Genomic DNA, 57,671 nt, shown 5'->3' with positions numbered 1-57,671 from the left:
CCAGCGCCTGGTGCTGCTCGGCGGCATCGACGTGGAGGCCGGGTGGGTGGCGTGGCTGACCCGCGCCGTCGAGGAGCTGGAGGGCGTCGGGGAGGGCGTCCCGGACGCCTGACCGCGTCCCCGAGGGCGCCCCGGAGGCCTGGCGGCGACGGACCCGCGGACGGTCCCGCAGGGCGCTCAGTCCCAGTCCGCCCCGGACTCCGACAGGTTCGCGGGCAGGCGCAGCCCGGGGCGCAGCGGAACCAGCTGGCCCTGCAGGACCATGGCCGCCGCGCCGATGGCGGGCGCGGTCGCGGCCGACGTGGACATGCGCACCTCGACCGGGTGGGCGGCGCGGGCGAAGAAGGCCCGGTCCAGCTCCTCCTGGATGACGGGCAGGTAGACCGACCCCGCCGCGGCCAGGCTCGAACCGGTCAGCACCAGCAGGTCCAGGTCCATCAGGTTGGCCAGCGTGCGGACCGCCACGGCCAGGCGGCGGGCGGAGCGGTCCAGCAGGGCGCGGGCGGTGGGCTGGCCCAGACGGGCCGCGCGGACCACGGCGGTGAACTCGGCGCCCACCGACGGCCGGACCCGGCCGCCGTCCCGGGTGAGGCCGGCGGTGCGGGCGAGCTCCCCGTCGGCCCGGGCGGCCGCCACGACGGCGGCCGGACCGGCGACCGCCTCGGCGCACCCGCGTCCGCCGCACCAGCACAGCGGACCGTCCACGTCCAGGCACACGTGCCCGATCTCCCCGGCGTTGCCGCTGGCCCCGTGGTAGGGGATGCCGTTGACCAGGACCCCGGCGCCGACGCCGGTGCCCATGTACACGGCGGCGAAGATGGACGACCCGCCGACCACGCCGGACCAGTACTCGCCGAGGGCGGCGGCGGTCGCGTCGTTGCCCGGCACCACGGGCAGGCCGACCGCGCCCTCCAGCTCCTCGGCCGCGGGGTAGTCGGCCCAGCGCCGCAGCGAGGGGTGCCGGTGGAGCGCGCCGGTCGGGGCGACCAGGCCGACGCCGAGCACCCGTTCGCGGTCCACCCCGGCGCCCTCCACCAGGGCCTCCACCTGCCGGGACATGCGGGAGGTGGTCTCGGCCGGGTCCTCGTCCCGGTTCACCCCGGCGCGGGTCATCCGGGAGACCACGGCGCCGGTGAGGTCGATGAGGGCGTAGGTGATGCCGATGGGGTCGATGTGGACGCCCACGGCGTAGCGCGACTCCCGGTTGAGCCGGAGCAGGACGCGCGGCTTGCCGCCGGTGGACTCGGCGCGCCCGGTCTCCAGGACCAGGCCGTCGTCGATCAGCCTGCGGACGACGGTGGAGATGGTGGCGCCGGTGAACCCCGTGGCCTCCACCAGTCCCACGCGGCTGATCGTGCCCGCGGCACGGATGACGTCGAGGACCGCCGCCCTGCTCGTCGTGTGCGGGATCACCCGTGACGGCCCGCCCAATGCCACCTCCACCACCTCGACGGCCGGTTCCCGGCCGCGGTCCGCGCTGTGCTCTCCCCCGCTCCGGGACGCCGCGTCCGCGCGCGGGCCGCCCGGGTCGCGTCGCCGGGGCCGGTCGCGTCGCGCCCGCGCGCGGGGACCCGCCCCTTCGCGTCCGGCGGGCGAGTGTGGGCCAAGTGTCGCGCCCGCGCGCGGGGACGGCAAACCGGCCCCCTCCGCGCCGCGCCCGCACGGGGACGACACGTGTGGTGCCCGCCGTCGGGGGTACGGGCGGGTCCCGTGGCGCGCATGCGCGCGGGGGCGAAGCCCCGGGCAATCCGGCACGGCCCCGGCGCCGAAGCACCCGGGGAGACCGAACCGAGCGGCAACGGGCCGCACGGTCCCCCTCAGAAGGGAGTTCACCGAGGATGCGGGCTTCTCCCACGCACCGCCCCCGGTCGGCCGAGCGGGCCCTCGGGCCGCTCGGCCCGTGGATCACCCGGTGGGCGCCGCCCCGCCCGGTGGCCGCGGTGGCGATCGTGCTGCACGGCGGCCAGGTCACCGGACTGATGAGCACGGAGCAGAGCCAGCTCGCCGTCCGGCGGATGGACCCGTTCGCCTCCGCCCTGGCCCGCGCGCACGGCGACCGGGGGCTGGCCGTGTGGCGGGTGCGCAACCGCGTGCGCGGCTGGAACGGCGACGGCCGGTCCTCCCTGGAGGACGCCGGACGGGCGGTCGACGAGGTCAGGCGCCGTCTGGGCGGCGTGCCGGTGGTCCTCGTAGGCCACTCGATGGGCGGGCGCGTGGCCCTGCGCTCGGGCGGGGTGCCCGGGGTGCGCGGCGTGGCGGCGCTGGCCCCGTGGATTCCCGAGGGGGAACCGGTGGAGCAGCTGGTGGGCCGACGCGTGCTCCTCGCCCACGGCTCCCGCGACCTGACCACCAGCCCCCGGGCGTCGGCCGACCACACCGCGCGGATCGCCCGCGTGGCGGAGTCCGCGGAGTTCGTCCGGGTGCCACTGGACGTGCACGCGATGCTGCGCTGGCGCACCTGGAACCGCCTGGTCACCGAATTCGCGGGCACGGTGCTGGACGCCTGCGCCCGGGAGTCGCGAGGATAGCCCCGCCGCACCCGGGCCGCACCCGTCACACCCGTGCCGCCACGCACGACGGAACGCCGCGCTCCCTCCGGACGCACCGCACCCGGCCCTACCGCGCTCAGCTCTCCCGCGCACCGGCCCGCGAACGGGTTCAGAGCCGGGTGGCGCGCACCAGGACCAGCCGTTCCGGGAAGAGCACCGGCGCCTGGAGTCCCGCGTTCTCCAGCGCCGCGCCCCTGACGCGGACGCCCTCGGGCGTCCACCAGGGCAGCGGCACCCCCCACCGGTGGGCGTTGCCGTCGGGCACGTCTCCGGGCGCCTGCGGGCGGACCCGGTAGACCGCCTTGGGGCTCAGGCCCGGCAGCCGGACGGGCCCGGTCGGGTACAGCTCCGAGGTCCCCGTGGCGACGATCGCGTAGAGCGCATCGGACCGGTCCTCGGCGACCACGCCGTGCACCCGGACCGCCGGGTCCGGGTGGTCGCCGTGCACGGCGGTCCCCGTGTGCAGCAGACCGCGCAGCTCCTTGTACAGCTCCACCCACTCCCGCAGGCGGGCCAGCTCGGCGCCGTCGGCCCGGGTGAGGTCCCACTCGATCCCGAAGTGCCCGAACAGGGCGGTCCCGGCCCGGAAGTCGACGGTGTGGCGGCGGTCGGTGGTGTGCGCGGTGCCCGCCCCCACGTGGGTGCCCATCAGCTCCAGCGGGACGAGCGCGTTGGTCCACCGCTGGATGTCCTGCCGTTCCAAGGCGTCGATGCAGTCGGAGACCCACACGCGGTCGGTGCGCTCCAGCACCCCCAGGTCCACCCGTCCGCCGCCGGAGGAGCAGGACTCGATCTCCACGCCCGGGTGGCGGCGGCGCAGTTCGTCCATCAGCCGGTAGACCGCGAGGGTCTGGCCGTGGACCCCGGCCCGCCCGGTCGGCCGGTGCCCGGCGTCCACCAGGTCCCGGTTGTGGTCCCACTTGAGGTAGGAGACCGGGTAGGCGGACAGCAGTTCGTCCAGTCGCTCCAGGACGTACGCGAACGCCTCCGGGAGGGCCAGGTCGAGCACCTGCTGGGAGCGCGCCGGTCGGGGCAGCCGGTCGCCCGCGGCCATGATCCAGTCGGGGTGCGCGCGGGCCAGGTCGGAGTCCTCGTTGACCATCTCCGGCTCCACCCACAGCCCGAACTGCATGCCCAGCCCGGTGACGTGGTCGGTGAGCGGGCCCAGCCCGTCCGGCCACACCTCGTCGGAGACGTACCAGTCGCCGAGGCCTCGCCGGTCGTCGCGGCGCGAGCCGAACCAGCCGTCGTCGAGCACGAACCGCTCGGCGCCCACACGGGCGGCGGCGTCGGCCAGCTCGCGCAGCCGGTCGAGGTCGTGGTCGAAGTACACGGCCTCCCAGGTGTTGACGACCACCGGGCGCGGGGTGGAGGGGTGGTGCGGGCGCGAGCGCAGGTGCCGGTGGAAACGGGCGGAGACCTCGTCCAGGCCGTGCCCGTGCGAGCCGTACTGCCACGGGGTGGTGTAGGACTCCCCCTCCGCCAGCACGACCTCCCCGGAGAGCAGCAGCTCGCCCGAGCCCAGCAGGGACACCGCGTGGTAGGTGCGCTCGGCGAAGGCGCGGTGGTTGCCCGACCAGGCCGTGTGCACGGCCCACACCTCGCCGGAGCGGTTGCCGGAGCCGTGCGTTCCCGCGGCCAGCAGGTGGGCCGCGTCGTACCCCGTGCGCCCGGTGCGGTTCTCGCGCACCCGCATGCCCTGGGTGAAGGCGGTCCGCTGCGGGCTGCGCTCGCGCATGTGGCGCCCGCCGAAGTCGAGCAGCTCGACCGCCTCGGCCGGGACGGGGAGGACGAGGTTGACGGCGTCCACGGCGAAGGGGGACGCGGCCCCGTTGGTGACGGTGGCGCGCTGGCGGACCAGGCCCGAGGGGGTCAGCTCGACCACGAGGTCCAGGGCGAGTCCGGCCCGGGCGTCCTCGGCGCGGACGGTCAGGCGCCCGCCCGCCGGGGAACCGTGCTCCACCGCGGACTCGCGCACGCGGAAGGCGGTGGAGAAGTCGGCGCCGCCCCGGTTGCCGACCAGGCCCGGCGTGCCGAGCCAGCCGGCGGACTGCTCGGGGAGCACGGCCACCTCCACCGGCCCGTCCACGGAGAACCCGATGGGCTGCGGGCTCAGCGCCAGGCGCAGGTCGTCCAGCTCCCCGCGGGAGAGGTCGCCCAGGTCGGAGCCCCAGTGCAGGACCCGGGGCAGGGTCTCGCCGGTCAGGTCCAGCAGGAGGCTCACACCGGCGGCGCGCAGGTGGGGGAGATCGGAGCCGCCGGAGAGCGGGCGGTGCGATGCCACGGTCGCCACGTCCTTCGTGGTCGGGAGCAGGGTTGACTTACTTTGTTCGGAAAAGTAAGAATCCCCGAGGTGGCTGGTTCGCGCAAGAGGGACCGCCGCCCGACGACGACCGCGACGCCCCGCGGAGCGTGCTCCGCGGACACGCCGGGCGTCCCCGCCCCCGAAGCCCCGAGAGGCACAGATGATCCGTCACACCCTGCACGACGGCTGGCGGCTGTCCGCGACGAGCGGGCCCGTCCCGGAGAACGTCGCGGGCCGCACCGTCCCCGCCCAGGTCCCGGGAAGCACCCACCTGGACCTGCTGGCCGCCGGGCTGATCCCCGAGCCCTACCTGGACAGCAACGAGACCGAGCTGGCCTGGATGCACCGCGCGGGCTGGCGCTACTCCCTCACCTTCGAGGCCGACGCGGTCGAGGACGGCGAGCGCGTCGACCTGGCCTTCGACGGCCTGGACACGGTGGCCACCGTGGAACTCAACGGCACCGTGCTCGGCACCACCGCCAACATGCACCGCGGATACCGCTTCGACGTGCGCGACGCGCTGCGCGCCGGGACCAACGAGCTCGTGGTCGCCTTCCGGTCCGCGCTGGAGTACGCCGAGGAGGTCCGCGGGGAGCTCGGCGAGCGGCCGCACACCAACACGCACCCGTACAACATGGTCCGCAAGATGGCCTGCTCCTTCGGCTGGGACTGGGGGCCCGACCTCCAGACCGCCGGGATCTGGAAGCCCGTGCGCCTGGAGCGGTGGCGCACCGCCCGCCTGTCACAGGTGCGCCCGCTGGTCACCGTGGGCGAGGACGGCACCGGCCGGGTGGAGCTGCACGCCGACGTCGAGTGGTCGGGGAGCGCTCCCGGCTCCGGCCTGGTCCTGGCGGCCGAGGTCGCCGGAGTGCGGGCCGCCGCCGACGTGGCTCCCGGCGCGGAGAACGGCGTGGTCGTGGTCGAGGTGCCCGACGCCCGCCTGTGGTGGCCGGTCGGCCACGGCGACCAGCCCCTGTACGACCTGTCCGTCACCCTGACCGGGGACGGGGAGGCCGGGCCGCTGGGCTCCGAGGACCGCCGCGTGGGCTTTCGCACCATCACCGTGGACACCGCTCCCGACGAGCACGGAACCCCCTTCACCGTCGTGGTCAACGGCAAGCCGATCTTCGTCAAGGGCGCCAACTGGATCCCCGACGACCACTTCCTCACCCGGATCACGCGCGAGCGCCTGGCCCGGCGCGTGGACCAGACCGTCGGCGCGCACATGAACATGCTGCGCGTGTGGGGCGGCGGGATCTACGAGAGCGAGGACTTCTACGACGTCTGCGACGAGCGCGGCGTCCTCGTGTGGCAGGACTTCCTCCTGGCCTGCGCCGCCTACCCCGAGGAGGAGCCGCTGTGGAGTGAGTTCGAGGCCGAGGCCCGGGAGAACGTCGCGCGTCTGACCTCGCACGCCTCTCTGGCGCTGTGGAACGGCGGCAACGAGAACCTCTGGGGCTTCATGGACTGGGGCTGGCAGGAGCGGCTCGGGGACCGGACCTGGGGCTACGGCTACTACACCGACCTCTTCCCCCGCGTCGTGGCCGAACTCGACCCCACCCGGTTCTACGCCGACGGCAGCCCCTACACCCCGGGGTACGCCCCGAAGGAGGTCCACCCCAACGACGAGGCGCACGGCACGCGCCACGAGTGGACCGTGTGGAACCAGACCGACTACCGGGCCTACCAGGACCACGTGCCGCGGTTCTGCTCCGAGTTCGGCTTCCAGGGGCCGCCCACCTGGGCCACCCTCACCGACTGGGTGCACGACGAGCCGCTCACCCCCACCTCGCCCGCCTTCCTGCTGCACCAGAAGGCCGAGGACGGCAACGGCAAGCTCGCCCGGGGCCTGTCGGCCCACCTGCCCGCGCCGAGGAGCTTCGAGGACTGGCACTGGGCCACCCAGCTCAACCAGGCCCGCGCGGTGGCGTTCGGCATCGAGCACTTCCGGTCGTGGTGGCCGCGCACCGCGGGCGCCCTGGTCTGGCAGATCAACGACTGCTGGCCGGTCACCTCCTGGGCGGCCGTGGACGGCGAGGAGCGCCCCAAGCCGCTCTGGTACGGGCTGCGCCGCGCCTACGCACCGCGCCTGCTCACCGTCCAGCCCAGGGACGGGCGGCTGGTGCTGGTGGCCGTCAACGACACCGACGAGGCCTGGTCGGAGCCGGTCAGCGCGCAGCGCCAGACCTTCGGGGGCGAGGTGCTGCACACCGCTAGGATCGAGCTGGCCGTGCCGCCCCGTTCCGCGGCGGAGTTCGACCTGGCCCGGGAGCTGCTCGCGGCCGGGGACGCTAAGGAGGAGGTGCTCGTGGCCACGACCCGCGACGCCCGCGTCGTGCGACCCTTCCGCGAGGACGTCCACCTGTCCTACGACCCCGACGCGCTGACCGCCACCGCCTCGCCCGTGGAGGGCGGCTACCGGGTGGACGTGCGCGCCTCGTCCTTCGCCAGGGACGTCTCCGTGCTGGCCGACCGGGTGGCGCCCGACGCCGAGGCGGACGACATGCTCGTGGACCTGCTGGCCGGGGAGACGCACAGCTTCCTGGTGCGCACCGGCGCGGAGGTGGACCCGGCGGCGCTGACCGCCGCCCCCGTACTGCGCTCGGCCAACTCCCTGCGCGCGCGGCGGGCGTGATGGACGGGTCCGGGACCGGGGGCGCGGTCGGGCTCGTCCTGGCCAGGCCGCGCCGCCTGCTGAGCGCCGAACCCTTCTTCATGGAGTTCATCGCCGGGATCGAGGAGCGGATGGCCGAGCGCGACATGTCGGTCCTGCTGCACCTGGTGACCGGCCGGGAGGCCGAGCTGGCCGCCTACCGCCGGTGGGCGGAGCGGCGGCTGGTGGACGCGGTCGTGGTGGTCAACCCGACCGAGGGGGACGAGCGCCCCGCCGTGCTGCGCGGGCTGGGCCTGCCCGCCGTGGTCGCGGGCAGCCCGGTTCCGGACCCCGCCACGCCCACCGTCCTGACCGACCACGTGTCACCGGTCCGGACGGCGCTGGAGCGCCTGCTCGAACTGGGCCACCGGCGCGTCGCCCGGGTGACCGGGCCGGTGGAGCTGCTGCACACGCGTGCCCGTACGGAGGCCCTCGCGGAGGGCTGCCGGGCGGCCGGGCTCCCCGCCCCGGTGGTCCTGGAGGGCGACTACTCCCACGAGGCGGGCGCCCGGCTCACCGGCGAGCTGCTCAAGCGGGATGAACCGCCGACGGCGGTCCTGTACGACAACGACGTGATGGCGGTCGCCGGACTGGACGCCGCCCGCGGCCTGGGCGTGCGGGTCCCCGAACAGCTGAGCCTGGTGGCCTGGGACGATTCGACCATGTGCCGCCTGGCCGAGCCCGCGCTCACCACCATGAGCGTGGACGTGTACCGGTACGGGGTCGCGGTCGCGGAGTCGGCCCTGGAGTGCGCCGACGGGGCGGCCGTCGCGGAGCGGTGGTCGCCGGCGGCGCGCTTCGTGCCCCGGGGCAGCACCGGTCCAGCCCCCGCCGGGGAGTAGCCGCACAGGTTTGCCGCCAAAGCGGTTTGTCCGCCTGTCGACGGGGCGACCTGTCGACAGGCGGACAAACCGACAGGTCGCTCCGGGGCGGCGCTCCGGCCGTCGGAACCCGACCCGGGAAACGCGAAGGGCCGGTTGCTCCGCACCGCGCACACCGTGCGTCGGCTCGGACCAACCGGCCCTCGCTACCTCTACCGGCCGGACGCTCACCCGCGTGAGCATCGGCCTCGTGCGGTGGAGGAGGGATTTGAACCCTCGAAGGGTTGCCCCTTACCCGCTTTCGAGGCGGGCGCCATCGGCCACTAGGCGACTCCACCGCGAGACACTCTACCGGATACGGCGCCGTGCGAAAAACCGGCTCAGGAGATCGGAGCACCTGCCCGAGAGCTCCGGCGGCACCAGGTCCGGCGGGACGACCTCCGGGCGGTGGTTGAGACGGGGGTCGCGGACCGCGTCCCACACCGATCCGGCCGCTCCCGCCTTGGCGTCCCGCGCGCCGTAGACCAGCCGGTCCACGCGGGAGAGCACCGTCGCGCCCGCGCACATCGTGCAGGGTTCGAGGGTGACCACCAGGGTGCAGCCGCCCAGCCGCCACTCGCCGCGCGCGCGTGCGGCGGCCCGCAGCGCCAGCACCTCGGCGTGGGCGGTGGGGTCGCCGGTGGCCTCGCGCTCGTTGCGCCCGGTGCCCAGGACCGCGCCGTCGGCGTCCAGCACGACCGCGCCCACCGGCACGTCACCCGTCTCCAGTGCGGCCTCGCCCTCGGCGATCGCCGCGCGCAGAGCGGAGGCGAGGACGTCCCGTCCGATCACAGCCTCATACCGTCGAGGATCTCGGCGAAGCCCGCGCGCTCGGCCACCACGGCCAGGACGTCGCTGGGCAGGACCCCGCCGCCGACGGACAGGGAGCGCAGCTCCTCCTCGGTCAGGCCCAGGTCGGAGAGCAGGCCCCCGTCGCCGTCGGGCCGCGGGTCGGGTCGGGCTCCGGCGCTCTCGGAGGGCGGCGGCGCGCCCAGCCCCCCGGCCTCGGAGAGCACCGAGGCCAGCGGGTGGTCGTGCACCACCCGCGCGTCGGAGAGGTACACGCGCGGCTCACCGCCGTCGTCGTCGGCTCGCACGATGGCGAACCACTCGTCGTCGGCCTCCACGAGCAGGATCGAGACCCCGCCGCCCCGGTCGGTCGCGAAGTCGAGCATCAGTTCGGTGACGTCGTCGATGACGTCCACGTCCCCGAGTTCGACCTCGGTTCCCCGCCACGTCCTCCCGTTGGGAGCGAAGACCGCTGCGAAGGTCGACACCGCGTGCTCTCCTGTCCGCCCGGATGCTCTTCTCGGCAGGTCCTTACCCCATACCGTCCAGTACACGCTGGAAGGACTGGGCGAATCCCAGCCGCTCGGACACGCTGGCCAGCACCTCGTCGGGGTACAGGTCCAGATCGCCCGCCAGGGCGCCCAGCTCCATCTCGTCCAGTCCGAGGTCGGCCACGATGGACAGGTCGCCCGCGGGCAGCACCTGGTCCAGGTCGTCGTCGTCCGGCTGGTCGATGTCCAGGTAGTCCAGGACGTCCCGGGCCACCTGCCAGTCCACGGACGCGGTCACGTCGGATAGGAAGAGGGAGACGTCCTCACCGTAGACCCGCACGATGACGAAGAAGTCGTCGCCGACCGAGACCAGGCCGAGTGATCCGCTGATGCTCGGCTGCTGTCGCAGGGCGTGGATCAGCCCCTTGAGGTCGTGCGTCAGGGTCACGGGGAGCAGGTCGACGTCCCAGTACTCCTCTTCCCTGTACGCGATGGCCGCGAAGTCGCCCGAGTCGTCGTCACCATGATCGAGCACTGTCATCGTCACCCCAACCCGGCCGGTGTATCGGTGCGGACGAAGGAATCCCGGATCGCCCGTGCGAGTGACATGGTAACGATCACTCCGGTGCCACCGTCCCCCTCGGTCCGCGTCATTCCGGACCACGCTCTCATGAGAACCGGTTCCCCGCTCGCCCCTCCGTCTTCCCCGCGGCCCCCGGGCGCCCCCGGCCGCGCGGCCGAGCCGGTCCGGAGAGGGGGCCGCGCGGCCCGCGGCGCCTCCGGTCCGGTGGACGCGCGCGGTTAGACTCGGGCAGGCCTCCTCCCCAGCCACCGTCTTGTTGTCCCAGCTCAACCGGAGAACGCTTTGGAAACCCTGGTCGTCGACCACCCCCTGGTCGCGCACAAACTGACCACCCTGCGCGACGTGGGTACCGACTCCCCGACCTTCCGGCGCCTGACCGACGAGTTGGTGACCCTGCTCGCCTACGAGGCGACCCGGGACGTACGAGTGACGGACGTCACCATCCGGACCCCGCTCGTGGAGACCACCGGAACGCAGCTGACGCGTCCCACTCCGCTCGTGGTGCCGATCCTGCGCGCGGGCCTGGGCATGCTCGACGGGATGACCCGCCTGCTGCCCACCGCCGAGGTCGGCTTCCTGGGGATGGCCCGCGACGAGGACACCCTCCAGCCCGCCACCTACGCCGACCGGCTGCCGCAGGACCTGTCCGGCCGCCAGTGCTACGTGCTGGACCCCATGCTGGCCACCGGCGGCACCCTGGCCGCCGCGCTCAAGCTCCTGGTGGAGCGGGGCGCCGACCACATCACCGCGATCTGCCTGCTCGCCGCCCCCGAGGGCCTGACCGCGGTGGAGCGGCGCCTCGCCGAGGACCTGGATCCCGACCACGGCGCGACCCTGCGCGTGGTCACGGCCGCGGTGGACGAGCGGCTCAACGAGCAGGGCTTCATCCTGCCGGGGCTGGGCGACGCGGGCGACCGCCTCTACGGCTGCTCCTGAGACACACCCGCCGCACCCCTCCCCAGCGCCCGCCGGATCACGTCGGGCGCTTTTTCGGCTCTTTTTGCGACCGGAGGAATGAACGACCGAAAATCGGGCATGCCTGCTGCTGACTCCCCCGTCCGCCCTGGTGGACACGGCGAGCCGGCGCAAGCGCCGACACGGCTTTGCATTAGCCGAATTCATTTCGAGACGGTAATGTAACAGAGAGGAGCGATGATGGTTCCCGCACGCCCGTAAGCGGAGACCAGCCGGACCGAAACGCCCCCTCACCCCAGATCTCCCTCTCAGCCCGCTGACACCGCACGCCCGAGCCTCCTCCGGCGCGGCGCTTCGTCCACCCTCCAGCGGCTACCGAAAGATCCCGAAAGAACACAAAGCGCGACCCCGTAGCCCCCAAGGAGTGAGATGAACGAGAACCCCTCCACCTCGACCGCCCGCGACTCTCGCTTCGAACCGGTGCGGAGCCGGCTGGCCGAGGAGTTCTCCGACGTACACCACACCTCCACCGTCACGCGGTGCGTGGACGCGGCGCGGCACGGCGCCGAGGACGTGACCGGCAAGGCCACCCCCGACCTCGTGGAGCGGATCGCCCGACAGCACCTCCAGGTGCTCGCGCTGGCCTTCGCCGAGCAGTCCTAGCGGATCCGAACGGGCCCTACCGAGGTTTTCGGCCTGTCCGGACTCCGGTGGCCTGCGCAGGGGGAGATGAATTACCCCCTTATATCCAGCAGTGTCCTTAATGTCATAGTCCTCGATGGACCTGAACCACATTCCGGACCACCAATCACTGGGTTACCAACACCACCGGAACCGGACACAGCCCGCATGCGAGGAAGGTCCGACATACCGCCACGCCGAGGGTGCGCCTCAGGCTTTACGGGCATGATGGTCGGTGCGACAATCACTGCTGGGTTAGTGGGTCAGGTGGATTCCAAGAGGAGTCAGTCGTGGCGAAGTTGAAAAAATGGGGCGGCTACGCGCTCATCGCTTTCGTGGCGTTCTATCTGTTCACACAACCGGAAAGCGCTGCCGGGGTGATCGAGAGCGCTCTGGGCGGTCTGATGGGGGGCGCGGAGTCGATGTCCCGTTTCGTCAACGCGCTCCTGTAACGGGAACGGTCGGGTGGCATGCGGCTCGTAGCGTCGAGTAACAGCGCTCCTGCGTCGGTCAACCGCTACCTCCTGCCGCACGAGCAGGACGTGGTGACCATCCGTCGGCACCCCGCGGTGCTGATCGGTCCGGTCGGAGCGGTCCTCGGCGCGTTGATCCTCGCCGGGATCCTCAGCAACACCTCCATCGCCGACAGCGCCGCGACGCTGGCGATCATCTGGTGGGTGTGGCTGCTGGTGTTGGTGTGGTTCGTGTGGCGGGTAGCGGAGTGGTCGGTGGACTACTTCGTCATCACCTCCGCACGGCTCCTGCTGACCACCGGCCTGATCGTCCGGCAGGTGAACATGATGCCGCTGGGCAAGGTCACCGACATGAGGTTCGAGCGGACCCTGCTGGGCCGCTTCCTCGGTTACGGCACCTTCGTGATGGAGTCGGCCGGTCAGGACCAGGCCCTGAGCCGGATCGACTTCATCCCCTACCCGGAGCAGCTCTACCTGGAGGTCGTGGGGCTCATCTTCAAGGAGTGACGCCGCACCTCGAGGCCCACGCGGAGCACCCGCCGTCCCGGCGGGTGCTCTCGTCATGCGCGGCCCCCGCCGAGTGGCCGAGAGGCGGCCCCCGGTGGGCAGTGGCCGTCGTACACGGCCGGACCGGGCATCCCTTCGCGCCTCGTTCACCTTCTGTTCAACTTCCCTTCGGGTGACACACTCCTTTCCCCGGCGCAGGTCAACGAATAGTCACACATGGCGTTCGGATCATCACGCATAGAATTCACCGACCTGGGCAGGTCTCCAAGCAGGCCTCACACGGAGGCCGAAGCCCCGATGTACCACGCCCACGAAATCCGGCGAATTGACTCGAAGGTGAACGTAGGGTTAACTTGGGACATCTGAAATGGAAACGAGGAGGGTCCCATGGCGCGCAGGACGGACCGTGCACCCCACCCCACTCGGTTCTCGACGACCCGTCGGCGCCTCCGCCTCTCGGCTGGGACCAACCGCCTCTCCGGTCTCGCGACCGAGCCGGTCAACGTTCCGCAGCCCCGCGAGGACGCCGACGCGACGACGTCGGGACACCCGATCATGCACTGGGTGCTGGTCACCGACGACAACGGCCGGAGCCGCCCCGAGGTCCGCTGGCTCTAGCCGGCGGTTCGAACGAAGGCCTCCCCGCCCGGATCCTCCGGACGGGGAGGCCTTCGCCGTTGCCCCGGGACCGACCGCGCCTCCGCACGGACGGGCCCCGGTGGGCGAGGGGCCGCGCCGATTCCGGCGCACGGGCGCGCGGCGAACCGAAGCGAGCGCAGGGGGCCGTCCCGCGGGGCGGCCCCCTCGTCGTGCGCGGAGCCCGCGCGGGGCCTCCGGGCGGTCTCCCCCTGGCTCCGCATCACTTTGTCGACAAATCGGCTTGACCATAAAGAGCAAAGTGGTTAGCCGTTACAGGCCTCCTGTCGCCCCGAACCCCGTGATGTCGGTCTCACGAACGTCCGCTTGACGGCTAATAAAACGAGACGTATCGTCTTCCGCATGAGGCTGATCTTCCTGTAGTCCCGCGTCCGACGCCCGAGCCACCGCCGCCAGCGCCCAGTGCAGCACGGCGATTTCCCCGCGCTCCCCGGCGTCGCCGTACCGCGGTCGACCACGGAAGGCCTCACCGTTCCCTTTTCCCGGACCCGCGCCATCGCCGCGCCCTGTCCGAAACCCGGAACGCCAGCGCCCCACCGTCGATCCGCGGCTCCTCTCCCGGCCACACCGCAGATCAGGAGACGCGCATGCTCACCGCCCGAGTACGAGCACAGTCCCAGCTCGCCCTCGACGACATCACCCACCGCTACGGCGACCACACCGTGCTCGACCGTGTCACCCTCGCTATCAGCCCCGGCGAGCGCGTCGGGATCATCGGCGACAACGGCTCCGGCAAGAGCACGCTGCTGCGCCTGCTCGCCGGGGAGGAGGACCCCACCAACGGCGACATCACGGTCCGGGCCCCGGGAGGAGTCGGACGCCTACGACAAACGTTGGAAGGGGTCGGGGCGGGGAGGCAGACCCTGGAGGCGGTGGGGGTCTCCACCGGCACCGTCGGCGACGCGGTCGACTCCGCCCTGGCCGTCCTGCGCGGCATGGAGGCGAGTCTGCGCGCGGCGGAGAGCACGCTCGGCTCCGCCACCCCGGCGGAGCTGGACGCCTACGGCGACCTGCTCGCACGGTTCGAGGCGCGCGGCGGCTACGACGCCGACGCGCGCGTCGACGCCGGACTGCACGGGCTGGGCCTTCCCGGCCTGGACCGCGACCGCCCGCTGAGGACCCTCTCCGGAGGGGAGCGCTCGCGCCTGGCCCTGGCCGCGATGCTGGCGGCCTCACCCGAACTGCTCCTGCTGGACGAGCCCACCAACGACCTGGACGACCGCGCGGTCGCCTGGCTGGAGGACCGGCTCCGCCGCCACCGGGGCACGGTCGTGGCCGCGACCCACGACCGGGCGTTCCTGGCCAACGTGACCGACACCGTCCTGGAGGTCGACCACGACCTGCGTCGGATCCACCGGTACGGCAACGGCTACGACGGGTTCCTGGCCGCGAAGGCCTCGGCCAGGGCCCGGTGGATCCGCGAGTACGAGGAGTGGAGGGCGGACCTGGCGAGGCAGCGCAGGCTCGCCGAGAACAGCATCGCGGCGCTGCGGGCCATCCCGCGCAAGATGGAGAAGGCCGCGTTCGGCCACGGGGCGTTCAGGATGCGCGGAGCCGCGCACGGTTCCATGGGCCGCGTCCGCAACGCCAAGGAGAGGGTGGAGAGGCTGACCGCCGACCCGGTGGCTCAGCCGCCGGTACCGCTGCGGATGACCGCCGGGTTCACCGGGTCCCGCGCCGGGGGGAGCGCTCCGGCCGCCTCTCTGGAGGGGGTCCGGGTGGACCACCGCCTGGAGGTGCCCCGCCTGGACCTGGCTCCGGGCGAACGCGTGCTGGTCACCGGGCCGAACGGGGCGGGCAAGACCACCCTGCTCCGGGTCCTGTCCGGGGACGCGCTCCCCGACGAGGGACGGGTTTCGGTCCCCGGTCGGGTGGGTTACCTGCGTCAGGAGGACGGCTCCTTCGCCGCCGGACAGACCGTGCTCGGCGCCTACGCCGCGGGACGGCCCGGTTTCGCCGGGGACCACCGGGACGAACTCGCCTCGCTCGGGCTCTTCCGGCCCGGGGAGCTGGACCGGCCGGTGGCGTCCCTGTCGGTGGGCCAGCGCAGGAGGATCGAGCTCGCCCGGCTGACGTCGGAGGCCTACGACCTGCTGCTCCTGGACGAGCCGACCAACCACCTCTCCCCCGGTCTCGTGGAGGACCTGGAGGAGGCGCTGACGCGCTACGAGGGCGCGCTGGTGGTCGTCTCACACGACCGCAGGACCCGGCAGCGCTTCACCGGCCGCCACCTGGAACTACGGGAGGGGATCGTGGTCAGCGACTCCGCGTGAGGCGGGCGTAGCGCTTTGTCGACAAATCGGCTTGGCCATAAACCGCTATTACGACTAGCCGATATTCGGGGCTCGCTGCGCGGCGGGCCCCGACGCGGCGGCTAGCCCGGAGCCATGTCGACGAACCGGCTGTAGTGGCCCTGGAAGGCCACGGTCACGTCCGCCGTGGGGCCGTTGCGGTGCTTGGCCACGATGATGTCCGCCTCGCCCGCGCGCGGCGACTCCTTGTCGTGCACGTCCTCGCGGTAGAGCAGGATGACCATGTCCGCGTCCTGCTCGATGCTCCCCGATTCGCGAAGGTCGGACACCTGCGGGCGTTTGTCGGTGCGCTGCTCGGGGCCTCGGTTGAGCTGGGAGAGCGCCACCACCGGGACCTCAAGCTCCTTGGCCAGGAGCTTGAGGGACCGGGACATCTCCGAGACCTCCTGCTGGCGGCTCTCCACCCGGCCGGGCGAGCTCATCAGCTGGAGGTAGTCGACGATGACCAGCTTGAGGTCGTGCTGCTGCTTGAGCCGTCGGCACTTGGCCCGGATCTCCATCATCGACATGTTCGGGGAGTCGTCGATGAACAGGGGCGCGTTGGCCACCTCGCCCATGCGCCTGGCCAGGCGGGTCCAGTCCTCGTCGGTCATCAGCCCGGAGCGCATGGTGTGCAGGGGCACCCGGGCCTCCGCCGACAGCAGGCGCATGACGATCTCGTTGCGCCCCATCTCCAGGCTGAAGAAGACCGCGGTCATGTCGTGCTTGATGGACGCCGCACGCGCGAAGTCCAGGGCCAACGTGCTCTTGCCAACGGCGGGGCGGGCGGCGATGATGACCATCTGGCCGGGGTGGAGGCCGTTGGTGAGGGCGTCGAAGTCGGCGAAGCCGGTGGGCACGCCGGTCATGGTGCCGTCGTTGGCGCCGATCGCCTCGATCTCGTCCAGGGCGCCCGGCATGATGTCGGCGAGCGCGACGTAGTCCTCGCCGGTGCGCTTCTCGGCGACCTTGTAGATCTCGGCCTGGGCGTGGTCGACCAGGTCGTCCACCTCGCCGTCCCCGGCATAGCCGATCTGGGCGATGCGGGTGCCCACCTCGACCAGGCGGCGCAGGACCGCGCGGTCGGAGACGATCTTGGCGTAGTAGCCCGCGTTGGCGGCGGTCGGGATGGCCTCGGTGAGGGTGTGCAGGTAGAGGGCGCCGCCGACCCGGGTGGCCTCGCCGCGCTTGGTCAGCTCGGCGTTGACCGAGATGGCGTCCACGGGCTCGCCCCGGGAGAAGAGGTCGACGACGCTCTCGTAGATGATCTGGTGCGCGGGTCGGTAGAAGTCCGCGGAGCGGATGATCTCCACGACCTGCGTGATGGCGTCCTTGGACAGCAGCATGCCGCCGAGCACGCTCTGCTCGGCCTGGATGTCGTGGGGTGGGGTGCGCTCGTATCCGCCTTCTTCAGGTGGCTGCTCAGCGACACTCACGAACGCTCCCCCGGGACGGTACTTCCGTCGGCCCGGGAACGGACCGACCCTTCCAGGATGCCCCATGGCGGATGCCGGAGGCGCCTTGGCCGGAGGTTGTGGACACGTCCCTTACCACCATGTCCGGTGCCCCGCAGGGCATCCCGGACCGGGGTTGTGCACATCACCTGTGGATAACTTTGCCGCGACCGCTACATATAGCCCTTGACCTGCCAAAACACAGGATGCAGTCAGGGGGTGCAAGATGCCTCACAGGGCGTGTTTCCACAGGTTATCCACAGGCTTCAGCCGGGGTGTGGACAACTCCACACCCGCGTAGAACGCGTGTCCGATACTGTGTGCTGGTCATGCCACGACTGCTTTCGGCCGCCCCTTTCCGGCACCGCCACGACCGCGAGATCATCGCTCTGGCGGTCCCGACGTTCTTCGCGCTCATCAGTGAGCCCCTGTTCCTGCTCACCGACTCCGCGATCGTCGGCACGCTGGGCACCGAGGCGCTCGGCGGCCTGGGCGTGGCCGGGCAGGTGCTGCTCACGCTCGTCGCCGTCTGCGTCTTCCTCGCCTACGGCACCACCGCGGCGGTCTCGCGCAGGTTCGGCGCGGGCGACGTCCCCGGGGGCGTCCGGGACGGCGTGGACGGGCTGTGGCTCGCGGTCCTGCTGGGCCTCGCCGCCGTCGCGATCGGCTGGCCGCTCGGCCCGGTGACGGTGGAGGCGCTGGGCGCCTCGCCCGACGTGGCGCCCCACGCCCTGACCTACCTGCGTATCAGCCTGCTCAGCACGCCGTTCCTGCTCATCGTCATGGCGGGCACCGGTGTGCTGCGGGGCCTCCAGGACGCCCGGACCCCGCTGGTGGTGGCGGTCTGCTCCTACGCGGCCAACGCGGTGCTGTGCGCGGTGTTCGTGCTGGTCCTGGACTGGGGCATCGCGGGTTCGGCCTGGTCGACGGTGCTCGCCCAGGGCGGGGGCGCGTTCTGGTACGTGATGACGATCGCGCGCGCCGCGCGACGCGAGGGCGTGTCGCTCACGCCCACGACGACGGGCCTGCGCGCCTCGGCCTCGGCGGGGTTCGCCCTGTTCCTGCGCAGCGTGTCGATGCGCGTGGTGGCCCTGGTGACCACGGCGGTGGCGGCCCGGCTGGGCGACGCGTCGATCGCCGCGCACCAGGTGAGCCACAACATCTGGGCGCTGCTGGTGTTCGCCATGGACGCGATCGCCATCGCCGGGCAGTCCATCGTGGGCCGCTACCTGGGCGCGGGGGACGTCCAGGGCACCCGGGACGCCACGAGGCGCATGGTGGAGTGGGGCGTGGGGCTGGGCCTGGTCTTCGCGGCGCTGGTGTTCCTGGCGCTGCCGTGGGCGTGGGTCCCGTTCACCTCCGACCCCGAGGTGCGCGTCCTGATCACGGCCTCGCTGGTGGTGGTCGCGCTGCTGCAGCCGCTGAGCGGGGTGACCATGGTGCTGGACGGCGTGCTGATGGGCGCCGGGGACCAGCGCTACCTGGCGTGGGCTTCCCTGTGGACGATGCTGGTCTTCCTGCCGTTCGCCCTGGTCCTGCCGCGGCTGGCGGACGGCCCCCTGTGGGCGCTGGTGAGCCTGTGGGTCGCCTTCGGGGTGTGGATCCTCGCCCGCGCGGTCACCCTCGGGTTCCGGGCACGGAGTACGGCCTGGCTGGTCACCGGCGCGTACCGGCCCTGATCAGGGGGCCCGCCACGGCGCGGCCGTGACGGGCCCGGTGCCCGTGTCCCCCCCCGGCGGGCCGGCGGGGTCACGCGAACGTGTCGCGCTCACCGACGGCGGGTCCGTGACTGTAGGGCCTCACCCGTTCGTCTCGCGGCACGTCGGGGTAGGTCGGCAGCTGGTCGGGCCCCGGTGCCGCGACCGCCGCCGCGCCCGGGTGGGCGAGCTGTTCCCGCATCCTGCTCCGCACGGTGGAGCGGAGTTGGGGAAGCGCCGCGTAGAGCTTGTCGCCGGGGCAGCCCGTGGCGTTGAAGTCGCGGTGGCCGACGATGGCCTCGTCGGGGTCCAGCCGGTAGGCCAGGCACAGCCAGGCGCAGGTGTCCGCCAACGAGTCCAGCAGGGCCGCGGGCGGGGACGCCGAGGTGTAGGTGCCCTCGTTCTCGATCCCGATCGCGTGCTCGTTGTGGTTGGCGGTGTGCGCGCCGAGGACGTGGTGTCCGGCGCTGACGGCCCGCAGGCTCTGGTCGCGCCCTTCCATGATGTGGCCGCCGCGGCTGATGGTGAACTGCTGCCCCATGTCGCTCCACCCGTTGGTGTCCATGTGGTACCGCTGGATGGAGCGCGACAGCGACGCGGCGTGCGAGGTCGAGGTGTCGGACGCGTTCGCCGTGGCGGTGTGGTGCACGACGATGTGCGTGGCCCCGCGGCGCACGACCTCGATCTTGTTCTTCGGAGCGCGCGCCCCCCAGTCGGCGCGCGTGTACACCTTGGGTCGCGTGGCCGCGGAGGCCCGGTCCGCGGCGGGGATCCCGGCGATCCCGCCGAGGAGCACTCCCCCGGCGGCGAGGGCGGTTCCCCGCAGAACGGTCCTGCGGTCCACCCGTGTGTGTCGGCCCGGCTCGTCTCTTCTTTCCACGGTCATGGCTCTGCGTCCTCTCCGTGCTGGGTGGTGCAACGTACGACACCAACACAGAGAACACGATAGATTACAAAGAGTAATCAAAGGGTTGTCTGTCGACCAGGCGTGTCAGGAGAACCGAGCAAGAACGCGGACCGCCTCCGGGGACGGCGGACCCTCGGAGGGCGCCGGAGGCGGGACCGGGGCCCTTGGGAGCACGGGGAAACAGCGGGGCCCCGCCTCCCGGGGGGAGACGGGGCCCGGCGTGCACGGCGTCGGTCAGGAACCGACGACGTCCAGCTTGATCGTCGCGGAGACCTCGGGGTGCAGGCGGACCTGGACCTTGTGGCTCCCGACGGCCTTGATCGGGTTCTTGATCTCGATCCGGCGCTTGTCCAGCTCGGGACCACCGGTCGCCTTGACGGCTTCGGCGATGTCCGCGGGCGTGACCGAGCCGAACAGGCGGCCGCCCTCGCCGGCGCGCTGCTTGAGGCGCACGGTGAGCGCGTTGACGCGGCCAGCGACCTGCTGGGCCTCGTCGAGCGTGCGGATGTCACGCGCGGAGCGCGCGCGCTGGATCAGGTCGATCTGCTTCTGACCGCCGCGCGTCCACCGGATGGCGAACCCGCGGGGCAGCAGGTAGTTGCGACCGTAGCCGTTCTTCACCTCGACGACATCGCCGGGGGCTCCGAGACCGTTGACCTCGTGGGTCAAAATCAGCTTCACGACAAAAACCTCCCTCGGATATCGCCGTTAGCGGGCGGTGCTGGTGTAGGGCAGCAGGGCCACCTCGCGCGCGTTCTTGATCGCGGTCGCGACGTCGCGCTGGTGCTGGGTGCAGTTACCCGTGACGCGGCGGGCGCGGATCTTGCCGCGCTCGGAGATGAACTTGCGGAGAAGCGTGGTGTCCTTGTAGTCGATGTAGGACTGCTTCTCCTGGCAGAAGAGGCAAACCTTCTTCTTGGGCTTGCGCGCTGCCGGCTTAGCCATCGTGGTGCTCCTTCGCAAGAGCCCCGGGGTCCTCCCGGGGATGGTCTGATGTGGAAAGGGTCTGGCGCCTCGGGGCGCCGGACGGGGTACTCGCCGCGGTTAGAACGGGGGCTCGTCGGAGAAGCCCCCGCCTCCGCCGCCGAAGCCGCCACCGCCGCCGCCGTTGGTCGCCCACGGGTCGTCGGCCGGGGGGCCGCTGCGGCCTCCGCCGCCCTGCGACCCGCCGAAGCCGCCGCCCTGGTTCCCGTAGCCGCCGCCCTGCTGGGGCTGGCCGCCACCGAAACCACCGCCGCCGCCACCGCCGAAGCCGCCTCCGCCGCCCTGGCGCTGCGACTTGGTCACCTTGGCGGTGGCGCTGCGCAGGGCCGGGCCGACCTCGTCGACGTCGATCTCGAAGACGGTCCGCTTCTCACCCTCGCGGGTCTCGTACGAGCGCTGCTTCAGCCGGCCCTGCACGATGACGCGCATGCCGCGCTGAAGGCTCTCGGCCACGTTCTCCGCGTACTGCCGCCAGACGGTGCAGGTGAGGAACATGGACTCGCCGTCCTTCCACTCCCCCGACGCGCGGTCGAAGGTGCGGGGCGTCGAGGCCACACGGAAGTTGGCGACCGCGGCTCCACTGGGAGTGAAGCGCAGTTCAGGGTCGTCGACCAGGTTGCCGACGAGCGTGATCTGGGTTTCGCCTGCCATGGATGGGCTCCGGTTCGAGGTAGTCGGATCAGGCGGTTTCGCCTGTTCCCCCGATCATCCGCGCGACCACTGACATAACCGTCGGGGCCGGGGTGGAAGTCGGGGCGGGGGACGGCGGCGGGACGCCGCCTAGTGGACCTCGGGGCGGAGCACCTTGGTGCGGAGCACGGCCTCGGCGATACCGAGCTGGCGGTCCAGCTCCTTGACCGTGGCGGGCTCGGCGGTGAGGTCGATCACCGCGTAGATGCCCTCGGCGTTCTTGTCGATGTCGTAGGCGAGACGGCGCTTGCCCCAGATGTCGACCTTCTCCACCGAGCCGCCGTCGTTGCGGACGACACCCAGGAAGTTCTCCAGCGACGGGGCGACGGTGCGCTCGTCGAGGTTGGGGTCGAGGATGATCATGAGTTCGTAACGACGCATAGGCGTACGTTCCTCCTCTGGACTGTCGCGGCCATGGAATCTCCATAGCAGGAGGGCAGGAGTCCGGGACGGGTTCCGCGCCGCGGGGGCGGGCGTCGCGCGGACTCTGAGCCATACGGGATCAAAGATTACCAGCAGCCGCGCACCCTCCGGTGCGGCCTGTGGACGGAGCCCGGGCACACGCGGAGGGGCCGGTGCGCTCCACGCGCACCGGCCCCCTCACTCGTCCTGAACCGGGTCAGTCGTTCCGGCTGAGGATGATCATCCTGTTGGCGTCGCTTCCGGTCTCGTTCGCCCGGAAAGGCCAGCCGCCCTGGTCCCCGCCGTCCTGCTCGGGGTCGGAGGCCTCACCGCTGGGATCGGTGTCCTCGCAGGCGGGCAGCGGCCAGGTTCCGCACTCCTCCTGGTCCCCCGTGCCGGGGCTCTCCGGGCAGTCCCGGCCTATTCCGGGTTCACAGGGCTCGCCGGTCTGCTCGTCCTGGCACTCCGGGGAGTCGGGCATGGCCGGGTCGCACTCCCCCGGGCTCGCGCTCGGGGACTCCTCGGGGGAGGGCTCCTCGGACGGCTCCTCGGTGGGCTCCGCGCTCGGGGACGGCGTGGGCACGAAGCTCTGCTCCGTACCGACGTAGGCGGGCTGCGGGAACTGCGCCGGTTCGACGCCCTCCATGGCGGTCGTCATGAACTCGCGCCACACGTTGGCCGAGGTGGTGCCACCGAAGATCTCGCCCGCGGTCTGGCCGTCGAACTCCAGGGGCTGGCTGGCGTCCGCGCGGCTCAGGCCCACCGCGGCGACGAGCTGCGGCGTGTACCCCACGAACCACGCGGAGACCGCGTCGCTGGAGGTACCGGTCTTGCCCGCGACGGGGCGCCCGTCGGGCAGCGCCGCCTGGTCGCCACCGCCGCCGGGCTCGACGACCTGGGTCATGGCGTAGGTGACGTCGGCCGCGACGTCCGCGGTGACCACCCGCTCACCGTTCTCCAGCAGGTCGGCGTCGTCGGGCGGGATGACCGTGCCGTCGGCGGTGCGCAGCTCGGTGATCATGTGCGCCGGGCGGTGCACGCCACCGGCGGCGAAGGTGGAGTAGCCCTCGGCCTGGTCCAGCGCGCTCACCTGGTGGGTGCCCAGCGCGATGAGCGGCCCCTGGGCGGAGGTCGTGGTCTGCTCCTCGGCCACACCGGCCTGGACCGCGAGGTCGTCCACCGCGGCCGGGGTCATCTGCACCGCCAGCTCCACGAACGGGGTGTTGATCGACTGGGCGGTGGACTGGATCAGGTTGACCGGCCCCCAGCTCCTGTCGCCCGCGTTGATGACCTCGCTCTGCAGCCCCGGGAACTCCTGGGGGGAGTCGCCGTCGAACGTGCTGTTGAGGCTGATCCCGTTCTTGAGCGCGGTGGCGAGCACGTAGGGCTTGTAGGACGAACCCGCCTGCGTCCGGTGGGTCAGGGAGTTGTTGACGTCCTCGGCCACGTTGTCGCCCCCGTGGAAGGCGACGATCTGCCCCGTCGCGGGGTCGACCGCGGTCAGGCCCATCATCGTGTCCTCGGGGGTGTTCGGCAGGACGTCGAAGGAACTGCGCGCGGCGTCCATGAGCGCGGGGTCCAGCGAGGTCTGCACGACGAAGCCCTGGGTGGCGATGTCCTGGGCGGTGATCCCCTGCTGGGAGTAGCGCTCCTCGATCTCGGAGAGGACCGCGTTGTAGACGTAGTCGAACTTGGGGTCGTACTCCTGCTCCTCCTCGCCCTCCTGGGTGCCGTACGGGGCGAGCTCGGGGATCTCCAGGGCCTCGGCCTCGGCCCTGGGCAGGCCGAGGTCGGGGTCGTCCTCGTGCATGAGGGCCAGCTGCTCCTGCACGTAGGGCCAGCGCTCATCGTTGAGGTAGGTCCTGGTCCAGTCGCCCATCTCGCCCTGGAAGTTGCTGGGCATCTGGATGATGATGCCCAGGAAGGCCCCCTCGGCGTCGGTCAGCTCGCTCAGGTCCTTGTCGAAGTAGGCCTGGGACGCCATCTGGATGCCCATGGCACCGCGACCGAAGTAGATGGTGTTGAGGTAGGTCGTGAGGATGGCGTCCTTCTCCATCTGCTGGTTGAGCTTGATGGAGATGAAGATCTCGCGGATCTTGCGGATGTACTGGTTCTCGATCTCCAGGTCGCTGTAGTAGTTCCGCGCCATCTGCTGGGTGATGGTGGAACCGCCGCCGGCCTCGCCGCCGGAGAGGACGGCGCGGCCGATGCCGGAGATGCTGATGCCGGGGTCGGTGTAGAAGGTGCGCTGTTCGGCGGCGAGCACGCCGTTGATGACCGAGGGCGGGATGTCCTCGCGCTGGACCTCGACGCGCCTGACCTCGCCCGAGGTGAGCGCGACCTCGGGTTCGGCGTCGCCCTCCGGAGCCCACATGATCTGGGTGGCGGACAGGTTGGCGTCCGACTTGGCCTCGAGCTCGTCCACGTTGGGGGCCATGGCGTACAGGACCGCGAAGGCGGCCACTCCGCCGATGATCATCAGGCCGAAGACGGCCAGGGCGGGTTTCCACGCCTTGGACAGGAAGCGCTTGAACCAGGGGCGGTCGTCCGGCTCCTCGTCGCGGGAGCGGCGCCGACCGCCGCCCCGGCCTCCCCTGCCGCCGCCGGCGGCGGCGCGGGAGCCGCGGCCTGGGGCTCGCCGCCCCTCGGAGCGGGCGGCGTTCTCGCGGTCGCGGCCGCGGTCGCGGGGTCGCGGGGGTCGCGGTCCCGGGGGTCGCGCGGTCCGGAGCCGGCCGCCCTGCGGCGGCCTCGGGGGTCCTCGTCCGGGCGGCGGCGCTGTCCCTCGGGACGGCGCGGGCGCTCGCCCTCGGAGCGGTGGCCGGAGCGCTCGCCGTCCTGGGGCCGCCGGGGGCGCTCGCCCTCGGGACGGCGGCGGGGGCGGTCGCCGTCGGCGGGGACGCGGCGCTGTCCCTCGGGGCGTCGGGGGCGGTCGCCCTCGGATCGGCGGCGGCCCTCGGAACGGGCCTCCTGCTCCGGGGGGCGTCGGCGGCGCGGGCGCTCGGGCCCGGCGTCGTCCCCCCAGAAGCCGTCACCGGCGTCCGGGCGGCGGCGGCCTCCGGAGGGTTCGTCCCGGGGCGGGCCGTCGGCCCGGCGCCGTCCGCCGCCGCCGCGCGAGCCGTCGGCCGGGCCGTCGGCCCGGCGACGGCCGCCATCGGCGTTCCGTCGTCGTTCGGTACTCACGTGGTCCTCGATTGCCTCTCACGGCCGGTCGGCCTGACGATTCCTTGGTGGAAACGGGGGGACGGTCCCCCTGGGGGATCGGTGATCCGCGACCTGCTTCTCGCGACGACTGCGTGGACCGGACCGGCGTGGCCGTGTCCAACGCTGTGCCTGTCGTTCAAGGCTTGATAAAGGACGCCCGAAGGCGGGCGGGGGTTTTCACACAGGTCGCGAAGACGTAAGCCGCTTCTTCCTCCTGGTCGTTGGCCTGCGGGAGCGACAGCCCTCGGTGCTCGGTGCCTACGGAAACGCCGCCGCGGCAGGGGCTGGGTCCGGGGGCTCTACCGGCTACGCACGCAAATCACAGGTCACGTTAGAGCGATCGAACGGTATAGCACAACCCACGCGCGAGGTTATCGCGCGTCCTGGCACACCTGGCCATGTTTCGCATGGAATCGCCCGTCATGCCAGTTCAGAGCGGGCAAGCCGAACCCCGACGAGCCGGCCGGGCGTCGACCCGCCCGAGAAGTGTCCGGTGTCCGCGCTGGTAGGGATGGGTGTGTGAGATTTTCCCCGCAGGACTCCGGGGGTTCACGGGCGGCGGCCGACGCGCGGACGGACCCACGCGGACTCGTGTCACAGGTCTGGCATGCGGGCCCGCGGGCGGGCGGAGATAGAGTCAGAACTGAACAAAACAGCCAGACATGCATGTTCCCCCTGCGGTTCCCGGTCGCGGGACGTGAACCGTGCCCGGTCCGTCCGCCGAGGCGGCGCGGAGGGCACGGGGACCGCGCGCGCCGGACACCGACCACTGAGGGCGGTGCGGGGCGGCGGGTGGGAACAGAAACGCCGTGTGCGCTGCTGACCACATACGGGAAACGAACGCGTGGCGACGGGACCCGGAACCGCCGTCGGCGCGGTCCCGTCGTCGTGCGCCGTGGAATCCATGTTCGCGAACAAGAAGGAGCAAGGACCAATGGGTTCGGTACGTGTAGCCGTCGTGGGCGTCGGCAACTGTGCGGCGTCGCTCGTCCAGGGCGTGCACTACTACAAGGACGCCAACCCCGAGTCCCGGGTACCAGGCCTGATGCACGTGCAGTTCGGCCCGTACCACGTGCGCGACATCGAGTTCGTCGCAGCCTTCGACGTGGACGCCAAGAAGGTCGGCCACGACCTCGCCGACGCCATCACGGCCAGCGAGAACAACACCGTCAAGATCTGCGACGTGCCGCCGACCGGCGTCACCGTCATGCGCGGACCGACCTACGACGGGCTCGGAAAGTACTACCGCGAGGTCATCCAGGAGTCCCCCGAGGACGCGGTGGACGTGGTCGCGGCGCTCAAGGCCAGCAAGGCCGACGTGCTCGTGTCCTACCTCCCGGTGGGCTCGGAGGAGGCGGGCAAGTTCTACGCCCAGTGCGCGATCGACGCGGGCGTGGCCTTCGTCAACGCCCTGCCGGTGTTCATCGCCTCCGACCCCGCGTGGGCCGAGAAGTTCACCAGAGCGGGTGTGCCGATCATCGGCGACGACATCAAGTCGCAGATCGGCGCGACCATCACCCACCGCGTGCTGTCCAAGCTGTTCGAGGACCGCGGCGTGATCGTGGACCGCACCTACCAGCTCAACTTCGGCGGCAACATGGACTTCAAGAACATGTTGGAGCGCGACCGCCTGGAGTCCAAGAAGATCTCCAAGACGCAGTCCGTCACCTCCCAGATCCCGCACGAGCTGAAGGCGGGCTCGGTGCACATCGGCCCGTCGGACCACGTGCCGTGGCTGGACGACCGCAAGTGGGCCTACATCCGCCTGGAGGGGCGCGCGTTCGGCGACGTGCCGCTGAACCTGGAGTACAAGCTGGAGGTCTGGGACTCCCCCAACTCCGCGGGCATCATCATCGACGCGGTCCGCGCCGCCAAGATCGCCAAGGACCGCGGCATGGGCGGCCCGATCCTGGCCCCGTCCTCCTACTTCATGAAGTCCCCGCCCGAGCAGTACAGCGACGCCGAGGCGCACGAGAAGGTCGAGCAGTTCATCGCCTCGGGCCGGAACGACGGCACCGACGACTAAGGTCTGTTTCTTCGACCGGTCTCGGCTTGCGGGGGTCGGTTCGGGCGCCCACGGGGTTCTGGAGGCGCCGGAGACGGGCTCGCGAGGAACGGGCGAACCCGTCGCAGGCGCCGAAGGTCCCCGTTCTCCGGGCGCCCGAACACGAGAAGGACCGCGCGCAGCGTCCGTTGGGGGTGGTGACGGGCGGCGGGTGGGGCGAAGCGGAGCGGAAGGTCCGGAAAGCACTGCCTAGAGCGCTCCTGGGGGCGGTCCCGGCGCACGGCCGGGGCCCCCTTCTCCCCGGGGCCGCCCCGGCCCCGCGCACGGCCTACCCTTGGTGCCGTGTCCTTCTTCGGTGATCTGCGCGTGGTCCTGCGGGGGCCCCGGTTCCGCCGTCTGTTCGGCACCCGGCTGGTGGCGCAGTTCTCCGACGGGGTGTACCAGGCCGGGCTGGCGGGCTTCGTCTTCTTCACCCCCGAGCAGCACACCAGCGCGGGCGCCGTCGCCGCCGCCTTCGCGGTGCTGCTCCTGCCGTTCTCGGTGGTGGCGCCGTTCGCCGGGGTCCTGATCGACAGGTGGCCCCGGCGCCAGATCCTGCTGCTGTCATCCCTGGCCAAGGCGGCGCTCGCGGTGGCGAGCGCGTTCCTGGTGGCGGAGGCCGAGAGCCCGGCCTTCCTCCTCACCGCGCTCCTGGTGCTCAGCGTCAACCGCTTCTTCCTGTCCGGGCTGTCCGCCGGGCTGCCCTACGTGGTGGACCGGGACAAGCTGATGACGGCCAACGCGGTCACGCCGACCAGCGGTACCGCGGCGAGCTTCCTGGGCGCGGGGGCGGGTGCGGCGATCGGTCTGCTCGGCGGCGAGGACGCCCTGGGCACCGGGCTCATCCTGTTCGTGGCCGCGCTCGGCTTCGCCGGCGCGGCGCTGGTCTCCCTCACCCTGGGCCACGACGAGCTGGGGCCGCACCTGGAGCGGGAGCCGGACGAGGTCGCGGCGGCCGTGCGCAACGTGGTGCGGGGCATGGTCTCGGGGGTGCGCCACCTCTGGGCGCGTCCGGAGGCCCGCGACGCGCTGCTCACGGTCGGCGGCCACCGGGTGCTGTTCGGGATCTCCACGCTGCTGACGCTGCTGCTGTACAACAACACCTTCACCGGCGGCGGCGTGGCCGGGCTGGCCGGTTTCTCGGTGGCGATGGGCCTGTCGGGGACGGGGTTCCTGGTGGGCGCGGTGGCCACTCCGTGGGCGACCGCCCGGATGGCCCCGGGGACGTGGATCGCGCTGCAGCTGGCGGCGGCGTCGGCGGTCCTGGTGGTGTTCGGACTGCCCTTCTCGCCGGTGCTCTTCCCCGTGGCCGCGTTCGCGCTGGGCTTCGTCTCGCAGGGGGTCAAGGTCACCGTCGACACGTTGGTTCAGCGACATGTCGACGACGCGTTCCGGGGGCGGGTGTTCTCGGTGTACGACGTGCTGTTCAACGCCACGTTCGTCCTGGGCGCGTCGCTGGCCGCCGCACTGGTCCCGCCGTCCGGGGTCGACTCCGCGGTGGTCGTCGCGATGGCCGCGGCCTACCTGGTGACGGGCGCCGCCTGGGTGGTGCGCGGGCGCCGCGCCAGCGCCGCGGAAACGGAGCGCGAGGCCGCGTAGCGCCTTGTCGACCTGGCGACACATCCACACGTCACCATGTCGTCACCTGCTGTAGTCTCCACGGGGAGACTCGTCGACAGCGGGGATGGTCCGCCATGAACACCGGTGACGCACTGGGCGACGCCTCCAGCGCCCTCGGGCCGCGGGGGGTGGTCAAGCGCGTCGGGGCGGTCTCCCGTCAGCTGCCCGTCCACGGCGACCGCCTGCTCGACGTGGGCTGCGGCGACGGCGCCTACACGGTCGAACTGGCCGGGGGCTACGTGCGCGTGGACGCGATCGACCTCGAACCCGAGCGGCTCAACGCGTTCGCCGGGCGCATCGCGGGCACCGGACTGGAGGACCGGATCGGCATCCACAAGATGTCCGCCGACGCGCTGGCCTTCGACGCCAACACCTTCGACCGCGTGACCGCGTTCGAGGTGGTCGAGCACGTCGAGGACCTGGAGGGCACCCTGCGGGAGGTCCGCCGGGTCCTCAAGCCGGGCGGCGCGCTCTCGCTGACCACGCCCAACCGCTGGTTCCCCTTCGAGACCCACGGCGTGCTCTGGGGCGGCCGGCGCCGCTCGGCGCTGACCGCGCCCTTCCTGCCCTGGGTCGGGCCCCTGCACGCGCGCCTGTCGGACGCGCGGGCGTTCACCACCCAGCAGATGGGCCGGCTGCTGCGGGGGGCCGGGCTGCGCGTGTGCGCCATCGACTACCTGATGCCGCCGTTCGACCGCCGCACCACGGCGTTGCAGACCCTCTCCGACACCCTGGAGGACACCCCGCTGCGCGTGTTCGGCATGGCCATGGCGGTCACGGCGGTCAAGCCGGGCCGCTGACCCTCACAGGTGCTCGGCCGCCCAGGCGCGCAGCTCCTCGGTCGCGGCCTCCTTGCCCATCGGACCGTTCTCCAGGCGCAGTTCCAGCAGGAAGCGGTACGCGCGGCCGACCACGGGACCCGGCTTGACCCCCAGGATCTCCTGGATCTCGTTGCCGTCCAGGTCCGGGCGGATGCGGTCCAGCTCCTCCTGCTCGGCGAGCAGCCCGATCCGACGCTCGATGTCGTCGTAGGAGCGCGCCAGCGCCGCCGCCTTGCGCCGGTTGCGGGTGGTGCAGTCGGCGCGGGTGAGGATGTGCAGCCGCTCCAGCTGCGTCCCTGCGTCGCGGGCGTACCGGCGGACCGCGGAGTCGGTCCACTCGCCCCTGCCGTAGCCGTGGAACCTCAGGTGCAGTTCGACCAGGGTGCTGACGTCGGACACCACGTCCTTGGGGAAGCGCAGCGCGGTGAGCCTCTTGCGGCTCATCGAGGCGCCCACCACCTCGTGGTGGTGGAAGGTCACCCGCCCCCCGGACTCGAAGGCGCGCGTCTTGGGCTTGCCGACGTCGTGCAGCAGCGCGGCCAGGCGCAGCACGAGGTCGGGCTCGTGGCCCCGCTTCTCCTCCAGCTCGATGGCCTGGTCCAGGACGGTGAGCGAGTGCTCGTAGACGTCCTTGTGCCGGTGGTGCTCGTCGATCTCCAGGCGCAGCTTGGGGATCTCCGGAAGCACGTACCGGGCGATGCCCAGGTCCACCATGAGTTCGACGCCGCGGTGCGGGTCGGGGCTGAGCATGAGCTTGGTCAGCTCGTCGCGGACGCGCTCGGCGGAGACGATGGAGAGCCGGTCGGCCATGTCCCGGGCGGCCTCGGCCACCTCGGGCGCCAGGGTGAAGCCGAGCTGGGCGGCGAAGCGGACCGCGCGCATGATGCGCAGCGGGTCGTCGCTGAAGGAGTCCTCGGGCCTGCCGGGGGTGCGCAGCACCTTGTCCCGCAGGTCGGACAGTCCGCCGAACGGGTCGACGAACTCCAGGCCGGGCAGGCGCACCGCCATGGCGTTGACGGTGAAGTCGCGGCGCAGCAGGTCGTCCTGGATGTCGGTGCCGTAGGCCACCTCGGGCTTGCGGGACTTGGGCGAGTAGGACTCGCTGCGGTAGGTGGTGACCTCCAGTTGGAGGCCCTTCTTGCGCAGGCCCACGGTGCCGAAGTCGATGCCGACGGTCCACACGGAGTCGGCCCAGCCGTCCACGAGCTCCAGGATGCGCTGGGGCACCGCGTCCGTGGTCAGGTCCACGTCGTTGGCGGGCCTGCCGAGGAGGGCGTCGCGCACCGGCCCGCCGACGAGGGCGAGCTGATGGCCGTGTGCGGCGAAGCGCTCGCCGAGTTCCTCCGAGACGGTCGGGAAGGAGTCCGCCAACGCCGTGACCGCGGCACGCTGCGCACCGGTCAGCGCACCCGAACCCGGTGCGTCCCCGGCGTCCGGCTGCTGGGCGGCGTCGCTCTCCCGCGAAAACTCTGTGTTCGGCACACCACGAGACTAGGCGGCGCCCGAAGCAAACCGCGAATCGTCCCCGCCCACCGGTACCGGGCCGTACAGGGTTCGGAGGCCGCGGCGGCGGACCGCCGCCGTTCGGCGGGGCGTCCGGTCTCCCCCGCACGCCGCGCGGCGGCCGCGACCCGACTCCACGCACGGGGAAGGCGGTATCTTCGAGGGAAGTGGTAGGACGCCCCGGTTGCCCCGCGTCCACCCGACCCGCGTACGCCGTGTGCGCCGTGCGGGTACTTCCGACCGTCCCCCCGCACCGCGTCACCGGCGGGACGGCCACCTGGACCCGAGTCAGGAAACCGGTCAAGCGTTGCGTCGATTTGCCTCCGCGACGGTGGTCATGGCCTTCACCACCGCGCTGCTCCCGATACCGGCCACGTCCGCGAACGCGGAGCAGACGGCCGATCCGCTCGTCGTCGAGCGCGTCACACCGGACGCGGCCGACGAGGACAGCACCCTGCGGGTCACCGGCGAGGTGACCAACACCACCTCCGAGGACATGAGCGGCGTCAGCGTGCGGCTCAGCTACTCGCGGCACCCCTTCAGCGACCGCGGCGAGCTGGACGAGTTCGCCTCGGGAGAGGGCTGGCAGCCCGACGCGCCGGGGCCCGACGAGGAGGTCACCGCCGAACTGGCCCCCGAGGCCAGCGCCGAGTACTCCCTCAGCGTGCCGGTCGAGGACCTCGGCCTGGACTCCTACGGCGTGTACCCGCTGGTCGTCGAGGCCGTGGACGGGGACGGCCGGGTCGTCGGCTCCCAGTACACCTTCCTCCCCTACACGGGCGGGGACGACGCCCCCTCCGTCGACATCGCCTGGGTGTGGCCGCTGATGGCGCCGCCCCAGCGCGCGGACGAGAACACCTTCCTCGACGACGGCCTGCACTCGGCGGTGGACGCCGACGGCCGCCTGGGCCGCCTGCTGGCCGCGGGGGCGCAGGAGCCGGTGTCCTTCGAGGCCGGGGAGGAGGACCTGGTCGAGCTGCTGGGCCTGAACGAGGAGTCCGCGGAACCCTCGCAGGGCACGGCCACCGCGGAGGAGACCGCGGAGGCCCTCCCCACGGAGGAGGCCACCGGAGAGGGAGCGGAGAACGCCGAGGACGAGGACGAGCCCGCAGAGGAGGCCACCGAGCGCGACGAGGGGGTCCCGGTCACCTGGGCCGTGGACCCCGGCACGCTCGACGACATCCTGCGCATGGCCTCCTCTGGGCACTCGGTCGTGGAGGACCCCCTCGCGGTGCCCGCCGAGTCCGAGCCCGTGCGGCACCAGGTCGAGGCCAGCGAGGCCGCGCAGGTGTGGCTGCGCGAGGCCCGCCGCGTGCTGGCCGCCGACCACGTCGTCGCCACCCCCTACGCCCGGGCCGACCTCGCCGCCCTGCTCCGGCACGACATGGGCTCCGACGCCGAGGCGGCCCTGCGGGTCGGCCAGGAGGCGGTCCTGCGGGCGCTGGAGACGGAGGCCGACGAGACCTTCGCCCTGCCCCCCGGCGGCCTGATGGACGGGGCCGTCCACCAGTTGCTCGCCTCGCACGGCGCGACCCGCTTCCTGCTGGACGAGGAGGCCGTGCCCGCCTCGTCCCGGCTGTCCACGACCCCCACCGCGCAGGCCCCGCTGCCCGCGCCGGAGGAGGAGACGTCCGAGGAGCCCTTCGCCCTGGTCGCCGACCAGGGCATCACCGACGTGCTGTCCATGCCCACCGGGGAGCCGGGCCAGACCGAGCTCGCGCTCCAGCGCTTCGCCGCCGAGACGGCGATGATCGCGGGCGAGAACGCCGGAAGCGGCCGGGTGGTCGTCGCCTCGCCGGAGCCGGACTGGAACCCCGACGCCGAGTTCGCCCGGGGCGTGCTGGCCGCCTCCGAGGACCTGCCGTGGCTCTCCCCCCGGAGCCTGGACGAGGTCGAGCTGCCCGACGCCGGTGAGCGCGAGCGGACCCGCCGGTCCCTGACCTACCCCGACAGCGCCCGCGGGGAGGAGCTCAGCTCCACCTACCTGGAGCTGGTCGAGGACGTGAGCCGGGACGTGCGGCTGTTCAACAGCGTCCTGGTCGGCGACAGCGACCCGCTCCGCCCGGCGCTGCTGCGCCTGGAGTCGGTGTACTGGCGGGAGGAGGAGGCCCTGGCGGGAGCCACCCGCGCCCTGGTCGACCAGGACGTGCAGGACCGCATGAACGACGTGCGGGTCATCCCCGGCGAGCCGGTCACCCTGGCCAGCCGGACCGGCACCACCGGCATCCTGGTCGCCAACGACCTGGAGGAGGAGACCGTCTTCGTGAACCTGTCAGTCTTCTCCGAGAACTCCGACCGCCTGAGCGTCGGCGAGTACAACCACTCCTTCGAGCTGGAGCCGGGCACCAGGACCACGGTCTACATCCCGCTGTCGGCCCGGGTCAACGGCCGCACGGTCCTCAACGTGGGGCTGCAGAACTCCGAGGGCGAGCCGATCAGCAGCCAGGACGTCGAGATCCCGGTGAACGCCACCGGTCTGGGCACCCAGGCGCTGGCCATCAGCGGTATCGGCCTGCTGATCCTCGTCGCGGCCCTGGCCCCGCGCGCGCTGCGCAAGTGGGCCCGCGGCAAGGCCGCCGCGGCCGGCTCCGAGACCGCCGGTACCGCCGGGGCTCCCGAGGCCGCGGAGACCGCCGGGACCGCAGCCGGGGCGGACCGCGACGGCGCGAACACCGAGGGCTCCGCGGGCGTCGCACACTCCGGGGACGGGCCCTCCGGGACGGACCGGGACACCGCCCCGGACACGTCCGGGGGCCCCTCCTCCACGGAGGACGCCTCCCCCGCCCGGGACGCAGCCCCGGACGGGGGGGCGGACGGAACCGAGGACACCGAGCGGCCGGAGGGCCCCTCCGGCCAAGAGAAAGCCGACTCCCCAGCCGCGGCGGGCGGCGCGGAGCGGGACCGCGACGGCACGGGCACGTGACCCAGCGGTTCCGGAGAGGGTGACATGGCTCCCTACCGACAGGACGCCATGTCGACACACCCGCACGTCTCCATGTCGGCGCACGCGGTCCGCACCCGCGTGGCCGACCCGCGGACGCCGGACCACGGCGCCGCGGCCGGACATTCCCCAGTCGGACGAAAGGAAGCCTGATCCACGGTGGTCACCGACTCTTCGAACGGCGGCGGGAAGCACCGCCGACGCCCCCAGCCGCAAGCACCGGTCCCGAGCGCGGTCCGTCCCGAGAGCGGCCCCGCGCCCACCTTCGAGGAGGGTGACGTGCCGGGTCCCGGCACCGCCCCCGGGCACGGGTCCGGAGGGGACTCCGGCGGCGGCTCCGACCAGGGCGGGGGCGCCGGGTCGGGCGGCGGCATGATGCGCTCCAGCGCCATCATGGCCGTGGGCACCATGGCCTCCCGGATCACCGGCTTCGCCCGCACCATCGTGCTCGGCGCCGCCATCGGCACCCACCTGCTCGGTGACGCCTACCACACGGCGCACACGATCCCCTTCATCCTCAACGACCTGCTCATCGGCGGGCTGATGGCCAGCGTCATCATCCCGTTCCTGGTCAAGCGGCGTAAACGCGACGCGGACGGCGGCAAGGCCACCGAGGACCGGCTGTTCACCACCACGCTCCTGGCGCTGCTGCTGCTCACCGCGGTCGCGATCGCCGCCGCCGAGTTCCTCATCTGGCTCTACGGCTCCCGGTTCACGCCGGTCCAGTTCGACGCCTCGGTCTACCTCGCGAGATACCTGCTGGCGCAGATCTTCTTCGTGGGCATGAGCGGCCTGCTGAGCGCCATGCTCAACACCCGCAACCGGTTCGGCGCGGCCGTGTGGGCCCCGGTGCTGAACAACCTCGTCATCATGAGCGTGGCGGCCGTGTTCCTGTGGGTGGCCGGTCCGGGCCGCACCCCCGAGACCGTCACCGACGGCCAGCTGACCCTGCTGGGCGCGGGCACCGCGGGCGGTATGGCCCTCCAGGCGGTCGTGCTGTTCGCGGCCCTGTCCCGCACCGGCTACCGCTGGCGGCCCCGCCTGGACCTGCGCGGCTCCGGGCTCGGCGACGCGGTGCGCACCGCCGGGTGGATGATGCTCTACACCATGCTCACCCAGGCCGGGCTGTGGATCACCACCAACATCGCCAACGCCGCGAACGTGGCGAGCATCAGGGAGGGCCTGGACGTCGGCGCGGGCATCAGCGCCTACAACCTGGCGTACCAGCTCTTCCAGCTGCCGTACGCGATCATCGCGGTCTCCCTCATCACCGTGCTGCTGCCCCGGATGAGCGCCCACGCCGACGACCACGACTGGGACGCCGTCCGCGCGGACTTCTCCCGCACTCTGCGCGTCTCCGCGTTCGTGCTGGTGCCGACCGCCTTCGCGGTGGCGATGTTCGCCGAGCCGCTGTCCGTCCTGGCCTTCGCGCGCGGCTCCATCTCGGTGGACGACGCGGAGAGCATCGGCCAGATCCTCGCGGTCATGTCGCTGGGCCTGGTGCCCTTCACCGTGTTCCAGCTCATGCTGCGCGTGTTCTTCGCCATGGGCGACACCCGCACCCCCGCGATGCTCGGCCTCGCGAACCTGGCCGTGCACAGCGCCCTGGCGCTGACGTCCTACCTGGTGCTTCCGCCGAACCTGGTGGTCGTGGGCGTGGCGGCGGGCTTCATGCTCTCGTTCCTGTCCGGGCTGACCATCGCCGGAATCGTGCTGAGCCGGCGCATCGGGGGGCTTGACGGCAAGCACGTCATTGGCACATTGTTGCGCCTGCACCTGGCCGTCGTCCCGAGCATCGCGGCCGGCCTCGGTGTGCTCTGGGCCTTCGACACCTACGTCGGCCCCGGCCTGGCCACCTACATCGGCGCCCCGGCCGCCGGATGCGTCGTGGGCGCGCTGCTCTTCCTGGGATGCGCGCGGCTGCTGCGCGTCCCGGAGCTGACCGGTGCCGTGGAACTGATCCGCGCCCGGCTGCGTCGTTGATGCCGTGACCCCCTCCCCCCGGCTCTGACCCGCCGAGGCCCCCGAAGCCGCCCGAACGAGAGTGAAGGACAGCACGACGGTGTCCAGCGAGCTGCCCCAGCGGACGTCCCCCGGGGACGCCGAGCCGCCCGACGGGAACAGAGTCCGTCGGCGGCCCGCCATGGTGATGCCGGAGGACGTGCTCGACACCTACGAGCGCGAGGAGCCGGGCACCGAGCCCGAGACCGGACTGCACACGCTCCGGGACCCGAGCGACATCGGTGACGTGGGCACCGCCGACCGCCTGGAGGACGGCGACGAGATCGGCGGTACCTCCCACACGGCGCCGGGCAACCTCGCCCGGTCGAGCGCGATCATGGCGCTGGGCACCATCGTCTCCCGTGTCACGGGGTTCGTGCGCACCATCGTCCTGGCGGCGGCGATCGGCACCCAGCTGCTGGGCGACGCCTACCAGACGGCGGGCATGGTCCCGTACATGGTCTACGACCTGCTCATCGGCGGGCTGCTGGCCAGTGTGTTCGTGCCGTTCCTGGTCAAGCGCCGCAAGCTGGACGCCGACGGGGGCGACGGCGTCGAGCAGCGCCTGGTCACCCTGATGCTGCTGGTGCTGTTCGCCCTCACGCTGGTGTCGGTGCTGGTCGCGGAGTGGTTCATCCGCATCTACGCGGGCGGGTTCTCCGGCGCCCAGTACGAGGTCTCGGTCGTCCTGGCCCGGTACCTGGTCACGCAGATCTTCTTCATCGGCGCCAGCGGGCTGGCCAGCGCGATGCTCAACGCGCGCAACAGGTTCGGCGCGCCCATGTGGGCGCCGGTGCTGAACAACGTGGTCATCATCGGCGTCTGCGTGTGGTTCCTGAACCTGGCCGGTCCGGGGCGCACCCCCGAGACGGTCACCGACGGCCAGCTGATGCTGCTGGGGCTGGGCACGGCCCTGGGGCAGGTGGTCCAGGCCGCCGTCCTGGTGTGGGCGCTGGCCGCGGCGGGCTTCCGCTGGCGTCCGCGCCTGGACCTGCGGGGTTCGGGCCTGGGCGAGGCGGCCGGAGCCGCCTCGTGGATGATGCTCTACATCGTCGTCGCGCAGGTGGGGGCGCTGGTCTCCACCAACGTGGCCACCCGCGCGGGTGCCCTGGCCGCCGACGCGGGCATCGACTCCGGCGCGGGCATCGCGGCGTACAAGTTCGCGTCGATGCTCTTCCAGCTCCCGTACGCGGTCATCGCGGTCTCGGTGATCACCGCGCTGCTGCCCAGGATGAGCGAGCACGTGGCCGCGGGTCGCAAGGACCAGGTGCGCAGCGACTTCTCGCGCGGCTTCCGGCTGTCCTCGGTGCTGATCGCGCCGCTCTCGGTCGCGATGATCGTCTTCGCGATCCCGTTCTGCGTGCTGATCTACGCGCAGGGCAGCACGAGCCCCGAGGACGCGGCCGCCATCGGGCGCATCCTCATGGTCTTCTGCGTGATGCTGATCCCGTTCACGCTCTTCCAGCTCCAGATGCGCGTGTTCTACGCTCTGGGCGACACCCGGACCCCGGCCCTGGTGTCGATCCCCTCCGAGATCGCCCACGCGACCACGGCGATCGGCCTGCTGTTCCTGGTGGAACCGCAGCACGTCGTGGTGTGGCTTCCCGTACCGTACGGCCTGTACTACATCGTGGGCTCCGTCATCATGTGGTACATGCTGCACCGGCGGCTCAACGGCCTGGACGGTCGCCGGACCGCCGCCACGCTGCTCCGGCTGCACCTGGCCGCCGTCCCGTCCGCGGTCTTCGGTGTGGCGATGATCTACCTCTTCCGGGACCTGCCGGGCGAGGTCTGGCCGGGCCTGGCGGCGATGGCGGCGGGAGGCGCCGTCGGAGCCGTGTTGTTCGTGGTGACCGCAAAGCTTCTCAAAGTGACAGAAGTCACATCCTTCCTCGATTTGCTCAAAACCCGGTTGCGACGCCGCTGATCACCAGGAATAGCTGAGATTGAGCGGACCCGCTCCGTTAAGCACCGGAAGGTGGCCGAGTATCCGTTGTCCTCCAAAGATGCTGTTCACGCGTCCTAGCATGGACAGGCATCGCTTTACCGCTACCGCATTGTTCAACCGAACTGCCCGAAGGGAGGCTGGGGACAGCAGGCAGGGCCGACGGACCCCTCGCGCGCACCCCGTAACGCTCCGGTCCGCACACGGCCAGGGAGCACGGACGCACGCGAAACCACGGCACTGGCACCCGTCACTCCCATCATGAGCACCTTCCTCATCGAACCCGGTGCGAAGCTGGCCAACCGCTACCGTCTGGACCAGGTGGTGAGCGAGACCGGCGGCGCCACACGCTGGAAGGCCACCGACGAGACGCTCGCGCGTCCCGTGGCCGTGTGGACCTTCGCCGAGGGCTTCCCTCGCACGTCCGAGGTCGTGCGCGCCGCCCGGGCCACGAGCCGCATCCCCGACGCCCGCGTCACGCAGGTCTTCGACGCCGACGACTCCTCCCCCGTCCCCTACGTGGTCGAGGAGTGGGTCATCGGCTCCTCCCTGGCCGACCTCCTCGCGCAGGGCCCCATGGAGCCCGAGCGCGCCGCCGGACTGGTCGCCGAGGCCGCCGAGGCGATCGCCGCCGCGCACGCCGGAGGCCTGCACCACCTGTGCCTGACACCGAGCAAGCTCATGTGGAGCAGCGGCGGCGCGGTCAAGGTGACAGGCATCGGTGTGGACGCCGCCCTGCTGGGCGCCGGCAACCCCGACCCCGCGGCCACCGACGCCCAGGGGCTGGGCAACCTGCTCTACGCGGCGCTCACCGGGCACTGGCCCGGCGGCCCGCAGAGCGGCCTGCCCGCCGCGCCCGAGGGCCCCGCGGGCCCCTACCCTCCCCACCACATCCGACAGGGCGTCACCGAGCCCCTGGGCACCATCACCACGCGCGCCGCCCTGCCGCAGCTCGCGGGGCAGCTGGTGCCCGGACCGCCCATCGCCTCGCCGGCCGACTTCTGCGCGGCCATGGCCGAGGTGCCCCGGCTCATCCCCCTGCCCGTCACCCAGGCCGAGTCGGCTCCGCCCGTGCCCGGGACCTCCCGGCGCACCGGCGAGTTCGACAGCACCGGCCCGCGCCGAAGCCCGCGGGGCAACCGCGGCGGGGCCGCGGGCGCACGGGACGACCAGGAGGCCCGCCACGGTTCCGTCGGACGGACGGGCTCCGCCTCGCGGGGCGGCGCCTCGGCCCGGGGCGGCTCCGAGGTTCGTGAACGGCAGGGCCCCTCCCGGATGGAGCAGCGAACCGCGCGCGCGCAGCCCTCGCTCCGCAAGATCCTGGTCGGCGTGGCGGCCCTGGTGCTGTTCGCCGGTGTGGTCGTCGGCGCCTGGACGGTCGGGACGATGTTCAGCGCGGGCGGAGACGAGGAGGCCCCGCCCGAGGACGGCGGCGGCCAGGCCTCGGACGGCGGCGGGGATGTGGAGCTGAGCCCGCTGGAGATCCAGGGGTCACGCGGCCTCAACCCGCACGGCAACACCGACGAGCACTCGGACAAGGCGGGCCGCGCCCACGACGGGGACACCGCCACGGAGTGGAACACCCAGGGCTACAGGGATCCGCTCAGCGCCATCAAGCCCGGCGTCGGACTCCAGCTCGACCTCGGCGCAGTCCACGAGGTCCACGAGGTGGACCTCAACCTCGGCGGCAGCGGCTACGAGTTCCAGATCCTGGCCGGCGAGAGCGACTCGGACAGCGAGACCGGTTACGAGGTCGTCGGATCGGGCACGGGCGGCTCCCAGGTCGTCGCCCTCGACGAACCGGTCGAGGCCCGCTACGTCGTGGTCTGGTTCACCGAGCTGGCCGGGTCCGGCGAGTGGAGGGGCACGGTCTACGAGGCCGAGGTACGGGGCGTCGAGTAGCGGGGTACGTGATCGGGTACTGATGGACGCGCTCCAGGAGCTTCCTGACCGGGAGCTGTTGACGAGGCACGCTCAGGGCGACGACCAGGCCTTCGCGGTCCTGGTGCGTCGGCACCGCGAGCGCCTTTGGGCTGTCGCCGTGCGCATGATGGGCGACCGCGAGGAGGCCTCCGACGCGCTCCAGGACGCGTTCCTGTCCGCGTTCCGCGCAGCCGACCGCTTCCGCGGCGAGGCGCAGGTGAGCACGTGGCTGCACCGGATCGTGGTGAACGCCTGCCACGACCGGCTGCGGCGCCGCAAGGTGCGCCCGGCCACTCCGACCGAGGACGAGACCCTGGACGTGATGTCCAACGAGAGGCTCGGCCGCTCGGGAGGGGGGCCGGACCACGCCTCGCAGACCGAGACGCGCCTGGACGTCAACGCCGCGCTGGACCTGCTCCCGCTGGACCAGCGCATGGCGCTGACCCTCGTGGACATGCTCGGCTACCGGGTGGAGGAGGCCGCGCAGATCCTCGACGTGGCGTCGGGGACCGTCAAGAGCAGGTGTGCGCGAGGTCGCGCCAGACTTCTCCCGTCGCTGGCCCATCTGAGGAACCCTCGACAAGCCGGAGACGTCACAACTGGGAGAGGAGGTGCCAACCCATCGTGACGTCCCATCCAGACGTGGAGGCACTCGCCTTCTTCGCCGAGGAGCTCCTGGAGCCCGACGAGGAACGCACCGTCGCAGCCCACATAGACACCTGCGCGACCTGCGCGACGACCCTGGGAGAACTCGCCGGGGTGTCCGAGGCGCTGGCCGCCGCACCGGCTCCCGCCCTGCCCCGGGACGTGGCCGACCTCCTCGACCAGCGCCTCGCGGAGGCGGTGCGCGAGCGCGCCGCGGTGTTCCCCGTCGCCGCGGAGGGCGCCGCCCCGCCGCCGACCGGCGGCGCCACGGTGACCCCCCTCCCGCGTCGGCCCCGGACCGGGCGGAGCCTGAGCAGGGCCCGGCTGATGATGCTGGCCGCCGCCGCGGCGGTCGTCGTGGGGGGCGGCGGCGCGGCCCTGTTCAACGGCGTGCTCACCCCGGGCGGCCAGGACGGCGAGACCGGCGTCGCGGCCCCGCTGGCCGAGAACAGCCAGGAGAACGCCCCGGACACGGCGCAGTCCTACACACCGCAGGTGGTGCGGAGCGGGACCGTCTACACCGAGGCGGCCCTGACCGAGCAGGCCGCCCGGACACTCGACCTGTCCCCCGTGGGCGGGAGCGGTGCCGAGGGAGAAGGCGAACCGGGCGGGGGCGCGCAGGCCGGCACCCTGGCCGTCGAGGCGGCTCCCCCCGGGCTCCAGGAGTGCGTGGTTCTTCTCAGCGAGGAGCTCGGCGGGCACTTCACCCTGGTCGACGACGCCCACTACGGCGGCGGGGACTCCCCCGCGTGGGTGCTGTTCTCACCCCGGGGCGAGCGGTTCGAGGTGTACGTGGTCGATCCGGCCTGCGCTCAGGGCGGCGACCCCGGCCGCAACGTCCTCGCCCAGGAGACCGTCCAGGCCCCCTGACCCACCGGTCCGGGTCCGCCCGCCGCCGAGCCGTCGTGTCCCCGTGTCCCTTTGGCGCCGTGTCGACATGTCGCCGGGGCGGGCACGGGCCCGGTCCGCCGCCCTCGGGCGTCCGGTCACCGGCCGGGGCGGACCAGGCCCGTCTCGTAGGCGACCACCACCAGGCCGACCCGGTCGCGGACCGCGAGCTTGGCCAGGAGGCGTCCCACGTGGGTGCGCGCGGTGGCCGGACTCAGGTGGAGCGCGGCGCCGATCTCCTGGTTCGACATACCGCGTCCGACCAGGGCGAGCACGTCGCGCTCCCGGTCGGTGAGCACGTCGAGCCGGGAGGCGCTCCCCGGGGCGACCGCGGTGTCGGCGAGGCGCTCGATCACCCTGCGGGTGACCCCCGGCGAGAGCAGCGCGTCCCCCGCCGCCACGGTGCGGACCGCGTCCCGCAGCTGCCGCGGACCGGCGTCCTTGAGCAGGAAGCCGGAGGCGCCCAGCCGCAGCGCGGTGAACACGTTGTCGTCCTCCCCGAACGTGGTGAGCACGACCACCCGCGCCCCGCGGAACGTCGACGTGTCGACATGTGTGTTCGTGGACCCCCCGGACGCGGGGCCGCCGCCGCGGCGCTCCAGCTCGCGGAGCACCGCCAGACCGTCCATCGCGGGCATCTGGAGGTCGAGCAGGACCACGTCGGGGCGGTGGCGGTCGATGTCCGCGAGCGCCTCGCGGCCGTTCTCGGACTCGGCCACGACCCCGATCCCCTCGTCGCGCTCCAGCAGCGCGCGGACCCCCGCGCGGACGAGGGGTTGGTCGTCCACGAGCAGGACCCGGATCACCGCTCGTCCCCGAGCGGCAGCAGCGCGCGCACCCCGAACCCCCCGCGGGGCAGGGGCGCGGCCTCCACCGATCCGCCGACCAGGCGCACCCGTTCGCGCATCCCCGCCAGCCCGCTGCCCCCGGGGGACGCGGCCGGTACGGCCGTCCCCTCGTCGGTCACCGTCACGTCGAGCATCCCGTTCCTCCTGGAGAAGGCCACCCGCGCCCGTGGGGCGCGCGCGTGGCGCAGCGTGTTAGTCAGCGCCTCCTGGACGATCCGGTAGGCGGTGGCGTCCACCATCCCGGGCAGCTCGCCGGGAGCGGGCGTCCCGGCCACCTCCACGTCCACCCCGGCCGCGCGCACGGCGGCCACGAGTTCGTCCAGGTGCGCGAGGGAGGAGACCCGGTCTCCGCCGGGGTCGGCCTCGCGCAGCGCCCGCACGGTGGCGCGCAGCTCGCTCAGGCCCGCCCGCGAGGCCCGCGCCACGTGGTCCAGCTCGGCGCGCGCGACGGGCACGTCCGCCGGGTCGTCGTCCAGGGCCTCCGCGGCCACCGCCGCGTGCAGGGACACCACGGAGAGGTGGTGTCCCACGGCGTCGTGCAGGTCGCGGGCGATACGGGTGCGTTCGAGCGCCAGTCGCTCGGCCGCCTCGGACTCGCGCGCCTGCCTGTCGAGGACCTCGATCCGCACGCGCTGCTGCTCGGCCCGGCGCCGCTGCCACTGCACGTGGCCCAGGGCCGTGGCCGCGCCCATGACGGCCACCGTGGCGGGCAGCTCGTACCCCAGGAGGTAGGCGGGGTCCTGCCCCTCCCTCAACCGGGTGAACGTGGAGACCAGGACCAGCGCGGCTGCCGTGCCCGCCGACCACGGGGTGCGGCCCGCCTCCGCGGCCGAGTACAGCGCGGCGGCCACCGGGACGGCCAGGCCGATGACGGGGAGCTGGAGCACGTAGTTGGCGACGACCAGGACCGAGGTGGCCGCCAGGACCGCGATCGGCCAGCGGCGCCGGACCAGCATGAGCGCGCCGAGGACCGCGGCCAGCCCGTACCCGAGCGGCAGGTTCCCCGTGTCGCCGACGTCGGAGGCGACCGCGATCGCCACCACGGCGAAGACGGCGAACCCGAAGAGCGCGTCGACCACGACGCCCCGGCGGTCAGTGGGCATGCGGCGATTCTACGGACCCGGACCCCTGGCGGCGCGGGACCGGCCGTCCCTGCCGCGTCCGTCGCCGACCGCCCTCGACGCCGCCCTCCGGGTGGCCGCCGCCCTGGCCCTGAACGCCCTGTGGGGGCTCGCGGCGGGCGCGATCACCCCGGGGGGGTGCGGTTCGCCCTGCGCGGTCGCCAGCGGCCCCCCTGCGGCCTCCCGGGCCTCCCTCGGGCTAGCGCGGCCTCCCGGGATCGTCCGGCGCCTCCCCGCCGGTCCCCCGGCCGGGGCCCCAGCCGCCGCGCGGCGGCCGTCCGGTCGCTGACGGGCTCCCCCGGGGAGTGTCCGGGAAGGCGCACTGGACCGCCTCCGGCGCATACCCCACCCCCGTAACCTGGGGCGATGTCCCGAAGGGAATGCCCTGCGCCTACCATCGGTTGTGCTAACCATCTTCCCCTGAGGTCACACGGCGTGGCCAGGGCAGCGACTGTGTGAAGGGCCAACGAGCGTGAGTGACGTCCGCAATGTCATCATCATCGGTTCCGGACCGGCGGGGTACACCGCCGCCGTGTACGCCGCCCGTGCCGAGCTGCGACCCCTGGTGTTCGAGGGTTCCATCACCGCCGGCGGCGCGCTGATGAACACCACCGAGGTCGAGAACTTCCCCGGTTTCCCCGACGGCGTCATGGGCCCCGACCTCATGGACCACATGCGCAAGCAGGCGGAGCGGTTCGGCGCCGAGCTGGTGCCGGAGGACGTCACCGAGGTCGATCTGAGCAAGCCGGTCAAGGAGGTCGTCGCGGGCGGTGAGACCTTCCTCGCCCACACGGTCATCCTCGCCACCGGCTCCGGCTACCGCGAGCTGGGCGTCCCGGGCGAGAAGGAGCTTTCCGGGCGCGGCACCTCCTGGTGCGCCACCTGCGACGGCTTCTTCTTCCGCGACCAGGACATCGCGGTGGTCGGCGGCGGCGACACCGCCATGGAGGAGGCCCTGTTCCTCACCCGGTTCGCGAGGTCGGTGACCGTCATCCACCGCCGCGACCAGCTGCGCGCCAGCCGCATCATGGCCGAGCGCGCGCACGCCAACGAGAAGATCACCTTCCTCTGGAACTCGGCGGTCACCGAGGTCCTGGGCGAGGAGCGCGTCTCCGGCCTCAAGGTGCTCGACACCCAGACCGGCGAGACCAGCACCCTGGACGTCACCGGCCTGTTCGTCGCGATCGGCCACGACCCGCGTGTGGAGCTGTTCGACAAGCAGATCGAGCTCGACGAGGAGGGCTACGTCAAGGTGGACTTCCCGTCCACGCGGACCAACCTGGAGGGCGTCTTCGCCGCGGGCGACGTCGTCGACCACCAGTACCGGCAGGCGATCACCGCCGCGGGAACCGGCTGCTCCGCCGCCCTGGACGCCGAGCGATACCTCGCCGCGCGCGGCAACTAGAGGACGGCGGCGCCCGAGGCCCGGACCCGGGCCCGCCGACTCCCCCTAGCCCCCTGCCCCGGATACGCCGAACAAGGAGAACCATGTCAGCTGTCAAGCAGGTCACCGACGCCACCTTCAAGGAGGAGGTCCTCTCCAGCGACAAGCCCGTCCTGGTGGACTTCTGGGCCGACTGGTGCGGCCCGTGCAAGCAGATGGCCCCGGTGCTGGACAAACTGGCCGAGGAGCACGGCGACAAGATCGAGGTCGTCAAGATCAACACCGACCAGAACCCGGAGACGCCGCGCTCCTACAACGTGCTGTCCCTGCCGACGATGAACCTCTACAAGGACGGCGAGGTCGTCAAGCAGATCATCGGCGCCAAGCCCAAGCGCCTCCTGGAGAAGGAGCTCGCGGAGTTCCTGTAACCCGGAACCCGCCGCGCCCGCGACTCCTCCGCGAGCCCGTACGGCGAAGGCCCCCGAGATCCCTGCGGTCTCGGGGGCCTTCGCCGTACCGGTGCCTTCGTCGGCGGTGTTTCACGTGAAACCTCGCCGACGAAGGAGCTGGGTCCTGTGTTGTGAACCGGTCTCAGCTTGTGGGGGTCGGTTCGGGCGCCGACGGGGTTCCGGAGGGACCGGAGGCGGGTCCGCTCGTTGCCCACGGACCCGTCGCAGGCACCGAGGGTTCCCGTTCTCCGGGCACCCGGACACGGACCCAAGCGGAGCGGAGGTCCGAGGAACGGCGCCTAGCCCATCTGGCTGATGATGCGCTCCAGGTCCTCGTGCGTCGCGAACTCCACGACGATCCTGCCCTTGCGCTTGCCCATGTTGACCTTCACCGTGGTGTCCAGCCGGTCGGAGAGGCGGGAGGCCCACTCCTCGACCTGGGGAGGGTTGGCGGTCCGCGTGGGGGCGCGGCGGACCCTCTCCTCCTCGGGCTCCTCCCTCAGGGCCACCATCTCCTCCAGCGAGCGGACCGAGATGCCCTCCTCCACCACACGGGCGGCGAGGCGGTCCTGGAGGTCGGGGTCCTCGACCTTCAACAGCGTCCGCGCGTGCCCGGCGCTGAGCACACCCGCGGCCACGCGCGTCTGCACCTTGGGCGGAAGGGTGAGCAGCCGCAGGGTGTTGGTGATGTGCGAACGGGAACGGCCGATCCGCTGGGCCAGCTCCCCGTGGGTGGCGCCGAAGTCGTCCAGCAGCTGCTTGTAGGCGGCCGCCTCCTCCAGGGGGGTGAGCTCCTGCCGGTGCAGGTTCTCCAGGAGCGCGTCGCGCAGCAACTCGTCGTCGTCGGTGCTGCGCACGATGGCGGGGACGCGGGTGAGACCCGCCTCCTTGCTGGCCCGCATCCGGCGCTCGCCCATGATGAGCTCGTACCGGGGGCCGCCATCACCCTCCAGCTTGCGCACGACGATGGGCTGGAGCAGGCCGACCTCGCTGATCGAGTCCCGCAGCTCCTCCAGGGCCTGATCGTCGAAGTACTTCCGCGGCTGCCGGGGGTTGGGGATGATCGAGCTGAGCTCGACCTCCTCCAGGTACGTCCCGTCGGGCAGGGCTTCCACCCGTGGCTCGACGGGCTGGGTCTCCTCCTCGGAGACGGTGACGGGGGCGGGGGCGGGGGCCGCGGGCCCCTGTGGGATGAGAGCCCCCAGTCCCTTGCCCAGTCCGCGCCGCTGCTGGCTCACCGGCACCTCCACACTCCTCTTCCGCTTGTCAGACCTTGGCCCTGTGGGCGATCTCCCGGGCGGCTTCCAGGTAGGCCACCGCGCCGGTGGAAGCCGGGTCGTACGTCATCACCGACTGGCCGTAACTGGGCGCCTCGGACACCCGGACGCTCCGAGGGATCAGCGTCTCCAGGACGGTGTCCCCGAAGTGCGAGCGCACCTCGTCGGCCACCTGCTGGGAGAGCCTGGTCCGGCCGTCGTACATCGTCAGCAGGATGGTGCTGACCGCCAGCCCCGGGTTCAGGTGGGACTGGACGAGCTCCACGTTGCGCAGCAGCTGCCCCAGGCCCTCCAGGGCGTAGTACTCGCACTGGATCGGAATCATGACCTCGTCGCACGCCACCATCGCGTTGACCGTCAGCAGGCCGAGCGAGGGCGGGCAGTCGATGAGGATGTAGTCCAGGTCCGAGGTGTCGTAGGCGGCGAAGGCCCGCTTGAGCCGGGCCTCGCGCGCGACGAGCGAGACCAGTTCGATCTCGGCGCCCGCCAGGTCGATGGTCGCCGGGGCGCACCAGAGGTTGGGGATGTCCGGGACCGGCTGGGCGAGCTTGCGGATCTCCTCGTCCTCCACCAGGCAGTGGTAGATGGACCGGGTCTGGTTGTCGCGCTCCATGCTGAGGGCGGTGGACGCGTTGCCCTGCGGGTCGAGGTCGACCACGAGGACGCGCTGTCCGTGCATCGCCAGGGCGGCCGCGATGTTGACCGTCGTGGTGGTCTTGCCGACGCCGCCCTTCTGATTGGCCACACTGATCACCCGGCAGTCCTTGGGCCGGGGCCAGATGTCGTCGGGTCCGCGAACCGCCATGGCCTCATGGGCCGCACGGGCGAGCGGAGTGTCGGGAACCCCGGACGGTGTTTCACGTGAAACATCGAGCAGGTCTCCGTAGGAGGATGTTTCACGTGAAACACCGGGGTTGTCGGATGGGTTCACGAAGGAGTTCACCTCTTCCGTCCGCGCTTCTTCTTGCCGCCGCGCGCCTTCGGCGCTGGCGGACCACCGGTCACCGTGACGCGAACGACCGTGGTAGCGGGATCGACTTTACCCCGCCCCACCCTGATCACATCGCTAACGCTGGGCCGCAGTTTCGAAACGTCTTTCTCCGCGGCGGCCAGTTCGGCCTCCGCCTGCTCCCCCTTGAGCGCCAGCAGGCTGCCGCCCTCGCGCAGAAGGGGCAGGGACCACCCGGCGAGTCGGCTGAGGGGAGCGACCGCGCGGGCGGTGACGAAGTCGGTGTAGACCTCGCCGTGCGCCTCCTCGGCACGGCCGCGCCGCACCTCGACGTTGGGCAGCTCCAGGATTTCCACGGCCTCGTTGAGGAAGACCGTCCTGCGCAGCAGCGGCTCCAGCAGCACCATGCGGATGTCGGGGCGCAGCAGACCGAGCACCAGCCCGGGCAGCCCGGCGCCCGAGCCGACGTCCACCACCTCGGCGCCCTCGGGAAGCAGTTCCTCCACGACGGCGCAGTTGATGAGGTGCCGCTCCCACAGGCGGGGAACCTCGCGCGGACCGATCAGTCCCCGGCGCACCCCGTCGTCGGCGAGCAGTTCGGCGTAGCGCCGCGCCGTCGGCAGGGAGGTGCCGAAGACCGCCTCCGCCTCCGCCGGGGGATCGGGGAGCGCGGCACCGGGCTCCTCAGTGCCCGAGGTCATCGGTCACCACCTGTGAACTCGTCCATCATCACTTCCATGTCGGTTCGCCACGGCGTCCGCACACACGGCGGGGCCGGTGGGCGAGGGGGGACGCGCAGCGGCGCGGAGAAAAGGGGTCCACCCTGAATCCTACGCGCGGGAGGACACCGCGGTTTCACGTGAAACATCCACGGCCCCCGCTTCTGCCTTCCCCCCGTGCGGTCCCACCACACATGGCGAGAAGTCGACAGAGCCGCATGCCGACACGGCGGGGGCACGTACGGCAGGGACCGGGCACAAACGGAGGGGGTGGCGATGTTTCACGTGAAACATCGCCACCCCTCCGGGGTGTCCGCGCCTAGGAGGCGGGCTGCACCACCACGTAGCGGTTGGGCTCCTCGCCCTCCGACTCGCTGTGCAGACCGGCGGCGGCGACCGCGTCGTGCACGACCTTGCGCTCGAAGGGGGTCATCGGCTCCAGAGGCTGGGTCTGGCCGGTCTCCTTGGCCTTGTTGGCGGCGTCCGTCCCGACCTGGAAGAGCACCTTGCGGCGGTCCTCGCGGTACCCCCCGATGTCCAGCATCAGGCGGCTGCGCTCACCGGTGGCCCGGTGCACCGCAAGCCGGGTGAGCTCCTGGAGGGCCTCCAGGACCTCGCCCTTCTCCCCGATCAACTCGTCGAGGGTGGCGCCGACGACGGAGACCATCGCACGGTCGCCCTCGACGTCCATGTCGATGTCGCCGTCGAAGTCCGCGATGTCGAGGAGTCCCTCGATGTAGTCCGCGGCGATGTCGCCCTCGTTCTCCAGGGCCTCGACATCGATTCCGGCCTCAGGCGCCTCAGCCACCGCTACGCCACCGCTCTCTTCCTCGCTACTTGCCACAGCGATCCCGTCTCCTCATCCCTCACGCCCTGGCCGCCGTACGCCTCAGGGGCAGTGTCGCCTGCGCACTCGAACGCCTTCTCGGCCGGGAGCCGCAGAACCTAGCGCGGGCCGCCACCGGACCGCTTGGAACGCGACTGCTTCTTCGGCTGCTTGCGTTCGATCTTAGGCTGTTCCTCCGGCTCAGGAGCGGATTCCGCCGCCTTCTTTCGGCTGAGCATGCCCTTGGCGGAACCGTTGGCGGAGGCGGCGCTCCCGGCCTTGGCCTGCTCCTGGCCGGGCATCGGCTGCCTGCTGTAGAGGAAGTGCTGCTGCCCCATGGTCCAGACGTTGGAGGTGACCCAGTAGACCAGCACACCCACGGGCATCATGAGACCGAAGAGCCCGAACAGGGGCGCCATGTACATCATGATCTTCTGGGTCTGCATCATGGGGTTGTCGGGCATCTGGGAGACGCTGCGCTTCATGCTCTGGCGCATGGTGAGGAACGTCGTCGTACCCATGATCACGCAGGCGATCGCGATGATGACCTTGGCCATGATCGGGTCGGACGCGCCGAGCGCGAGGAGCTCCTCGGGGGAGCTGTTGAACTGGGCCGCGACGGGCGCCTCGAAGATGAGCGCCGCACGCGCGCTCTCCACCAGCTCCGGGGTGAAGTTGTACTGGGCGTTGCCCTCGGCGACGCTGCGCAGCACGCTGAAGAGCGCGAAGAAGACCGGCATCTGCAGGAGGAGCGGCAGACAACCCATGATCGGGTTGGTGCCGCTCTCCTGGTAGAGCTTCATGGACTCCCGCTGCAAGCGCTCCTTGTCGTGCTTGTAGCGCTCGCGGAGCTTCATGATCTTGGGCTGGATGTCCTGCATCTTGCGCTGCGTGTTCATCTGCTTGACGAACAGCGGCACCAGCAGGAGCCGCATGAGCACGGTGAGCAGGACGATCGACAGGCCCCAGGCCCAGCCGCTGTCCGTGTCGAGGCCGATGTAGGTCAGACCCGAGTGGATCTGGACCAAGATCCAGCCGACGATGTTGTAAAGCCAGTCCAGCACCGGCCAACTCCTATGTGATTCGCTTCAGCTACTGGTCCCCGGGAGGGGTTCCGGTGTGGCCGGCTCCGCCCGCAGACTCCTCGGACTCCCCGTTCCGGCGCCCCCTGGGCGGCGGAACCGGATCAAGCCCCCCCGGATTGAAGGGGTGGCAACGGGCGATACGCCGGGTTCCCAACCACAACCCGTACAGAGCTCCGTGCACGCGCAGCGCCTCGACGGCGTACGCGCTGCACGAGGGGTAGAAACGGCAGACCGGGGGGAAGAGCGGACTGATGAAGCGCTGGTAACCCCGGATGGGCAGGATCAACACACGCGCGAACACCGTCGGTCTGTGCTCGGTCATCGGCCCCACCGCTCTCCGCCCTCGTCCGGGCGTCGGTTCCCTGCTGTCTCGCGCACCGCGGGATCGGCCGCCGGGGGCCGAGGTCGGCCACGGCCGGACCGGCGGCGCGACGACGTCCCGCGGGGGCGCATCGCCGCGGCGATCGCGCTGTCGAGTTGGGCGGCCAGGTCCTCGTGCCGCGCGGTGGCGGCGGCGGGTCGGGCGCGCACTACAAGCAGGCTACCGTTTGGCAGAACAGCCAACCGAGACCGCATCAGGTGGCGCAGTCTGCGCTGCACGCGCTTGCGCACCACCGCTCCCCCGACAGCCTTGCTGACCACGAAGCCGACCCGCGGGGGGTCGGCGTCCGCGACGCCGGAGGGCGGGGGGAGGTAGACGGCGCCCAGGCAGTCCCTGGACGCGCGCCGTCCCGAACGCATGACGGAGCCGAACTCGGCGCTGTGGCGCATCCGGTTCCTCGGCGAGAGCATCGGCTTCCTTCGTGCTTCGGTACTTCTCCCACGACAAAGGGACCGGCCGGCGAGAAGGCCGGACGGTCCCGAAGGGCTTGGTGCTGGGCGTGGCCTAGTGGCTCACGGTCAGCGCCGCGCGCCCCTTACGACGGCGCGAGGCGATGATGGCGCGACCGGCGCGCGTACGCATGCGCAGCCGGAAGCCGTGGACCTTCGCGCGACGCCGGTTGTTCGGCTGGTACGTACGCTTGCTCACTACTGGCTCCAGGGGCGTGTCAGGATAAGTACTACGACAGACCCCCAGGATATGCGGGGCCTACGGGTGCATGAGCCGCGGCCGCGCCTCCGTGCGGACACGGGCGCAGGCAGATCATCGGCATAAGCATAAAGAAGATACGACCTGGTCCGGCCGGGGTCAAATCGGGCCTGTGGACGGCGGTTCCACGCGCCCGGCCGGGCAGTCCCCTCCTCCTCGCCATCCCGGCCCCCGGGCCCCGGCTCCGCCCTCCTTCGCGGGCGGCCGGCACGGGGCCCGCGCCCGCTTCCCTCCCCCCGTCCCGTGGACGACTCCTTGTCCACAGGCGTGTGAGACTTCCACACCCCCCGGCGTCTGTGGATAACCTCAGCCTGTGGATAACGTGCCCCTCGCGCCGGCCGACGCTCCGCCGACGTCGGGAGCAACCTTCTTACACACCTTCTGATCTGCACATTGTGGATAACTCTGCGCTGCGCGCGGAGATCTGCCATCCTGTGGACAAGCCTGTGGAAAACCTGTGGACAACGTCCTGAGGCTGTGGATACCGGACTTGTGCCCACGGAGGCGCAGCTCAGGTGGCAGTGAAGTTATCCACAGGCACATAACCACCCAAACAAGGCGATTTCGCGTCCTGGCCCGACCCGGCACCGCCGTGGGAGGAGGACAATGGGGAGTCGCTCCCTGCGGCCGCAGGTCCCCGCGAGCGCCACCCGACCGACGCGCCACGGGCTTCGCCCTGGCCACCACGTCCCCTTCCGCCCCCTACTCCGCACCGCACAGACCCGTACCGAAGGGACAAGCACCCATGGCAGGTCGTCTTGGCTGACGCGCAGGTCAACCTCGCAGTGGTCTGGTCCAGCGTCCTGGACGGGATCGACAACGACTCCCTCCCCGCGCACCAGCGCGCATGGCTGCCGCAGACCCGTCCGCTGGGTCTGATCGAGGACACCGCGCTCATCGCGGCGCCCAACGAGTTCACCAAGAAGGTGCTGGAGACACGCCTGTACCCGGCGATCAGCAAGGCGCTCTCCGCCCACCTGGGCCGGGAGATCCGGGTCGCGGTGACGGTCGACCCGACCGCGGTGCCGACCCCGCCGCCCACCCCGACACCGCCCGCCGCCCCGGGGCCGCAGGGACCGCGGAGCGTGGAGGGGCACACCGCGCCCGCCTTCTCCCCCGTCGTGCCGGGCACCGCCCCGGGCCCGGGGCGTCCGACGGCTCCCCAGGCGGCGCCCGCGGACGCCCAGCGGACCGCGCCGGCCTCCCGGGGACAGCACGCGCGCCCGTCCGCCGAGACCGCCGAGCCGCCCGCCCCGTGGCCCTCGGCCCCGGCTCCGGCCCCGGAGCAGGCCGACCTGCTGGGCCCCACGCCCCCGGCCGACCCCCCGCCCGTCGGCGAGGAGCCGCACACGGTCCGCGACGCGCCCGCGCCCTGGGTCCAGCAGACCTTCGCCTCGCCCCAGGAGACGCCCACCGCGCCCCCGCTGTGGGAGCAGCCCTCCGCACTGGAGCGGCAGCAGGAGCCCGCGGGGTGGCGGCAGCAGGCCTGGACGGACCCGGAGTGGGACCGGCCCAACCGCTGGGAGACCCCGCGGGCGGAGGTGCCCGCACCGGGGCCCGAGGCGGCGGAGGAGGCCGCGCCGCCCGCTCCGGAGGCCGCGGAGGCCCCCGTGGAGGACGAGGCCCCGAAGGCCCCCTCCTCTCCCCCCGGGCGCTCGCAGGAGGTCCCGCCGGGCGAGCACGCGCGGCTGAACCCCAAGTACACCTTCGACACCTTCGTCATCGGCTCCAGCAACCGCTTCGCGCACGCGGCGTCGGTGGCGGCCGCCGAGGCCCCGGCCAAGGCCTACAACCCGCTGTTCATCCACGGCGGCTCGGGGCTGGGCAAGACCCACCTGCTGCACGCCATCGGGCACTACACGCACCGCCTCTACGAGGGTTCGCGGGTGCGGTACGTCAGTTCGGAGGAGTTCACCAACGAGTTCATCAACTCGATCCGGGACGGCAAGGCGGACGGGTTCCGCCGCCGGTACCGCGACATCGACGTGCTCCTGGTGGACGACATCCAGTTCCTGGAGAACAAGGAGCAGACGCAGGAGGAGTTCTTCCACACCTTCAACACGCTGCACAACTCCGACAAGCAGATCGTCATCTCCAGCGACAGGCCGCCCAAGCAGCTGACCACGCTGGAGGACCGGATGCGCAGCCGGTTCGAGTGGGGCCTGCTCACCGACGTCCAACCGCCCGAGCTGGAGACCCGGATCGCCATCCTGCGCAAGAAGGCCGCGCAGGAGGGCCTGGCGGCCCCGCCCGAGGTGCTGGAGTTCATCGCGAGCAAGATCTCCACCAACATCCGGGAGCTGGAGGGCGCGCTGATCCGCGTGACCGCCTTCGCCAGCCTGAACCGGCAGTCGGTGGACCTGGACCTGACCAGCCAGGTGCTGCGCGACCTGGTGCCAAGCACCGAGGTCCCCGAGGTCACGGCGGGGGCGATCATGTCCCAGACGGCCGCCTACTTCGGCCTGACGGTCGAGGACCTCTGCGGGACCTCGCGCTCCCGGGTGCTGGTGACCGCCCGGCAGATCGCCATGTACCTGTGCAGGGAGCTGACCGAACTCTCCCTGCCCAAGATCGGGCAGCAGTTCGGCCGCGACCACACCACGGTCATGCACGCCGAGCGCAAGGTCCGCGGGCTGATGGCCGAGCGCCGGTCCATCTACAACCAGGTGCACGAGCTCACCAGCCGGATCAAGGACCAGCCCTCGCTGACCTGATCCGCGTACCGCGCACGAACGCCGCGGGGCGGCCTCCGGGACGGAGGCCGCCCCGCGGCGCTGGTACCGCGGCCCGCGGCGGCGTGTCGGCCCGTGGACAAGTCCACCTGTCGACACGTCCACAAGACGGCACACGTTATCCACAGGGCTCCACGACGCCTGCGGCCGAGTTATCCACAGGCTTGTGCGCACTAACGCCCGCCTCTGGAGGGGTTCGCCGCCTCTGCCGACGTCCGGGCCGGTTCGTGCCCGGCACGCCCTGTTCTCCCTGTTCTCCAGGCCTTCCGGGGACGCTGTTGCCCTTCCCACACCTGGTCGGAGGCCTTTGCGCCGGTGTTCGGCGCGCGGAACGGGGGACGCCCCTGTGGACAAACCTGTGCACAGACCCTTTGTCAGGGTTCGGGGGATCTGTGCAGGGGCTCGGAAAAAAATTTTGGCGTTCTCTCACCCGAGTTATCCACAGGAGAGGGGCCAAATCTGTGGACAACCCTGTGGACAACCTGTGGAAAAGCGCGTCGAGCCTGTGGGTAACCACCCCTGTTCCTGTGGACGCCGTGGTGGGTCACCCGGTGACCGAACCACCGATCCCTGTGGAGAACCTGGGGAAAACCTGTGGACGACGCTGTGGACGGAGTGTGGAAAACCTGGGGACGGCCTCGTTCGTCCACAGGCGGGCCAAGTTACGCACAGGGTTACCCACAGGCCCTGTGGACAGAAATTCGCAGGTTGACCTGCGGAAACAAGGGTTATCCACACTATCCACAGGCCCTACTACTACTGCGCACCTTCATTAACCAAGATGTGGCTTCACAACCGCTCCGCGGAAAATCTGTGGACAACTCTCCGAGACTGGCGCGACGACAGCCCGGTGCTGAGCTGTCAGCGGCAGCGGGTGAATCCGGGTAACGTGTGGTCTCGCCCCTGTCCTCCGCCGCCCGGATCCGAGCGGTGACCCCATACGGGATCCGAGGCAGCTCCCAGCGCCACCGGCGCGGCCTCCACAGCCCTGTGGACGGAGCCCTCGGCAGACCCACAGATCCACGAGCTGCAACGTTGAGGCTTCGACCGGCACGCCGGTCGTGCGGAAAGTGAGTCGGAAAGTGAAGTTCCGGGTCGAACGCGACGTACTGGCCGAGGCGGTCGCCTGGACCGCGCGCACACTCCCGACGCGCCCCTCTGTGCCGGTGCTCGTCGGCATCCTGCTGGAGGCCGGTGAGTTCGAGGGCCGCCAGCAGCTGCGCCTGTCCGGCTTCGACTACGAGGTCTCCACCCAGGCCGCGGTGGACGTCGAGGTCGAGGAGCCGGGCACGGTCCTGGTCACCGGCAAGCTGCTGGCCGAGATCACCCGCAACCTTCCCGCGCAGCCCGTGGAGGTCTCCACCGACGGCGCCAAGGTCGTCGTCACCGGCGGCAGCGCGAAGTTCACCCTGACCACCATGCCGGTGGAGGACTACCCCACGCTCCCGGAGATGCCCGGTGTGAGCGGGACCGTCGGCAGCGACGCCTTCGCCGCGGCGGTCAGCCAGGTGGCGGTGGCCGCCGGGCGCGACGACACCCTGCCGATGCTCACCGGCGTGCGCGTCGAGATCGAGGGCGAGACCATCACGCTCGCCTCCACCGACCGCTACCGCCTGGCCGTGCGCGAGCTCACCTGGAAGCCGGAGAACCCCGACCTGTCCGCGGTCGCGCTGGTCCCGGCCAAGACCCTCCACGACACCGCCAAGTCGCTCACCTCGGGCGCCGAGGTCTCGATCGCCCTCTCGGACGGCGGTTCCGGAGAGGGCATGATCGGCTTCGAGGGCGGCGGCCGCCGCACCACGACCCGCCTGCTCGACGGCGAGTTCCCCAAGTACCGGGCGCTGCTGCCGGACACCTTCAACTCGGTGGCCGAGGTCAGCCGCTCGGAGTTCGTCGAGGCGGTCAAGCGCGTCTCGCTGGTCGCCGAGCGCAACACCCCGCTGCGGCTGTCGTTCAGCCAGGGCCAGCTGGTCCTGGAGGCGGGCACCGGCGAGGAGGCGCAGGCGGTCGAGGTGCTGGAGGCCGACCTGGACGGCGACGACATCCAGATCGCCTTCAACTCCGGGTTCCTCCTGGACGGGCTCGGCGCCATCGGCACCGACGTCGCCCGCCTGCACTTCACCACCTCGACCAAGCCGTCGATCCTGACCGGCAAGCCCGCGGAGGAGGGTTCCTCCCCCGAGTACCGCTACCTGATCATGCCGGTGCGTCAGCCGGGCTGATCCGCGACCGGTCCGATTGACTGGCACCTGCCGGATCCGGTCCGCGACCCGGGCCGGCCGGCGTCCATCCACAGGCGGCGAAGGGGAGCAGAGCAACCATGCAGCTCGGAATGATCGGTCTCGGCAAGATGGGCGGCAACATGGCCGCCCGACTGCGGGATAAGGGCCACGAGGTCGTCGGGTACGACGTCGCCTCGCCGGAGCGCGACGTCGACACCCTTGCCGGACTGGTCGAACGGCTGGCCGCCCCCCGGGTGGTCTGGGTGATGGTCCCCGCGGGCGACCCCACGGCAGCGACCATCGCCGAACTGGGCGAGCTCCTGGACGAGGGCGACCTCGTCATCGAGGGGGGCAACTCCCACTACGCGGACGACCGCGTCCGCGCCAAGGCGCTGGAGGAGAAGGGCGTCGGCTACCTCGACGTCGGCGTCAGCGGCGGTGTCTGGGGCCGCCAGAACGGCTACGGCATCATGGTCGGCGGCCCGGCAGAGGACGTCGAGAAGGCCCGTCCGGTCTTCGCCGCCCTCGTGCCCGACGAGGGCGTGGGCTTCGTCCACGCCGGAGCGGTCGGCGCCGGGCACTTCGTCAAGATGGTCCACAACGGCATCGAGTACGGCATGATGCAGGCCTTCGGCGAGGGCTACGAGCTCATGGTCGCCTCCGGCCTCGTGGACGACGTGCCCGGCACGTTCGAGAGCTGGCGCGAGGGCACCGTGGTGCGCTCCTGGCTGCTGGACCTGCTCTCGCGCGCCCTGGAGGAGGACCCCGAGCTGTCGCGCCTGCGCGGCTACGCCGAGGACTCCGGCGAGGGCCGCTGGACCGTCCAGGCCGCCGTGGACCTCGCGGTCCCGGCCCCGGCGATCACCTCCTCCCTCTACGCGCGGTTCGCCTCCCGCCAGGACGACAGCCCGGCCATGAAGGTCGTGGCGGCCCTGCGCAACCAGTTCGGCGGCCACGCCGTGCACCGCGCCGAGACCTCCGACGACATCGACGTCTGAGGCTCCCTCCCCGCACCGCCCCCGACCCGGGGACGCAGCCCACGGGCCGTCCCCGGGAGCGACCCCTTCCCCCGACCGCCGCCGCCCCAGGAGGAAGGCCGGATGTACGTATCCCACCTGCAACTGGCCGACTTCCGGTCCTACCGTGAGGCCCTCGTGGAGATGGGCCCCGGCGTGAGCGTGTTCGTCGGCGCCAACGGCCAGGGCAAGACCAACCTGGTCGAGGCGGTCGGCTACGTGGCCACCCTCGGCAGCCACCGGGTCTCCTCCGACACCCCGCTGGTCCGCCAGGGCGCCCCCCGCGCGATCGTCCGGGCCAAGGTGGTGCGCGACGAGCGGTCCATGGTCGTGGACCTGGAGCTCAACCCCGGCAGGGCCAACCGGGCCCGGATCAACCAGGCGCCCGCGGGCCGCCCGCGCGAGGTCCTCGGCATCCTGCGCACCGTGCTCTTCGCCCCGGAGGACCTGGCACTGGTCAAGGGCGACCCCGGTGAGCGGCGCAGGTTCCTGGACGACCTGCTGGTGGCGCGCGCGCCCCGGATGGCGGGCGT

General features: G+C 71.9%; 50 protein-coding genes and 1 tRNA gene (2 of these 51 cut by a window edge). 26 read left to right on the top strand and 25 right to left on the bottom strand.

Annotated features, from left to right (window positions below; genetic code table 11):
- Positions 1–112, top strand: the end of a protein-coding gene (locus KGD83_RS01025) for a PadR family transcriptional regulator (protein ID WP_212642094.1). 443 nt of this gene lie to the left of the window's left edge; the window shows 112 of its 555 coding nt (coding positions 444–555); its start codon lies beyond the left edge, outside the window; it ends in the stop codon at positions 110–112.
- Between the two features lie 65 nt (positions 113–177).
- Here the strand turns inward: KGD83_RS01025 and KGD83_RS01020 are convergent, their stop codons facing one another.
- The gene (locus KGD83_RS01020; protein ID WP_249352067.1) at positions 178–1,437 is read right to left on the bottom strand and encodes an ROK family transcriptional regulator; all 1,260 of its coding nucleotides are present in this window, start codon (positions 1,435–1,437) and stop codon (positions 178–180) included.
- Positions 1,438–1,838: 401 nt separating this feature from the next.
- Between KGD83_RS01020 and KGD83_RS01015 the strand changes: the two genes are divergently transcribed.
- Entirely contained in the window at positions 1,839–2,528 is a 690-nt protein-coding gene (locus KGD83_RS01015) for an alpha/beta hydrolase (protein ID WP_212642093.1), read from the top strand.
- Between the two features lie 130 nt (positions 2,529–2,658).
- Here KGD83_RS01015 and KGD83_RS01010 read toward each other — a convergent pair whose 3' ends face one another.
- Positions 2,659–4,842 carry an alpha-galactosidase gene (locus KGD83_RS01010; RefSeq protein WP_212642092.1) on the bottom strand — a complete coding sequence of 728 codons (2,184 nt, stop codon included), beginning with the start codon at positions 4,840–4,842 and terminating at the stop codon, positions 2,659–2,661.
- A gap of 172 nt (positions 4,843–5,014) precedes the next feature.
- Between KGD83_RS01010 and KGD83_RS01005 the strand changes: the two genes are divergently transcribed.
- Together KGD83_RS01005 and KGD83_RS01000 are read left to right on the top strand one after the other, a co-directional pair.
- The gene (locus tag KGD83_RS01005) at positions 5,015–7,489 is read left to right on the top strand and encodes a glycoside hydrolase family 2 protein (RefSeq protein WP_212642091.1); all 2,475 of its coding nucleotides are present in this window, start codon (positions 5,015–5,017) and stop codon (positions 7,487–7,489) included.
- Entirely contained in the window at positions 7,489–8,349 is an 861-nt protein-coding gene (locus tag KGD83_RS01000; RefSeq protein WP_212642090.1) for a LacI family DNA-binding transcriptional regulator, read from the top strand. Before KGD83_RS01005 ends, KGD83_RS01000 begins: the two co-directional genes overlap by 1 nt.
- A 232-nt stretch (positions 8,350–8,581) precedes the next feature.
- Here the strand turns inward: KGD83_RS01000 and KGD83_RS00995 are convergent.
- The 4 genes from KGD83_RS00995 to KGD83_RS00980 form a co-directional block, all read right to left on the bottom strand.
- Positions 8,582–8,666, bottom strand: a tRNA-Ser gene (locus KGD83_RS00995).
- Positions 8,667–8,676: 10 nt separating this feature from the next.
- Positions 8,677–9,159: a nucleoside deaminase gene (locus KGD83_RS00990; protein ID WP_212642089.1), complete on the bottom strand. Its 483-nt coding sequence runs from the start codon at positions 9,157–9,159 to the stop codon at positions 8,677–8,679.
- Positions 9,156–9,644 carry a tRNA adenosine deaminase-associated protein gene (locus KGD83_RS00985; protein ID WP_212642088.1) on the bottom strand — a complete coding sequence of 163 codons (489 nt, stop codon included), beginning with the start codon at positions 9,642–9,644 and terminating at the stop codon, positions 9,156–9,158. The genes KGD83_RS00990 and KGD83_RS00985 overlap by 4 nt, the downstream gene beginning before the upstream one ends.
- 43 nt (positions 9,645–9,687) lie before the next feature.
- A complete protein-coding gene (locus KGD83_RS00980; RefSeq protein ID WP_043705448.1) occupies positions 9,688–10,188 on the bottom strand; it encodes a tRNA adenosine deaminase-associated protein in 501 nt (166 codons plus the stop codon).
- A gap of 324 nt (positions 10,189–10,512) precedes the next feature.
- Here KGD83_RS00980 and upp point away from each other — a divergent pair, with 324 nt between their 5' ends.
- From upp to abc-f, 6 genes are all read left to right on the top strand, one after another.
- Complete coding sequence (gene upp, locus KGD83_RS00975; RefSeq protein ID WP_212642087.1) at positions 10,513–11,166, top strand: uracil phosphoribosyltransferase; 654 nt, start codon at positions 10,513–10,515, stop codon at positions 11,164–11,166.
- A 408-nt stretch (positions 11,167–11,574) separates the two neighbouring features.
- Entirely contained in the window at positions 11,575–11,808 is a 234-nt protein-coding gene (locus KGD83_RS00970) for a hypothetical protein (RefSeq protein ID WP_212642086.1), read from the top strand.
- Between the two features lie 308 nt (positions 11,809–12,116).
- Positions 12,117–12,278: a hypothetical protein gene (locus KGD83_RS00965; protein WP_013155824.1), complete on the top strand. Its 162-nt coding sequence runs from the start codon at positions 12,117–12,119 to the stop codon at positions 12,276–12,278.
- Between the two features lie 18 nt (positions 12,279–12,296).
- Positions 12,297–12,806: a PH domain-containing protein gene (locus KGD83_RS00960; protein ID WP_013155825.1), complete on the top strand. Its 510-nt coding sequence runs from the start codon at positions 12,297–12,299 to the stop codon at positions 12,804–12,806.
- Positions 12,807–13,193: 387 nt separating this feature from the next.
- Positions 13,194–13,424: a hypothetical protein gene (locus KGD83_RS00955; RefSeq protein ID WP_212642085.1), complete on the top strand. Its 231-nt coding sequence runs from the start codon at positions 13,194–13,196 to the stop codon at positions 13,422–13,424.
- Between the two features lie 626 nt (positions 13,425–14,050).
- Entirely contained in the window at positions 14,051–15,736 is a 1,686-nt protein-coding gene (abc-f, locus tag KGD83_RS00950) for a ribosomal protection-like ABC-F family protein (protein WP_212642084.1), read from the top strand.
- A gap of 101 nt (positions 15,737–15,837) precedes the next feature.
- Here the strand turns inward: abc-f and dnaB are convergent, their stop codons facing one another.
- Entirely contained in the window at positions 15,838–17,190 is a 1,353-nt protein-coding gene (dnaB, locus tag KGD83_RS00945) for a replicative DNA helicase (RefSeq protein WP_212642083.1), read from the bottom strand.
- A 347-nt stretch (positions 17,191–17,537) separates the two neighbouring features.
- Here dnaB and KGD83_RS00940 point away from each other — a divergent pair, with 347 nt between their 5' ends.
- Positions 17,538–18,887: an MATE family efflux transporter gene (locus KGD83_RS00940; protein WP_212642082.1), complete on the top strand. Its 1,350-nt coding sequence runs from the start codon at positions 17,538–17,540 to the stop codon at positions 18,885–18,887.
- Positions 18,888–18,957: 70 nt separating this feature from the next.
- Here KGD83_RS00940 and KGD83_RS00935 read toward each other — a convergent pair whose 3' ends face one another.
- The 7 genes from KGD83_RS00935 to KGD83_RS00905 all read right to left on the bottom strand — a co-directional run bounded on the left by KGD83_RS00935 (position 18,958) and on the right by KGD83_RS00905 (position 25,068).
- Complete coding sequence (locus tag KGD83_RS00935) at positions 18,958–19,791, bottom strand: peptidoglycan recognition protein family protein (RefSeq protein ID WP_212642081.1); 834 nt, start codon at positions 19,789–19,791, stop codon at positions 18,958–18,960.
- 255 nt (positions 19,792–20,046) lie between these two features.
- Positions 20,047–20,493, bottom strand: a complete 447-nt coding sequence (gene rplI, locus KGD83_RS00930; protein WP_212642080.1) for a 50S ribosomal protein L9 — start codon at positions 20,491–20,493, stop codon at positions 20,047–20,049.
- Positions 20,494–20,520: 27 nt separating this feature from the next.
- A complete protein-coding gene (gene rpsR, locus KGD83_RS00925) occupies positions 20,521–20,757 on the bottom strand; it encodes a 30S ribosomal protein S18 (RefSeq protein WP_013155832.1) in 237 nt (78 codons plus the stop codon).
- Between the two features lie 99 nt (positions 20,758–20,856).
- The gene (locus KGD83_RS00920) at positions 20,857–21,447 is read right to left on the bottom strand and encodes a single-stranded DNA-binding protein (protein ID WP_212642079.1); all 591 of its coding nucleotides are present in this window, start codon (positions 21,445–21,447) and stop codon (positions 20,857–20,859) included.
- Between the two features lie 129 nt (positions 21,448–21,576).
- Positions 21,577–21,867, bottom strand: coding sequence for a 30S ribosomal protein S6 (gene rpsF / locus KGD83_RS00915; protein WP_013155834.1), 291 nt, complete (start codon positions 21,865–21,867; stop codon positions 21,577–21,579).
- A gap of 238 nt (positions 21,868–22,105) precedes the next feature.
- Positions 22,106–24,367 carry a transglycosylase domain-containing protein gene (locus tag KGD83_RS00910; protein WP_212642078.1) on the bottom strand — a complete coding sequence of 754 codons (2,262 nt, stop codon included), beginning with the start codon at positions 24,365–24,367 and terminating at the stop codon, positions 22,106–22,108.
- Positions 24,367–25,068, bottom strand: coding sequence for a hypothetical protein (locus KGD83_RS00905; RefSeq protein WP_212642077.1), 702 nt, complete (start codon positions 25,066–25,068; stop codon positions 24,367–24,369). The genes KGD83_RS00910 and KGD83_RS00905 overlap by 1 nt, the downstream gene beginning before the upstream one ends.
- A 955-nt stretch (positions 25,069–26,023) precedes the next feature.
- On the opposite strand from KGD83_RS00905, the gene KGD83_RS00900 reads away from it, so the two are divergent.
- The 3 genes from KGD83_RS00900 (at position 26,024) to KGD83_RS00890 (ending at position 29,553) form a co-directional block, all read left to right on the top strand.
- Positions 26,024–27,115, top strand: coding sequence for an inositol-3-phosphate synthase (locus KGD83_RS00900; RefSeq protein WP_212642076.1), 1,092 nt, complete (start codon positions 26,024–26,026; stop codon positions 27,113–27,115).
- Positions 27,116–27,436: 321 nt separating this feature from the next.
- Complete coding sequence (locus KGD83_RS00895) at positions 27,437–28,732, top strand: MFS transporter (RefSeq protein ID WP_212642075.1); 1,296 nt, start codon at positions 27,437–27,439, stop codon at positions 28,730–28,732.
- Between the two features lie 95 nt (positions 28,733–28,827).
- Positions 28,828–29,553: a class I SAM-dependent methyltransferase gene (locus tag KGD83_RS00890; RefSeq protein ID WP_212642074.1), complete on the top strand. Its 726-nt coding sequence runs from the start codon at positions 28,828–28,830 to the stop codon at positions 29,551–29,553.
- A 3-nt stretch (positions 29,554–29,556) separates the two neighbouring features.
- Here the strand turns inward: KGD83_RS00890 and KGD83_RS00885 are convergent, their stop codons facing one another.
- Entirely contained in the window at positions 29,557–31,056 is a 1,500-nt protein-coding gene (locus tag KGD83_RS00885) for a CCA tRNA nucleotidyltransferase (RefSeq protein WP_212642073.1), read from the bottom strand.
- A 358-nt stretch (positions 31,057–31,414) separates the two neighbouring features.
- Here KGD83_RS00885 and KGD83_RS00880 point away from each other — a divergent pair, with 358 nt between their 5' ends.
- From KGD83_RS00880 to KGD83_RS00855, 6 genes are all read left to right on the top strand, one after another.
- Positions 31,415–34,000 (top strand): DUF6049 family protein, encoded by a 2,586-nt coding sequence (locus KGD83_RS00880; RefSeq protein WP_212642072.1) that lies wholly within the window; start codon positions 31,415–31,417, stop codon positions 33,998–34,000.
- Positions 34,001–34,177: 177 nt separating this feature from the next.
- Positions 34,178–36,001: a murein biosynthesis integral membrane protein MurJ gene (gene murJ, locus KGD83_RS00875; protein ID WP_212642071.1), complete on the top strand. Its 1,824-nt coding sequence runs from the start codon at positions 34,178–34,180 to the stop codon at positions 35,999–36,001.
- Positions 36,002–36,161: 160 nt separating this feature from the next.
- Positions 36,162–37,946, top strand: coding sequence for a murein biosynthesis integral membrane protein MurJ (murJ, locus tag KGD83_RS00870; protein ID WP_249352377.1), 1,785 nt, complete (start codon positions 36,162–36,164; stop codon positions 37,944–37,946).
- A 279-nt stretch (positions 37,947–38,225) separates the two neighbouring features.
- Positions 38,226–39,866, top strand: a complete 1,641-nt coding sequence (locus KGD83_RS00865; RefSeq protein WP_212642069.1) for a protein kinase family protein — start codon at positions 38,226–38,228, stop codon at positions 39,864–39,866.
- Positions 39,867–39,888: 22 nt separating this feature from the next.
- Positions 39,889–40,515 (top strand): RNA polymerase sigma factor SigM, encoded by a 627-nt coding sequence (gene sigM / locus KGD83_RS00860; protein ID WP_212642068.1) that lies wholly within the window; start codon positions 39,889–39,891, stop codon positions 40,513–40,515.
- Positions 40,512–41,402: an anti-sigma factor gene (locus KGD83_RS00855; RefSeq protein ID WP_249352066.1), complete on the top strand. Its 891-nt coding sequence runs from the start codon at positions 40,512–40,514 to the stop codon at positions 41,400–41,402. The genes sigM and KGD83_RS00855 overlap by 4 nt, the downstream gene beginning before the upstream one ends.
- A gap of 116 nt (positions 41,403–41,518) precedes the next feature.
- On the opposite strand, the gene KGD83_RS00850 is transcribed toward KGD83_RS00855, so the two are convergent.
- Entirely contained in the window at positions 41,519–42,226 is a 708-nt protein-coding gene (locus KGD83_RS00850; RefSeq protein WP_212642067.1) for a response regulator, read from the bottom strand.
- Positions 42,223–43,371 carry a sensor histidine kinase gene (locus KGD83_RS00845; protein ID WP_212642066.1) on the bottom strand — a complete coding sequence of 383 codons (1,149 nt, stop codon included), beginning with the start codon at positions 43,369–43,371 and terminating at the stop codon, positions 42,223–42,225. The genes KGD83_RS00850 and KGD83_RS00845 overlap by 4 nt, the downstream gene beginning before the upstream one ends.
- A gap of 490 nt (positions 43,372–43,861) precedes the next feature.
- Here KGD83_RS00845 and trxB point away from each other — a divergent pair, with 490 nt between their 5' ends.
- Together trxB and trxA are read left to right on the top strand one after the other, a co-directional pair.
- A complete protein-coding gene (trxB, locus tag KGD83_RS00840) occupies positions 43,862–44,794 on the top strand; it encodes a thioredoxin-disulfide reductase (RefSeq protein ID WP_212642065.1) in 933 nt (310 codons plus the stop codon).
- Between the two features lie 83 nt (positions 44,795–44,877).
- Positions 44,878–45,201 carry a thioredoxin gene (trxA, locus tag KGD83_RS00835; RefSeq protein WP_212642064.1) on the top strand — a complete coding sequence of 108 codons (324 nt, stop codon included), beginning with the start codon at positions 44,878–44,880 and terminating at the stop codon, positions 45,199–45,201.
- A 320-nt stretch (positions 45,202–45,521) separates the two neighbouring features.
- Here trxA and KGD83_RS00830 read toward each other — a convergent pair whose 3' ends face one another.
- The 8 genes from KGD83_RS00830 to rpmH all read right to left on the bottom strand — a co-directional run bounded on the left by KGD83_RS00830 (position 45,522) and on the right by rpmH (position 51,108).
- Entirely contained in the window at positions 45,522–46,460 is a 939-nt protein-coding gene (locus tag KGD83_RS00830) for a ParB/RepB/Spo0J family partition protein (protein ID WP_212642063.1), read from the bottom strand.
- Positions 46,461–46,488: 28 nt separating this feature from the next.
- Complete coding sequence (locus tag KGD83_RS00825) at positions 46,489–47,304, bottom strand: ParA family protein (RefSeq protein ID WP_212642062.1); 816 nt, start codon at positions 47,302–47,304, stop codon at positions 46,489–46,491.
- A 134-nt stretch (positions 47,305–47,438) separates the two neighbouring features.
- The gene (gene rsmG / locus KGD83_RS00820) at positions 47,439–48,149 is read right to left on the bottom strand and encodes a 16S rRNA (guanine(527)-N(7))-methyltransferase RsmG (RefSeq protein WP_212642061.1); all 711 of its coding nucleotides are present in this window, start codon (positions 48,147–48,149) and stop codon (positions 47,439–47,441) included.
- Positions 48,150–48,486: 337 nt separating this feature from the next.
- Entirely contained in the window at positions 48,487–48,975 is a 489-nt protein-coding gene (locus tag KGD83_RS00815; RefSeq protein ID WP_212642060.1) for a Jag family protein, read from the bottom strand.
- 137 nt (positions 48,976–49,112) lie between these two features.
- The gene (yidC, locus tag KGD83_RS00810) at positions 49,113–50,057 is read right to left on the bottom strand and encodes a membrane protein insertase YidC (protein WP_212642059.1); all 945 of its coding nucleotides are present in this window, start codon (positions 50,055–50,057) and stop codon (positions 49,113–49,115) included.
- 28 nt (positions 50,058–50,085) lie between these two features.
- Positions 50,086–50,400 (bottom strand): membrane protein insertion efficiency factor YidD, encoded by a 315-nt coding sequence (gene yidD / locus KGD83_RS00805; RefSeq protein ID WP_026114436.1) that lies wholly within the window; start codon positions 50,398–50,400, stop codon positions 50,086–50,088.
- Positions 50,397–50,870, bottom strand: a complete 474-nt coding sequence (gene rnpA / locus KGD83_RS00800; RefSeq protein WP_212642058.1) for a ribonuclease P protein component — start codon at positions 50,868–50,870, stop codon at positions 50,397–50,399. Before rnpA ends, yidD begins: the two co-directional genes overlap by 4 nt.
- 94 nt (positions 50,871–50,964) lie before the next feature.
- Complete coding sequence (gene rpmH / locus KGD83_RS00795) at positions 50,965–51,108, bottom strand: 50S ribosomal protein L34 (protein ID WP_013155858.1); 144 nt, start codon at positions 51,106–51,108, stop codon at positions 50,965–50,967.
- An 845-nt stretch (positions 51,109–51,953) separates the two neighbouring features.
- Here rpmH and dnaA point away from each other — a divergent pair.
- The 4 genes from dnaA to recF all read left to right on the top strand — a co-directional run.
- Positions 51,954–53,882 (top strand): chromosomal replication initiator protein DnaA, encoded by a 1,929-nt coding sequence (gene dnaA, locus KGD83_RS00790; RefSeq protein WP_249352376.1) that lies wholly within the window; start codon positions 51,954–51,956, stop codon positions 53,880–53,882.
- 1,100 nt (positions 53,883–54,982) lie between these two features.
- Complete coding sequence (gene dnaN, locus KGD83_RS00785; protein ID WP_212642056.1) at positions 54,983–56,122, top strand: DNA polymerase III subunit beta; 1,140 nt, start codon at positions 54,983–54,985, stop codon at positions 56,120–56,122.
- A 98-nt stretch (positions 56,123–56,220) separates the two neighbouring features.
- The gene (gene gnd / locus KGD83_RS00780; protein ID WP_212642055.1) at positions 56,221–57,120 is read left to right on the top strand and encodes a phosphogluconate dehydrogenase (NAD(+)-dependent, decarboxylating); all 900 of its coding nucleotides are present in this window, start codon (positions 56,221–56,223) and stop codon (positions 57,118–57,120) included.
- 102 nt (positions 57,121–57,222) lie between these two features.
- Positions 57,223–57,671: the 5' end (the start) of a DNA replication/repair protein RecF gene (gene recF / locus KGD83_RS00775; RefSeq protein WP_212642054.1), read on the top strand. Its footprint extends 685 nt past the window's final position; only the first 449 of its 1,134 coding nucleotides appear in the window; its start codon is at positions 57,223–57,225; its stop codon lies off the right edge, out of view.

Source organism: Nocardiopsis akebiae, assembly GCF_018316795.1.
In the GTDB taxonomy this organism is placed as follows: Bacteria; Actinomycetota; Actinomycetes; order Streptosporangiales; family Streptosporangiaceae; genus Nocardiopsis; species Nocardiopsis dassonvillei.
This window is presented reverse-complemented; position numbering and strand designations above follow the sequence as displayed.

Coding starts and splice junctions, on each gene's coding strand:
- trxA (WP_212642064.1), top strand. CDS start 44,878: ATGTCAGCTGTCAAGCAGGTCACCGACGCCACCTTCAAGGAGGAGGTC.
- rpsF (WP_013155834.1), bottom strand. CDS start 21,867: ATGCGTCGTTACGAACTCATGATCATCCTCGACCCCAACCTCGACGAG.
- KGD83_RS00845 (WP_212642066.1), bottom strand. CDS start 43,371: ATGCCCACTGACCGCCGGGGCGTCGTGGTCGACGCGCTCTTCGGGTTC.
- abc-f (WP_212642084.1), top strand. CDS start 14,051: ATGCTCACCGCCCGAGTACGAGCACAGTCCCAGCTCGCCCTCGACGAC.
- KGD83_RS00960 (WP_013155825.1), top strand. CDS start 12,297: ATGCGGCTCGTAGCGTCGAGTAACAGCGCTCCTGCGTCGGTCAACCGC.
- KGD83_RS01015 (WP_212642093.1), top strand. CDS start 1,839: ATGCGGGCTTCTCCCACGCACCGCCCCCGGTCGGCCGAGCGGGCCCTC.
- murJ (WP_249352377.1), top strand. CDS start 36,162: ATGGTGATGCCGGAGGACGTGCTCGACACCTACGAGCGCGAGGAGCCG.
- sigM (WP_212642068.1), top strand. CDS start 39,889: ATGGACGCGCTCCAGGAGCTTCCTGACCGGGAGCTGTTGACGAGGCAC.
- KGD83_RS00900 (WP_212642076.1), top strand. CDS start 26,024: ATGGGTTCGGTACGTGTAGCCGTCGTGGGCGTCGGCAACTGTGCGGCG.
- KGD83_RS00910 (WP_212642078.1), bottom strand. CDS start 24,367: ATGATCATCGGCGGAGTGGCCGCCTTCGCGGTCCTGTACGCCATGGCC.
- KGD83_RS00955 (WP_212642085.1), top strand. CDS start 13,194: ATGGCGCGCAGGACGGACCGTGCACCCCACCCCACTCGGTTCTCGACG.
- yidD (WP_026114436.1), bottom strand. CDS start 50,400: ATGACCGAGCACAGACCGACGGTGTTCGCGCGTGTGTTGATCCTGCCC.
- rpsR (WP_013155832.1), bottom strand. CDS start 20,757: ATGGCTAAGCCGGCAGCGCGCAAGCCCAAGAAGAAGGTTTGCCTCTTC.
- KGD83_RS00935 (WP_212642081.1), bottom strand. CDS start 19,791: ATGACCGTGGAAAGAAGAGACGAGCCGGGCCGACACACACGGGTGGAC.
- KGD83_RS00890 (WP_212642074.1), top strand. CDS start 28,828: ATGAACACCGGTGACGCACTGGGCGACGCCTCCAGCGCCCTCGGGCCG.
- KGD83_RS01000 (WP_212642090.1), top strand. CDS start 7,489: ATGGACGGGTCCGGGACCGGGGGCGCGGTCGGGCTCGTCCTGGCCAGG.
- KGD83_RS00920 (WP_212642079.1), bottom strand. CDS start 21,447: ATGGCAGGCGAAACCCAGATCACGCTCGTCGGCAACCTGGTCGACGAC.
- KGD83_RS00940 (WP_212642082.1), top strand. CDS start 17,538: ATGCCACGACTGCTTTCGGCCGCCCCTTTCCGGCACCGCCACGACCGC.
- KGD83_RS00825 (WP_212642062.1), bottom strand. CDS start 47,304: ATGGCGGTTCGCGGACCCGACGACATCTGGCCCCGGCCCAAGGACTGC.
- KGD83_RS00970 (WP_212642086.1), top strand. CDS start 11,575: ATGAACGAGAACCCCTCCACCTCGACCGCCCGCGACTCTCGCTTCGAA.
- KGD83_RS00865 (WP_212642069.1), top strand. CDS start 38,226: ATGAGCACCTTCCTCATCGAACCCGGTGCGAAGCTGGCCAACCGCTAC.
- rsmG (WP_212642061.1), bottom strand. CDS start 48,149: ATGACCTCGGGCACTGAGGAGCCCGGTGCCGCGCTCCCCGATCCCCCG.
- rnpA (WP_212642058.1), bottom strand. CDS start 50,870: ATGCTCTCGCCGAGGAACCGGATGCGCCACAGCGCCGAGTTCGGCTCC.
- KGD83_RS00980 (WP_043705448.1), bottom strand. CDS start 10,188: ATGACAGTGCTCGATCATGGTGACGACGACTCGGGCGACTTCGCGGCC.
- KGD83_RS00880 (WP_212642072.1), top strand. CDS start 31,415: ATGGCCTTCACCACCGCGCTGCTCCCGATACCGGCCACGTCCGCGAAC.
- KGD83_RS01005 (WP_212642091.1), top strand. CDS start 5,015: ATGATCCGTCACACCCTGCACGACGGCTGGCGGCTGTCCGCGACGAGC.
- gnd (WP_212642055.1), top strand. CDS start 56,221: ATGCAGCTCGGAATGATCGGTCTCGGCAAGATGGGCGGCAACATGGCC.